Annotated in this window: 54 protein-coding genes, 1 tRNA gene and 4 pseudogenes (2 of these 59 only partly in view); 47 read left to right on the plus strand and 12 right to left on the minus strand. The window is 41.9% G+C overall.

Features of this window, described 5'->3' with window-relative positions; translation table 11 throughout:
• The 20 genes and pseudogenes from RUMTOR_RS03420 to RUMTOR_RS03515 all read left to right on the plus strand — a co-directional run.
• A protein-coding gene (locus RUMTOR_RS03420; RefSeq protein WP_004845696.1) for an amidophosphoribosyltransferase crosses the window boundary here: on the plus strand, nucleotides 1-621 show its end. The gene continues 792 nt to the left of window position 1, outside the view; the window shows 621 of its 1,413 coding nt (coding positions 793-1,413); the start codon falls outside the window, past its left edge; it ends in the stop codon at nucleotides 619-621.
• 129 nt (nucleotides 622-750) lie between these two features.
• A pseudogene (locus RUMTOR_RS03425) lies at nucleotides 751-1,986 on the plus strand (MATE family efflux transporter); the annotation flags it as partial.
• Between the two features lie 146 nt (nucleotides 1,987-2,132).
• Entirely contained in the window at nucleotides 2,133-2,963 is an 831-nt protein-coding gene (locus RUMTOR_RS03430) for an Mrp/NBP35 family ATP-binding protein (RefSeq protein WP_004845699.1), read from the plus strand.
• A 71-nt stretch (nucleotides 2,964-3,034) separates the two neighbouring features.
• Nucleotides 3,035-3,985, plus strand: coding sequence for an alpha/beta hydrolase (locus tag RUMTOR_RS03435; protein ID WP_004845700.1), 951 nt, complete (start codon nucleotides 3,035-3,037; stop codon nucleotides 3,983-3,985).
• Nucleotides 3,939-4,712: a histidine phosphatase family protein gene (locus RUMTOR_RS03440; protein WP_009242253.1), complete on the plus strand. Its 774-nt coding sequence runs from the start codon at nucleotides 3,939-3,941 to the stop codon at nucleotides 4,710-4,712. Before RUMTOR_RS03435 ends, RUMTOR_RS03440 begins: the two co-directional genes overlap by 47 nt.
• A 174-nt stretch (nucleotides 4,713-4,886) precedes the next feature.
• Nucleotides 4,887-6,521, plus strand: coding sequence for an ABC-F family ATP-binding cassette domain-containing protein (locus tag RUMTOR_RS03445; protein ID WP_004845702.1), 1,635 nt, complete (start codon nucleotides 4,887-4,889; stop codon nucleotides 6,519-6,521).
• Nucleotides 6,522-6,614: 93 nt separating this feature from the next.
• Nucleotides 6,615-6,700, plus strand: a tRNA-Ser gene (locus RUMTOR_RS03450).
• 189 nt (nucleotides 6,701-6,889) lie between these two features.
• Nucleotides 6,890-7,195 carry an ArsR/SmtB family transcription factor gene (locus tag RUMTOR_RS03455; protein WP_009242252.1) on the plus strand — a complete coding sequence of 102 codons (306 nt, stop codon included), beginning with the start codon at nucleotides 6,890-6,892 and terminating at the stop codon, nucleotides 7,193-7,195.
• A 53-nt stretch (nucleotides 7,196-7,248) separates the two neighbouring features.
• On the plus strand, nucleotides 7,249-8,286 hold the full coding sequence (locus RUMTOR_RS03460; RefSeq protein ID WP_004845705.1) for a permease: 1,038 nt from the start codon (nucleotides 7,249-7,251) through the stop codon (nucleotides 8,284-8,286).
• A 16-nt stretch (nucleotides 8,287-8,302) separates the two neighbouring features.
• Nucleotides 8,303-8,638 (plus strand): thioredoxin family protein, encoded by a 336-nt coding sequence (locus RUMTOR_RS03465; protein ID WP_009242250.1) that lies wholly within the window; start codon nucleotides 8,303-8,305, stop codon nucleotides 8,636-8,638.
• 223 nt (nucleotides 8,639-8,861) lie between these two features.
• Nucleotides 8,862-9,725, plus strand: a complete 864-nt coding sequence (locus RUMTOR_RS03470) for a patatin-like phospholipase family protein (RefSeq protein ID WP_004845708.1) — start codon at nucleotides 8,862-8,864, stop codon at nucleotides 9,723-9,725.
• An 81-nt stretch (nucleotides 9,726-9,806) separates the two neighbouring features.
• Nucleotides 9,807-11,945: a polyphosphate kinase 1 gene (gene ppk1 / locus RUMTOR_RS03475; protein ID WP_009242249.1), complete on the plus strand. Its 2,139-nt coding sequence runs from the start codon at nucleotides 9,807-9,809 to the stop codon at nucleotides 11,943-11,945.
• 50 nt (nucleotides 11,946-11,995) lie between these two features.
• A complete protein-coding gene (locus RUMTOR_RS03480; protein WP_004845710.1) occupies nucleotides 11,996-14,038 on the plus strand; it encodes a DNA topoisomerase in 2,043 nt (680 codons plus the stop codon).
• A gap of 23 nt (nucleotides 14,039-14,061) precedes the next feature.
• A complete protein-coding gene (locus tag RUMTOR_RS03485) occupies nucleotides 14,062-14,727 on the plus strand; it encodes an LbetaH domain-containing protein (protein WP_004845711.1) in 666 nt (221 codons plus the stop codon).
• 84 nt (nucleotides 14,728-14,811) lie between these two features.
• The gene (locus tag RUMTOR_RS03490) at nucleotides 14,812-15,672 is read left to right on the plus strand and encodes an NAD(P)-dependent oxidoreductase (protein WP_004845712.1); all 861 of its coding nucleotides are present in this window, start codon (nucleotides 14,812-14,814) and stop codon (nucleotides 15,670-15,672) included.
• A gap of 43 nt (nucleotides 15,673-15,715) precedes the next feature.
• Nucleotides 15,716-16,414 (plus strand): ABC transporter ATP-binding protein, encoded by a 699-nt coding sequence (locus tag RUMTOR_RS03495; protein ID WP_004845713.1) that lies wholly within the window; start codon nucleotides 15,716-15,718, stop codon nucleotides 16,412-16,414.
• Complete coding sequence (locus RUMTOR_RS03500; RefSeq protein ID WP_004845714.1) at nucleotides 16,411-17,988, plus strand: putative ABC exporter domain-containing protein; 1,578 nt, start codon at nucleotides 16,411-16,413, stop codon at nucleotides 17,986-17,988. Before RUMTOR_RS03495 ends, RUMTOR_RS03500 begins: the two co-directional genes overlap by 4 nt.
• A 60-nt stretch (nucleotides 17,989-18,048) precedes the next feature.
• On the plus strand, nucleotides 18,049-18,525 hold the full coding sequence (locus RUMTOR_RS03505; RefSeq protein ID WP_004845715.1) for a methylglyoxal synthase: 477 nt from the start codon (nucleotides 18,049-18,051) through the stop codon (nucleotides 18,523-18,525).
• 172 nt (nucleotides 18,526-18,697) lie between these two features.
• Entirely contained in the window at nucleotides 18,698-20,227 is a 1,530-nt protein-coding gene (locus RUMTOR_RS03510; RefSeq protein ID WP_004845716.1) for a sodium:solute symporter family protein, read from the plus strand.
• Between the two features lie 238 nt (nucleotides 20,228-20,465).
• A complete protein-coding gene (locus RUMTOR_RS03515) occupies nucleotides 20,466-21,416 on the plus strand; it encodes an L-lactate dehydrogenase (protein ID WP_004845717.1) in 951 nt (316 codons plus the stop codon).
• Nucleotides 21,417-21,445: 29 nt separating this feature from the next.
• Here RUMTOR_RS03515 and RUMTOR_RS03520 read toward each other — a convergent pair whose 3' ends face one another.
• Nucleotides 21,446-21,808, minus strand: a complete 363-nt coding sequence (locus RUMTOR_RS03520; RefSeq protein ID WP_004845718.1) for a metal-dependent transcriptional regulator — start codon at nucleotides 21,806-21,808, stop codon at nucleotides 21,446-21,448.
• Between the two features lie 261 nt (nucleotides 21,809-22,069).
• Between RUMTOR_RS03520 and RUMTOR_RS03525 the strand changes: the two genes are divergently transcribed.
• From RUMTOR_RS03525 to RUMTOR_RS03545, 5 genes are all read left to right on the plus strand, one after another.
• Nucleotides 22,070-22,279, plus strand: a complete 210-nt coding sequence (locus RUMTOR_RS03525) for a FeoA family protein (RefSeq protein ID WP_004845719.1) — start codon at nucleotides 22,070-22,072, stop codon at nucleotides 22,277-22,279.
• A 53-nt stretch (nucleotides 22,280-22,332) separates the two neighbouring features.
• Nucleotides 22,333-22,563 carry a FeoA family protein gene (locus tag RUMTOR_RS03530; RefSeq protein WP_004845720.1) on the plus strand — a complete coding sequence of 77 codons (231 nt, stop codon included), beginning with the start codon at nucleotides 22,333-22,335 and terminating at the stop codon, nucleotides 22,561-22,563.
• A 16-nt stretch (nucleotides 22,564-22,579) separates the two neighbouring features.
• Entirely contained in the window at nucleotides 22,580-24,763 is a 2,184-nt protein-coding gene (gene feoB, locus RUMTOR_RS03535; RefSeq protein WP_004845721.1) for a ferrous iron transport protein B, read from the plus strand.
• 29 nt (nucleotides 24,764-24,792) lie between these two features.
• Nucleotides 24,793-24,972, plus strand: a complete 180-nt coding sequence (locus RUMTOR_RS03540; protein ID WP_004845722.1) for a FeoB-associated Cys-rich membrane protein — start codon at nucleotides 24,793-24,795, stop codon at nucleotides 24,970-24,972.
• Between the two features lie 180 nt (nucleotides 24,973-25,152).
• Nucleotides 25,153-26,463: an L-cysteine desulfidase family protein gene (locus RUMTOR_RS03545; RefSeq protein WP_004845723.1), complete on the plus strand. Its 1,311-nt coding sequence runs from the start codon at nucleotides 25,153-25,155 to the stop codon at nucleotides 26,461-26,463.
• Nucleotides 26,464-26,487: 24 nt separating this feature from the next.
• On the opposite strand, the gene RUMTOR_RS03550 is transcribed toward RUMTOR_RS03545, so the two are convergent.
• The 6 genes from RUMTOR_RS03550 to RUMTOR_RS03575 form a co-directional block, all read right to left on the minus strand.
• Nucleotides 26,488-27,153: an ABC-2 transporter permease gene (locus RUMTOR_RS03550; protein ID WP_004845724.1), complete on the minus strand. Its 666-nt coding sequence runs from the start codon at nucleotides 27,151-27,153 to the stop codon at nucleotides 26,488-26,490.
• Nucleotides 27,150-28,013, minus strand: a complete 864-nt coding sequence (locus tag RUMTOR_RS03555; protein WP_004845725.1) for an ABC transporter ATP-binding protein — start codon at nucleotides 28,011-28,013, stop codon at nucleotides 27,150-27,152. The genes RUMTOR_RS03550 and RUMTOR_RS03555 overlap by 4 nt, the downstream gene beginning before the upstream one ends.
• A gap of 5 nt (nucleotides 28,014-28,018) precedes the next feature.
• Nucleotides 28,019-28,393: a GntR family transcriptional regulator gene (locus RUMTOR_RS03560; RefSeq protein WP_004845726.1), complete on the minus strand. Its 375-nt coding sequence runs from the start codon at nucleotides 28,391-28,393 to the stop codon at nucleotides 28,019-28,021.
• A gap of 86 nt (nucleotides 28,394-28,479) precedes the next feature.
• Nucleotides 28,480-29,214, minus strand: a complete 735-nt coding sequence (locus tag RUMTOR_RS03565; RefSeq protein ID WP_004845727.1) for an ABC transporter permease — start codon at nucleotides 29,212-29,214, stop codon at nucleotides 28,480-28,482.
• A complete protein-coding gene (locus tag RUMTOR_RS03570) occupies nucleotides 29,211-30,062 on the minus strand; it encodes an ABC transporter ATP-binding protein (protein ID WP_009242243.1) in 852 nt (283 codons plus the stop codon). Before RUMTOR_RS03570 ends, RUMTOR_RS03565 begins: the two co-directional genes overlap by 4 nt.
• A gap of 251 nt (nucleotides 30,063-30,313) precedes the next feature.
• Nucleotides 30,314-30,841 (minus strand): DUF4854 domain-containing protein, encoded by a 528-nt coding sequence (locus RUMTOR_RS03575; RefSeq protein ID WP_004845729.1) that lies wholly within the window; start codon nucleotides 30,839-30,841, stop codon nucleotides 30,314-30,316.
• 276 nt (nucleotides 30,842-31,117) lie between these two features.
• Between RUMTOR_RS03575 and RUMTOR_RS03580 the strand changes: the two are divergent.
• Together RUMTOR_RS03580 and RUMTOR_RS03585 are read left to right on the plus strand one after the other, a co-directional pair.
• Nucleotides 31,118-32,490, plus strand: a pseudogene (locus tag RUMTOR_RS03580) (MATE family efflux transporter).
• 198 nt (nucleotides 32,491-32,688) lie between these two features.
• Entirely contained in the window at nucleotides 32,689-32,976 is a 288-nt protein-coding gene (locus tag RUMTOR_RS03585; protein ID WP_004845731.1) for a DUF2325 domain-containing protein, read from the plus strand.
• A 147-nt stretch (nucleotides 32,977-33,123) separates the two neighbouring features.
• On the opposite strand, the gene RUMTOR_RS03590 is transcribed toward RUMTOR_RS03585, so the two are convergent.
• The gene (locus tag RUMTOR_RS03590; RefSeq protein ID WP_004845734.1) at nucleotides 33,124-33,843 is read right to left on the minus strand and encodes a S1 RNA-binding domain-containing protein; all 720 of its coding nucleotides are present in this window, start codon (nucleotides 33,841-33,843) and stop codon (nucleotides 33,124-33,126) included.
• Nucleotides 33,844-34,099: 256 nt separating this feature from the next.
• On the opposite strand from RUMTOR_RS03590, the gene RUMTOR_RS03595 reads away from it, so the two are divergent.
• The 4 genes from RUMTOR_RS03595 (at nucleotide 34,100) to galE (ending at nucleotide 38,565) form a co-directional block, all read left to right on the plus strand.
• Complete coding sequence (locus tag RUMTOR_RS03595) at nucleotides 34,100-35,746, plus strand: putative manganese-dependent inorganic diphosphatase (protein ID WP_004845735.1); 1,647 nt, start codon at nucleotides 34,100-34,102, stop codon at nucleotides 35,744-35,746.
• Nucleotides 35,747-35,774: 28 nt separating this feature from the next.
• Complete coding sequence (locus RUMTOR_RS03600) at nucleotides 35,775-36,374, plus strand: flavin reductase family protein (protein WP_004845736.1); 600 nt, start codon at nucleotides 35,775-35,777, stop codon at nucleotides 36,372-36,374.
• Nucleotides 36,375-36,465: 91 nt separating this feature from the next.
• Nucleotides 36,466-37,386: a nucleotidyltransferase family protein gene (locus RUMTOR_RS03605; RefSeq protein ID WP_004845737.1), complete on the plus strand. Its 921-nt coding sequence runs from the start codon at nucleotides 36,466-36,468 to the stop codon at nucleotides 37,384-37,386.
• Between the two features lie 162 nt (nucleotides 37,387-37,548).
• Entirely contained in the window at nucleotides 37,549-38,565 is a 1,017-nt protein-coding gene (gene galE / locus RUMTOR_RS03610; protein ID WP_004845738.1) for a UDP-glucose 4-epimerase GalE, read from the plus strand.
• A gap of 150 nt (nucleotides 38,566-38,715) precedes the next feature.
• Here the strand turns inward: galE and RUMTOR_RS03615 are convergent, their stop codons facing one another.
• Complete coding sequence (locus RUMTOR_RS03615; RefSeq protein ID WP_242647679.1) at nucleotides 38,716-39,165, minus strand: VanZ family protein; 450 nt, start codon at nucleotides 39,163-39,165, stop codon at nucleotides 38,716-38,718.
• Nucleotides 39,166-39,758: 593 nt separating this feature from the next.
• On the opposite strand from RUMTOR_RS03615, the gene brnQ reads away from it, so the two are divergent.
• The 12 genes and pseudogenes from brnQ (at nucleotide 39,759) to RUMTOR_RS03675 (ending at nucleotide 50,775) form a co-directional block, all read left to right on the plus strand.
• Entirely contained in the window at nucleotides 39,759-41,012 is a 1,254-nt protein-coding gene (gene brnQ / locus RUMTOR_RS03620) for a branched-chain amino acid transport system II carrier protein (RefSeq protein ID WP_004845742.1), read from the plus strand.
• 182 nt (nucleotides 41,013-41,194) lie between these two features.
• Nucleotides 41,195-42,202, plus strand: a complete 1,008-nt coding sequence (locus RUMTOR_RS03625; RefSeq protein WP_009242239.1) for a LacI family DNA-binding transcriptional regulator — start codon at nucleotides 41,195-41,197, stop codon at nucleotides 42,200-42,202.
• Between the two features lie 146 nt (nucleotides 42,203-42,348).
• Nucleotides 42,349-42,807 (plus strand): PTS sugar transporter subunit IIB, encoded by a 459-nt coding sequence (locus tag RUMTOR_RS03630; RefSeq protein WP_004845745.1) that lies wholly within the window; start codon nucleotides 42,349-42,351, stop codon nucleotides 42,805-42,807.
• An 88-nt stretch (nucleotides 42,808-42,895) separates the two neighbouring features.
• Nucleotides 42,896-43,687 carry a PTS mannose/fructose/sorbose/N-acetylgalactosamine transporter subunit IIC gene (locus RUMTOR_RS03635; protein WP_004845746.1) on the plus strand — a complete coding sequence of 264 codons (792 nt, stop codon included), beginning with the start codon at nucleotides 42,896-42,898 and terminating at the stop codon, nucleotides 43,685-43,687.
• Nucleotides 43,680-44,534, plus strand: coding sequence for a PTS system mannose/fructose/sorbose family transporter subunit IID (locus RUMTOR_RS03640; protein WP_009242233.1), 855 nt, complete (start codon nucleotides 43,680-43,682; stop codon nucleotides 44,532-44,534). Before RUMTOR_RS03635 ends, RUMTOR_RS03640 begins: the two co-directional genes overlap by 8 nt.
• Before the next feature lie 33 nt (nucleotides 44,535-44,567).
• The gene (locus tag RUMTOR_RS03645) at nucleotides 44,568-44,984 is read left to right on the plus strand and encodes a PTS sugar transporter subunit IIA (RefSeq protein ID WP_004845748.1); all 417 of its coding nucleotides are present in this window, start codon (nucleotides 44,568-44,570) and stop codon (nucleotides 44,982-44,984) included.
• Nucleotides 44,977-46,665, plus strand: a complete 1,689-nt coding sequence (locus tag RUMTOR_RS03650) for a glycoside hydrolase family 13 protein (protein ID WP_044997935.1) — start codon at nucleotides 44,977-44,979, stop codon at nucleotides 46,663-46,665. The genes RUMTOR_RS03645 and RUMTOR_RS03650 overlap by 8 nt, the downstream gene beginning before the upstream one ends.
• A gap of 116 nt (nucleotides 46,666-46,781) precedes the next feature.
• A pseudogene (locus RUMTOR_RS03655) lies at nucleotides 46,782-48,072 on the plus strand (O-acetylhomoserine aminocarboxypropyltransferase/cysteine synthase family protein).
• A gap of 37 nt (nucleotides 48,073-48,109) precedes the next feature.
• Nucleotides 48,110-49,042 carry a cysteine synthase A gene (gene cysK, locus RUMTOR_RS03660; protein WP_004845753.1) on the plus strand — a complete coding sequence of 311 codons (933 nt, stop codon included), beginning with the start codon at nucleotides 48,110-48,112 and terminating at the stop codon, nucleotides 49,040-49,042.
• A 33-nt stretch (nucleotides 49,043-49,075) separates the two neighbouring features.
• Nucleotides 49,076-49,507 (plus strand): RrF2 family transcriptional regulator, encoded by a 432-nt coding sequence (locus RUMTOR_RS03665; RefSeq protein WP_004845754.1) that lies wholly within the window; start codon nucleotides 49,076-49,078, stop codon nucleotides 49,505-49,507.
• Nucleotides 49,507-50,191: pseudogene (locus tag RUMTOR_RS03670) on the plus strand (YkgJ family cysteine cluster protein). Before RUMTOR_RS03665 ends, RUMTOR_RS03670 begins: the two are co-directional and overlap by 1 nt.
• Nucleotides 50,192-50,325: 134 nt before the next feature.
• Entirely contained in the window at nucleotides 50,326-50,775 is a 450-nt protein-coding gene (locus RUMTOR_RS03675) for a DUF5684 domain-containing protein (RefSeq protein WP_004845757.1), read from the plus strand.
• Between the two features lie 170 nt (nucleotides 50,776-50,945).
• On the opposite strand, the gene galT is transcribed toward RUMTOR_RS03675, so the two are convergent.
• Nucleotides 50,946-52,436, minus strand: a complete 1,491-nt coding sequence (galT, locus tag RUMTOR_RS03680; RefSeq protein ID WP_004845758.1) for a UDP-glucose--hexose-1-phosphate uridylyltransferase — start codon at nucleotides 52,434-52,436, stop codon at nucleotides 50,946-50,948.
• A gap of 220 nt (nucleotides 52,437-52,656) precedes the next feature.
• On the opposite strand from galT, the gene RUMTOR_RS03685 reads away from it, so the two are divergent.
• The 4 genes from RUMTOR_RS03685 (at nucleotide 52,657) to RUMTOR_RS03700 (ending at nucleotide 56,398) form a co-directional block, all read left to right on the plus strand.
• Nucleotides 52,657-53,499 (plus strand): AraC family transcriptional regulator, encoded by an 843-nt coding sequence (locus tag RUMTOR_RS03685; RefSeq protein WP_009242228.1) that lies wholly within the window; start codon nucleotides 52,657-52,659, stop codon nucleotides 53,497-53,499.
• A 62-nt stretch (nucleotides 53,500-53,561) separates the two neighbouring features.
• A complete protein-coding gene (locus tag RUMTOR_RS03690; protein WP_009321086.1) occupies nucleotides 53,562-54,284 on the plus strand; it encodes a polysaccharide deacetylase family protein in 723 nt (240 codons plus the stop codon).
• 29 nt (nucleotides 54,285-54,313) lie between these two features.
• A complete protein-coding gene (locus RUMTOR_RS03695) occupies nucleotides 54,314-55,039 on the plus strand; it encodes a tRNA threonylcarbamoyladenosine dehydratase (RefSeq protein ID WP_004845761.1) in 726 nt (241 codons plus the stop codon).
• Nucleotides 55,040-55,081: 42 nt separating this feature from the next.
• Nucleotides 55,082-56,398 (plus strand): replication-associated recombination protein A, encoded by a 1,317-nt coding sequence (locus tag RUMTOR_RS03700; RefSeq protein WP_004845762.1) that lies wholly within the window; start codon nucleotides 55,082-55,084, stop codon nucleotides 56,396-56,398.
• On the opposite strand, the gene RUMTOR_RS03705 is transcribed toward RUMTOR_RS03700, so the two are convergent.
• On the minus strand, nucleotides 56,375-56,887 hold the full coding sequence (locus RUMTOR_RS03705; protein WP_004845763.1) for a DUF4364 family protein: 513 nt from the start codon (nucleotides 56,885-56,887) through the stop codon (nucleotides 56,375-56,377). The two genes, RUMTOR_RS03700 and RUMTOR_RS03705, sit on opposite strands and share 24 nt — an antisense overlap.
• On the minus strand, nucleotides 56,880-57,671 hold the 3' portion of the coding sequence (mnmL, locus tag RUMTOR_RS03710) for a tRNA modification radical SAM protein MnmL/YtqA (RefSeq protein WP_004845764.1). 153 nt of this gene lie beyond the right edge of the window; the window shows 792 of its 945 coding nt (coding positions 154-945); its start codon lies off the right edge, out of view; the stop codon is at nucleotides 56,880-56,882. Before mnmL ends, RUMTOR_RS03705 begins: the two co-directional genes overlap by 8 nt.

Genomic DNA, 57,671 nt, shown 5'->3' on the forward strand with positions numbered 1-57,671 from the left:
AAGCGCGATGGAGATTCTGTGCATCCTGATATTGTAGCCGGAGTTCCTGATTCTGGGATCGCACATGCGATCGGATATTCTAATGAATCGGGAATACCGTATGCGAGACCGTTTATTAAATATACGCCGACGTGGCCGAGGTCATTTATGCCTACAAGCCAGAGTCAGAGAAATCTGATCGCAAAGATGAAGCTGATTCCGGTGCAGTCTCTGATCGAAGATAAGAAACTGCTTTTGATCGACGATTCTATCGTGCGCGGAACGCAGCTTCGGGAGACGACGGAATTTCTCTATAAGAGCGGAGCGAAAGAAGTGCACGTACGTCCGGCGTGTCCGCCGCTTGTGTACGGTTGTAAGTTTTTGAATTTTTCAAGATCCAAATCAGATCTTGATCTGATCACACGCAGGATCATTCAAGAGGCAGAAGGAGAAAACTGTCCGGCAGAAGTGCTTGCGGAATATGCCGATCCGGACAGCTGCCGTTATGCGAAGATGGTAGAAGAGATTCGGAAGATCCAGAATTTTACGACTCTTCGTTTCCACCGTCTGGATGATCTGATTGCATCGATCGGAATCGATCCGTGTAAAGTGTGTACGTATTGCTTTAACGGAAAAGAATGATCGAAAAACAGCTGCAGAATCATTACAGGGCAGCAAAAGAATAAGTAAAAGGTAGTTTACGGAAAATATCATGCTAAAGAGAGAAAATCATATAGAAATTGACCGGAGAAAGTTTTACAAAACGGTGCTGGCGCTGTTGGAGAAAAAGCTTTATCCGGCGCATCTTTGGCAGGACAGATTCAGTATATTATGACATTGTTCCTGTTCGGTCTGACCTCCGGAGCGACGGTGCTCACGGCTCAGTATTGGGGAAAAGGCGACCGGGATGCGATTGAAAAGATATTAGGAATGGCAGTAAAAGCAGCGGTCTGTGTGACGGCGCTTTTTACTGTGTCGGCTCTTGCGGTACCGGAACTGTTAATGCAGGTATTTACAAACGATCCGGTTGTTGTTTCGGAAGGAGTTAAATACCTGAGAATTGTGGCGTTTACCTATATAATGATGGGAGTTACGCAGGCATATTTGTATATTATGCGGAGTGTGGAACGGGTTGTTGTGGCAACAGTTGTCTATCTTCTGTCTCTTATATGCAATATCATAATGAATGCGATTTTCATTTTTGGTCTGCTCGGACTTCCGAAGATGGGTGTGGCAGGAGCGGCGCTTGGAACTCTTTGCGCCCGTATTCTGGAAGTTGTGCTTGTTGCGATATATGCCCGTTTATTTAACAGGGAGATCAGGCTGAGGTTCAAATATGTGCTTCATACGGATAAAATTCTATTTTCTGATTTTATGCGTTATGCCCTTCCGGTTGTAGTCAATGAAGTTTTATGGGGACTTGGAACGGCGGCGAACACAGCGATACTCGGTCATATGGGAAGCGCGGCTGTGGCGGCAAATTCAGTGGCGCAGGTGGCAAGACAGCTTGCGACAGTTGTATCGTTTGGGTTGTCCAGCGCGGCGGCGATCTATCTTGGAAAGACGATCGGAGAGAAAAAGACAGAGTATGCGAAAGCATATGCAAAACGGTTTCTTATATTGAGCATTATCATGGGAATATTGGGAGGAACTGTGATTCTTGCGGTTTCGCCTTTGGCATCGGCGGCACTGACTTTGAGCGGTACGGCAAAAGAATATTTGAGGATCATGTTTTTTGTTATGTCTTATTTTGTTGTCGGCCAGGCGATTAATACAACGCTTGTCGTGGGGGTGTTCCGTTCGGGCGGCGATACGAGATTCGGATTGATTCTCGATATGACGACGATGTGGTGCTGCTCGATATTGTTCGGTTTTCTTGCGGCATTTGTATTTAAGCTAAGTGTGCCGGTTGTTTATGTGATACTTATGAGTCATGAGATTATTAAAATACCGATCACATATAAACGGTATCGAAGTTATAAATGGCTCAACGATGTGACAAGATAACAGTGGAACGGTTGTAAACAGACGTTAAATGAATATGAATAAATGATTAATAAATGAGAAATGATATTCGGGCAAAATCAGTACAAGATTTTGCCCGAATGTGTTATACTTAGAAAAGAGTAAATTATAGAAAGAGGTAGCAGATCATGCCAGAACAGCAAAATACAAACGGATGTACAGAAGAATCTTGCGCAGGATGCGCACATGCAGATTCATGCAGCAGCAAAAAAGAGGATTTCCGTGAACCGGAAAACAAATATTCATCTATTAAAAAAGTAATCGGTGTAGTCAGCGGAAAGGGCGGTGTCGGTAAATCGCTTGTGACGGCGTCGCTCGCAAGAATGATGAGAGAAAAAGGATATACAGTCGGAATTTTAGATGCGGATATTACAGGTCCGTCTATTCCGAAAATGTACGGAATACATGAGAAAGCAAGAGGAACGGAAGAAGGGATTCTTCCATGTATTGCAAAAGATGAGACAAGAATTATGTCGGTCAATCTTCTCCTGGAAGACGAATCCGCGCCCGTTATTTGGAGAGGTCCGATTATTGCGGGAGTTGTGAAGCAGTTTTGGACAGATGTTATGTGGGGCGATATTGATTATCTGTTTGTAGATATGCCGCCGGGAACAGGAGACGTTCCTTTGACAGTATTTCAGTCGCTTCCGGTAGACGGTGTGGTGATCGTGACATCTCCACAGGATCTTGTACAGATGATCGTGAAAAAAGCGGCGAATATGGCGGAACAGATGAATATTCCGGTACTTGGGATCATAGAAAACTACAGTTATGTAAAATGCCCTGACTGTGGAAAAGAGATTAAAGTGTTCGGAGAAAGTCATGTAGAGGAAGCAGCTCGGGAGATGAACGTTCCGGTGCTTGGCCGTATGCCGATTGATATGAAGCTGGCAGAGGCAGTTGAAAATGAGAAGTTTTACGAAGCGGAGAATCCGTATTTGGCAGATGTCAAGTTATAAGAATCATCCTTGCGCCGGCAAGGTATATTGTTGAAAATGTTTTTGCCGATCGGTATAAAAGAGGTGGAAAAATGATAGGTAAGAGAACGGCAATTTGGAAAAGAGAGGAATATTCGTATGAAAGTGAAGAAAGAGATATTCCTTATGTGATAAGTTATATGCATGAAGACGGGCAGATCCGTCCGGCAATGATCGTTGTGCCGGGCGGAGCCTATCGTCAGGTGTCATCATCGGAAGGCGATATCGTCGCACGAACATTTTATAGGGCCGGATACAATGCGCTTGTACTTACATACAGTGTGAATCCGACATCGGAAGGCAAGCCTTTGCACCTTCAGCCGCTTAGAGATCTGGCCAGAACGGTGCGGCTCGTACGTTATTATGCGAAACAGTGCCGGATCGATCCGGAGAAAGTGGCTGTATGCGGATTTTCGGCAGGCGGGCACTTATGCGGAAGTCTCGGAGTTCATTTTCAGGATATAAAAGAAGAAAATTCTCTTCTTAAAGAAGTTTCATGCAGACCGGATGCGATGATACTCGGTTATCCGGTAATCACTTCGGGAAAGTATAGAAACGAAGATTCGTTTTTAGCTTTGCTCGGAGAAGATTCTGATGAAGAAGAGCGGGAATATCTGTCGGTCGAAAAACATGTGACAGAAGAGATGCCGCCGTGTTTTTTGTGGCATACTCTTGAAGATAAGACCGTTTCGGCGGAAAACGGGTATTTGTTTGCCGAAGCATGCAGGAAGGCGGGCGTACCTTATGCGCATCATGTATTTACGGAAGGGGTACATGGGATGTCTGTCGCCACAGAAGAATGGTTTGAACAAAAACTAAAAGAACGTCCTGATAAATGGACAGAGGAAGAGCAGGCGCATATATATGGCGCATTAGACGAAGTGGGGATGTGGACCGGACTTGCAAAACGATGGTTAAAACGGACGCTTTGCATAAAAGAAAGGCAGGAGATAGACAGTGAGGATTTTATTTATCAGACATGGAGATCCGGATTACATAAATGATACGCTGACGAAAAAAGGACATCGTGAGGCAAAACTGCTTGCCGAACGGGCGGCTGACTTGAATCTCGGAAGCTGTTATGTTTCTCCCCTTGGAAGAGCGAAAGACACGGCGCAGTACTGTCTGGATAAAGTGGGAAAGACCGCACAGACTGTAGAATGGCTGAGAGAATTTCCGGCAAGGATCGATCTGAATCAGGCGGTACATCTTCAAAAGGCTTATCCTACCGCGGAGAAAGAAAATGGTCGGTATGTGCCGAGAATCGTGTGGGATATCGTTCCGTCGTATTGGATGGAACATGGAGAATGTATGGACAGGGATGCGTGGAGAAAATCCGATCTATGCCAAAATTCAGATGCGGTGGAAGTATATGACAGGGTAACTCTTGAGTTTGACAGATTTCTTGCAGAGCATGGATATGTTCGTGAAGGCAGCAGTTATAGAGTGGAGAGAGAATGCACGGAGACCGTGACGTTTTTTTGCCATTTTGGGATTACGTGCGCGTTGTTGTCGCATCTGTGGAATATGTCGCCTTTTTCGGCATGGCAGTATTTTGCGTTTGCTCCGACGTCGGTGACGGAAATAGTGACAGAAGAACGAGAGAAGGGAATCGCTTGTTTTCGGGGGTTGAAGCTGGGAGATGCTTCTCATCTTTATGCGGGAAACGAACCGGTTTCCGTTGCCGCCAGGTTTTGTGAAGTATACAGCGATATGAACAGCAGGCATTGAGAGAACAGCTTAAAATTATAGGAGCTTTCGGAAACAGAAGGCAGGGATTGGGGAAACGTACATGTTTCCTATAAGTCCTTGCCTTTTTCATGGATTATATGTTAATATAGGCGTTGGTGCGTATTAAGCATCACATATCCCGTAAAACGAAGTTTCAAAAAAGGAGATATTGTAATGATCAGTGCAAATAATGTAACTCTGCGCGTGGGAAAAAAAGCGCTTTTTGAAGAAGTAAATATCAAGTTCACAGAGGGAAACTGTTATGGTCTGATCGGCGCTAACGGAGCCGGAAAATCTACGTTTTTGAAGATTTTATCAGGTCAGCTTGAGCCGACGAACGGTGAAGTGGCGATCACTCCGGGAGAGCGTCTTTCTTTCTTACAGCAGGATCATTTTAAATATGATGAATATCCGGTTCTTGATACGGTGATCATGGGGAATGCCCGACTGTATGAGATTATGAAAGAAAAAGAAGCGATTTATGCAAAAGAAGATTTCACGGATGAAGACGGAATAAAGGCAAGTGAACTTGAAGGTGAATTTGCTACGATGAACGGATGGGAAGCTGAATCAGACGCGGCGTCTCTTTTGAATGGTCTTGGAATCGAGACAGATCTTCATTATAAAATGATGAAAGATATGACAGGTCCGCAGAAGGTGAAAGTGCTTCTCGCACAGGCGCTGTTCGGTAATCCGGATATTTTGCTTCTTGACGAGCCGACAAACCACCTTGATCTGGATGCGATTGCGTGGCTTGAGGAGTTTTTGATTAATTTTGAAAATACGGTGATCGTTGTGTCTCATGACCGTTATTTCTTAAATAAAGTATGTACGCAGATCGCAGATATTGATTATGGAAAAATACAGCTTTATGCGGGAAATTATGATTTCTGGTATGAATCAAGTCAGCTTCTTATCCGTCAGATGAAAGAAGCAAATAAGAAAAAAGAAGAGAAGATCAAAGAACTTCAGGACTTTATTTCCCGATTCAGCGCAAATGCTTCAAAATCAAAGCAGGCGACATCGAGAAAGCGCGCCCTTGAGAAAATCCAGCTTGACGAGATCAAACCGTCCAGCAGAAAATACCCGTATATTGATTTTCGTCCGAATCGTGAGATCGGAAACGAAGTGCTTACGGTAGAAGGTCTTTCTAAAACGATCGACGGCGTGAAAGTGCTTGACAATATCAGCTTTACTCTCGGTCACGATGATAAAGTCGCTTTTGTCGGAAGTAATGAAGTCGCAAAGACAGTTCTTTTTAAGATCCTGATCGGAGAGATGGAACCGGACGAAGGAACTTATAAATGGGGAGTGACAACTTCTCAGGCATATTTCCCGAAAGATTTCGGCGGAGAATTTGACAGTGATTATAATATCACAGAATGGCTGACACAGTATTCCGAAGAAAAGGATGTCACATATGTTCGCGGATTCCTCGGAAGAATGCTCTTCTCAGGCGAGGACGGTGTGAAGAAGCTGAAAGTTCTTTCAGGAGGAGAAAAAGTACGCTGCCTTCTTTCTAAGATGATGATTTCAGGAGCAAACGTTCTTCTTCTTGATGAGCCGACAAACCATCTTGACATGGAATCGATCACAGCTCTTAATAATGGACTGATCAAATTCCCGGGAGTTTTACTTTTTACGTCTCGGGATCATCAGATCGTACAGACGACTGCAAACCGTATTATGGAAATCGTTCCGGGTGGGCAACTGATCGACAAGATTACGACATATGACGAGTATCTTGAAAGTGACGAGATGGCAAGAAAGAGACAGACATATACTGTTTCGACTGAGGAAGATGATTAAAGGTTGATTAAATTTGAAATATCCTCTTTCTTTTTGGAAATAATTCTGTTATAATGTAAAAGCTGTGTATGGAAATCATGCACAGCTCTTCATGGAGACGTATCGAAGTGGTCATAACGGGGCGCACTCGAAATGCGTTTGCCCTCCGGGGCACGAGGGTTCGAATCCCTCCGTCTCCGTTTGAAAAATGAAGCCGAGAGTCAGAATGCAGTTGACTCTCGGTTTATTTTATCTTTTTCTTTTTTTGTCTTTGGCAGACAAGAGGAAGAAAAAACACATCAAAATATTTTGATGTGACATGTTGACAAACCACTTTACAAGACTTATGATGTATATATCAAAAATAATTGATGTGAGGAATGACGGCGATGACTGATTTTTCAAAAGACGCAAAAATCTTTAAGGCTCTTTGTGATACAAAAAGGCTTACTATTTTAGATTACTTGAAGAGTGGCGAAAAATGTGCGTGTGTTCTGATTGAAAACATGAACATCGGACAGTCAGCTTTATCTTATCACATGAAAATACTTTGCGATTCCGGCATTGTTCATGCAAGACAAGAGGGAAAATGGACACATTACAGCCTAAGTAAAAGCGGAAGTGAATACGCGTCAAAACGATTGCTAGAATTAACAACGCCAAATACTGAAAATCAATCAAATTGCTGCAAATAAAAGTCATCGAAAGGTGGCTTTTATAAAACTTTATCACATCAAAAATATTTGATATGTTGTATGAAGGAGGGACTTTTTTGGAAGTAGTCAATTCAATATGGTCGTTTTTCCAAGACCAAATATTAGGTATGAAGTGGTTAAATGGTTTAATCGGTAAGGGTCTATCACAACTAGGGCTAGACATTGACAGTCGATTAGGCGGAAGTATTCAATTCTTTTTGTATGACGTAATTAAAATCACAATTTTGTTATGTTTACTGATTTTCTTTATTTCGTATATTCAAAGTTACTTTCCGCCAGAACGAAGTAAGAAAATTTTGGGGCGCTTTCATGGCATAGGAGCAAATATTATATCCGCATTGTTAGGAACAGTTACACCATTTTGTTCCTGTTCGTCTATTCCGCTATTTATAGGTTTTACAAGTGCGGGATTGCCACTGGGCGTAACATTTTCCTTTTTGATTTCTTCCCCTATGGTTGATTTGGGAAGTCTTGTATTGTTAATGAGTATTTTCGGTGCTAAAGTTGCCTTTGCTTATGTGATTGTAGGTTTGATCATTGCTGTCATCGGCGGCACCTTCATTGAAAACTTACATATGGAAAAATATGTAGAAGATTTCGTCAAAAATGCAAGTAGGGTTGATATTAGTTCCCCTGCCTTAACCAAAAAGGACAGAGTTCAATATGCGAAAGAACAAGTGATGGGAACATTCAAAAAAGTATTTCCATACATTTTGATCGGTGTGGGGATTGGAGCAATTATTCATAATTGGATACCTGAAACATGGATTGAAAGTATTTTAGGAAGTAATAACCCGTTCGGTGTTGTTTTAGCTACGCTTGTCGGTATCCCTATGTACGCTGATATTTTCGGAACAATTCCGGTTGCAGAGGCATTACTTGCAAAGGGAGCACAATTAGGTACGATCTTATCATTTATGATGGCAGTAACGACATTAAGCCTGCCGTCTTTAATCATGTTGAAAAAGGCAGTAAAGCCTAAATTATTGACTTTATTTATTGCCATTTGTACGTCGGGTATTATCATTGTAGGTTATCTCTTTAATATTTTTAGTGCGATATTTATTTAAAAGGAGCGAATAAGAAATGAAATTATTTGGAAAGAAAAAAGAAACAAAATCATGCTGTTGTGGTGAAAATTGCACGTCAGAAACAATGCAAAATACAGAAAATAAGAAACAAGAGCAAGGGATCAAAATATTGGGTTCGGGCTGCGTAAAATGTATGGAATTAGAAAAAGCAACCAGAGCGGCAGTATCTGAACTTCGATTAGATTATGAGATTGAACATGTTACAGATTTTGCGGAAATCGCCGGTTACGGAGTAATGACGACACCTGCATTAGTGTTTAACGGCGAAGTTATATCCTATGGGAAAGTATTGACTGTAGAGGAAGTGAAAGCGCTGTTGAGTAAAAAATAAAGCAAAGGAAGGCCGGTAATTTATTTATGAAAAAACCTGAATTATTGTCGGATAAGGCAGGAGAAGCTTCTGGATATGACCTACAACAAAAAGTAAAGATTTTGAAAAGAATTTGAAAAGATTTGTTTAAAAATCAACTTCTGGTTTCACAATAAGGAAAAAAGTTATATAATGTAGAAGTTAAAAGAGGGAAGTAGATTGTAGCAGAAAAGAGGTTATCCATATGACAATAAAGAAGGCAACACTTGTTCTTGAAGGCGGAGCGACAAGAGGAATATTTACTTCGGGAGCGCTTGATTATCTGATGGAGAGAGATCTGTATTTTTCGGATGTGATCGGCGTTTCGGCGGGCTCGTGCAATGCGGTGGACTATGTTTCGCGGCAGCCGGGAAGAACGAGAGACTGTATGATACCGACTGACAAAGAAGGAAAATATTACTATGGGATCAGAGACTTCGTCAAAGAGAAAAGTCTGATGAATATGGATCTGATCTTTGATAAATATCCGAAAGAACTGCTTCCGTTTGATTTCGAGACATATTTTAACTCGGAGATCAACTGTCAGATTGTTACGACAAACTGTCTGACGGGAAAAGCGGAGTATATGACAGAGGATAGTGATAACGACCGTCTGATGAAACTTTGCAGAGCGTCGTCAAGTATGCCTTTGCTTACTCCGATCGTTAATATCGACAATGTTCCGTACCTTGACGGAGGACTGGCGGACTCTGTTCCGATCAGACGGGCACAGCAGATGGAAAATGAAAAGATCGTCGTGATTCTTACGAAAAATCAAGGTTACAGGAAGTCGGTTCTTTCTCCGACGATGCAGAGAGTATATAAAAGAGCGTATAAATCATATCCGAATTTGATCAGGACGATCTTCAGAAGAAGTTTTGAGTATAATAAAACGATGAATTATTTAGATCAGCTTGAAAAACGAGGTGAGATATTTATTCTCAGACCGCAGGTAAAGCCTGTTTCAAGACTTGAGAGAAATAAAGAAACGCTGCATGCATTTTATGAACACGGATATAAGTACACAGAACGAAAGTTTGATGATCTTATGGAATATTTGGAAAAATAAAAGCAGAAATCTTTTTCACGATAAATGAAACGATAGTTTACAAGATGAGAAATGTCGGAAAATCAAAAAGGAGAGGGTATGATGGGAAAAACAGAGACTTTAGAGTATACGCAAAATCGAGAATTATCATGGCTTCGTTTTAATCAGCGTGTGTTGGAAGAGGCGCAGGACGAAAGTGTTCCTCTTATGGAGAGGATGAAGTTTGTCGCAATTTTTACAAGTAATCTTGATGAATTCTTTATGATTCGTGTCGGCAGCCTTTACGATATGGCAGTAGCTGACAGTAAAAAACAGGATATCCGTTCGGGAATGACTCCGAAGCAGCAGTTGGAGGAGATTTATAAAGCGGTAGCTCCTCTTTATAAGGAGAGAGATAAGACATATGCGGAAATAAAAAAGCAGCTTCAGCCGTATGGCGTATGTGGGTTAGATTTTAAAGAATTGGAGCAGCAGGAAAAGAAGTATGTGAAAAAATATTTCAAAGAACAGGTGCTTCCGGTTTTATCGCCTCAGATCGTAGATGCGAACCATCCGTTCCCTCATCTGCTTAATAAAGATATTTACGTCGTGGCGACGCTGAAAATGGAAAATAATGTCATGCTCGGCATTGTGCCTGTGCCACAGTACATTTCGGACGTTCTCTATCTTCCGGGGCATGATGTGCGCTACATCCGAATGGAAAAAGTGATCATGGAATATCTGGAACTTGTTTTTGAACAGTATCAGGTATCTGACAAAAACTATATTTGCGTAACGCGGAATGCGGATATCGCACCGGATGATGAAGCGTTGGCAGATAATGAAGATTTCCGTTATATTATGAAAGAAACACTTCATAAAAGACGTAAAATGGCAGTTGTAAGACTTGAGACAGCCGCTCCGCTCGGAAAAGAGATGGAAAAATATTTCTGCGACCGGTTTAAGATTACGCCGGAATGTATTTTCAGGACGAAAATGCCGATGAAGCTTGGGTTTATTTTCGCAATCGCAGATAAGATTCCCGAATCTATGAGAAAAGCGCTGATCGACGAGCCGTTTACACCTCAGCCTGCCGCTGCGCTTGCCGAAGGGATCAGCGTGATGGAGCAGGTGAAACGCAAAGATGTTTTGTTGTCTTATCCATATGAGAGTATGGATCCGTTTTTGCAGCTTATTAAAGAAGCTGCGTTTCATCCCGATGTTATGACGATCAAGATCACGATCTACCGTCTGGCGAAAAAGGCCCGCCTTGTAGAATACCTTTGTGCGGCAGCCGAGAACGGAAAAGAAGTAACTGTATTGATCGAACTTAGGGCGCGTTTTGACGAGCAGAACAATATTGACTGGTCAGAGCGTCTGGAGGAAGCGGGATGTCGTGTGCTGTATGGATTCGACGGTTACAAGGTTCATTCAAAACTGTGTCTTATCACATACAGGAATCGAAATGAGATCCGTTATATTACCCAGGTAGGAACGGGAAACTATAATGAAAAGACGGCAAAAATGTATACAGATTATTCGCTTATGACATCACATCAGGGAATCGGCGAGGATGCGGCCGTATTCTTTAAAAATATGTCAATCGGCAATCTGGACGGAGAGTATCATCATCTGATCGTTTCACCGTTTAGTCTGAAACGGAAAGTTTTAAGACATATGGATGAGGAAATTCAAAAAGGCGCGGATGGACGTATTATTATGAAAATGAATTCTGTAACGGATATGGATTTTATCCGAAAAGTACAGGAAGCGTCTGCAGCAGGGGTAAAAGTGGATCTGATCGTACGCGGAATCTGCTGTATATTGCCGGGAGTGAAAGAAAATACGGAAAATCTGCGGGTTACGAGCATTGTAGGAAGGTATCTGGAACATCCGAGAGTGTTTGTGTTCGGAACAGGAGAAACGGCGAAAGTTTATATCGGATCGGCAGATATGATGACGAGAAATACAGAGAAACGTGTGGAGGTTGCATGTCCGATTTATGACGATGCAATTAAGAGACGCCTGATCCATGATCTGAAAGTGATGCTTGCAGACAATGTAAAAGCGCGTATTATGACAAGTGACGGTACATATAAGAAAAAAGAAAGAAAAGGAGAAGCGGTCAACGCGCAGGCTGCATTTATGAAGGCTGCGTTGAATGCACGCCCTCCGAAGACGCTTCCGAAAGCAAAAAAGGAAAAAAAATCAATCTTTCAGAAAGTATTCAGCGCATTTGGAAAAAGGAATAGATCGTGTTGAAAAAAGGTGAGAAATACTTTCGGAGCAGGAAAGGAAACTAAATACATTATATGAAAAAACAACTCTATATCGCCGAGAAACCCAGCGTAGCGCAGGAGTTCGCAAAGGCATTAAAATTAAAGACAAGAAGAGCGGACGGATATTTAGAATCCGACGAAGCAGTGATCACATGGTGCGTCGGACATCTGGTTACGATGAGCTATCCGGAAGAGTATGACCCGGCATTGAAAAAATGGAGTCTTCAGACACTTCCGTTTATTCCTTCGGAGTTTAAATATGAAGTGATCCCGTCAGTGGCGAAGCAGTTTCAGATTGTCAGTTCTCTTTTAAACAGAGAAGACGTTGACACAATTTATGTGTGCACCGACTCCGGACGGGAGGGAGAGTACATTTACCGGCTTGTAGAACAAAAGGCGCAGGTGTCGGGGAAAAAAAGACTTCGCGTGTGGATCGACTCACAGACAGAAGAGGAAATCTTAAGAGGCATACGGGAAGCAAAAGATCTGTCAGAGTATGACAATCTAAGCGCTTCCGCCTATCTTCGCGCGAAAGAAGACTATCTGATGGGAATCAACTTTTCACGTTTGCTTACGCTGAAATACGGAAACAGTATTTCTAATTATCTGAATACGAAATACTCGGTGATTTCGGTAGGACGTGTAATGACATGCGTTCTCGGAATGGTTGTCAGGCGTGAAAGGGAGATACGGGAGTTTGTAAAAACTCCTTTTTACCGTGTGATCAGCACGATCGATGCGTCAGGTCACAGTTTTGAAGGAGAATGGCGGGCAGTGAAAGGCTCGCGGTATTTTGAATCGTTTGATCTGTATAAAGAAAATGGATTTAAGACAGAAGAAAAAGCAAAAGAGCTGATCGCCTATTTGTCGGAAGAAAAGCCGATACAGTGTATCGTTGAGTCTGTGGAGAAGAAAAAGGAGAAGAAAAATCCTCCCCTTCTTTATAATCTGGCCGAACTTCAAAACGACTGTTCGAAGCGGTTTAAGATCAGTCCGGATGAAGCGCTTCGGGTCGTGCAGGAATTATATGAAAAAAAACTTGTTACATACCCGAGGACAGACGCCAGGGTTTTGTCGACGGCAGTTGCAAAAGAGATCAGCAGAAACTTGAACGGGCTGTCAAAATATCCTCCGGCACAGCCGTATTTGCAGGATATCCTTTCTTTTGGAAGTCATAAAAATCTGGCGAAGACAAGATATGTAAACGATAAGCAGATTACAGATCATTACGCTATCATTCCGACAGGACAAGGTTTAGGAGCGCTGAATTCGCTTTCGGCAACGTCTCATAAAGTATATGATCTGATTGTGAGAAGGTTTTTAAGTATTTTTTATCCGCCGGCAGTGTATCAAAAAGTGGCGATCATATCGAAGATAAAGGAAGAGAGTTTCTTTTCCAATTTTAAAGTGCTAGCTGAGGAAGGATATTTGAAAGTGGCAGGCGTTCCGCAGGGAAAACGAAGTGTAAACAAAGGCAAAAGCAGAACCGATGCAAATGAAAAAGAGGAAGATGCAGAACAGACGGCAGATCAGGACCTTGATACGGCGCTGTTTGAAGTGATTAAAACGCTGAAAAAAGGAAGCGTTCTTCCGGTTGGAGCATTAGATATAAAAGAAGGGGAGACGTCGCCTCCGAAACGGTATAATTCAGGATCGATCATCCTTGCTATGGAAAATGCGGGGCAGTTGATCGAGGATGAAGATCTTCGCGCTCAGATAAAAGGAAGCGGTATCGGAACGAGCGCGACCAGGGCGGAAATATTAAAGAAACTGATTCATATTAAATACCTTGCCCTGAATAAAAAAACACAGATCATAACACCGACTTTGCAAGGAGAGATGGTATTTGACGTAGTGGATCATTCGATCAAATCACTTTTAAATCCGGAACTTACGGCAAGCTGGGAAAAAGGTCTTACGTATGTGGCGGAGGGAAGCATTACTCCCGATGAATATATGATGAAGCTGGATCGTTTTATAACGAACAGGACGGTGGGAGTAAAAGGACTCAATAATCAGTATCAGTTAAGAGCCTGTTATGATAAAGCGGCAGGTTATTATAAAAAGAGCCGGTAAACGGCGGAAAAGGAGATAAATATATGAATGCATTGACAGTAAAGGAACTTTATACATTAGAGGAGACAATCGCAAAAGATCTTTTTGACAAAGTGACATATCCGTGGGAAGTCCTTCCGAATATCGGTTCATTTATCAAAGAACTCGGGAATACGTTAAGCAGTGATGAATATGAAAAAAGAGGAGAAGATGTCTGGATCGCAAAGTCAGCTAAAGTTGCGCCTACCGCATGTATTAATGGTCCGGCGATCATCGGGAAAGAAGCGGAAGTGCGTCATTGTGCGTTTATAAGAGGAAACGCGATCGTGGGAGAAGGAGCAGTCGTAGGAAATTCGACAGAGCTTAAAAATGTCGTGCTTTTCAATAAAGTACAGGTACCGCATTATAATTATGTCGGCGATTCTGTTCTCGGATATAAATCTCATATGGGAGCAGGTTCTATCACATCGAATGTGAAGTCGGATAAAAAGCTTGTTGTTGTAAAAACATCGGAAGGAAATATAGAAACCGGCATGAAGAAGTTCGGAGCAATGCTCGGAGATGAAGTAGAAGTAGGATGCGGAAGCGTCCTGAACCCCGGAACGGTTGTAGGAAGTCACAGCAATATTTACCCACTGTCTTCTGTAAGAGGATTTGTTCCGGCAAACAGTATTTATAAAAACAAAAGCGAAGTCGTAGAAAAATATTAATACAGGCAAGACAGACAAACCGATGTGGATAAAAACAGAAGTGTCGTAAAAATAGCGGCATATAAGGGGGAAAGGAAAAAAGAGATGAAGAAGATCGGATTTATCGGTGTGGGGATCATGGGAAAATCCATGGTGCGTAATCTTATGAAAGCAGGGTATGAACTTCATATTTATGCCCGGACAAAAGCAAAAGTCGAGGACGTGATCGGGGAAGGAGCGATCTTTCATGAAACGATTTCCGAGTGCGTAAAAGACTGCGAGGCAGTGATTACGATCGTAGGATTTCCGCAGGATGTAGAAGAAGTATATTTCGACAGCGGAAATATTTTGGACAGTGCGAAAAAAGGTGCATATTTGATCGATATGACGACCACGAGTCCGCAGATTGCCGAAAAGCTGTATGAAGAAGGAACAAAACGGGGATTTCATGTGCTTGATGCGCCGGTCACAGGCGGAGATACGGGGGCAAGAGAAGGAACTCTTTCTATTCTTGTCGGAGGCGATAAGAGCGATTATACGAACTGTCATGAACTGTTTGAAGCAATGGGAACGAATATTAATTACGAAGGTTCGGCAGGATGCGGACAGCATTGCAAACTTGCAAACCAGATCATGATCGCGGGAGCTCTTTCCGGTGTATGCGAAGCGCTGACATATGCAAAAGAAAAGGGACTTGACCTGAATGTGTTCTCGAAATCCGTAGCGACAGGGGCAGCCGGAAGCAGACAGTTTGATCTGTTCGGACCAAAGATCATAGAAAAAGATTATGCGCCGGGATTTTTTATGAAGCATTTTATTAAAGATATGAAGCTGGCGCTCATCGAAGCAAACAGAAGCGGTTTAAATCTCGAAGTTTTAAGCCAGGTTCTTGCCATTTATGAAGAGCTTGAAGCAGACGGCAACGGAGATCTCGGAACACAGGCACTTATCAAGTATTACGAGTAAAAGCAAACTATACAGGACGCGGACAGAAAGGGTAGAGAGGACTATGCTGGAGATCAAAGAATTGACAAAATATTATGGAAAGAATCTGGCGGTAGATCAAGTGACGTTTACCGTCCCTAACGGTCAGGTAGGGGTTCTTTTAGGGCCGAACGGATCGGGAAAATCAACGATCATCAAAAGCATTGCCGGTTTATTGCGGTATCAGGGTGAAATTCGTATTAAAGGGATTCCTGCCCGGCAGATTCCTGCGAAAAGGAAGTTTGCTTATGTTCCGGAGATTCCGAATATGTTCGATGCGCTGACGGTAAGGGAGCATATCGAATATGTGAGAATGGCATATGACAGTGAAATTACAGACGAGGAGATCGAAAAGATACTTAAAGCGTTTGAGATGGATGACAAGCAGGATAAGCTTGGCAATGAATTATCAAAAGGAATGATGCAGAAAGTGAGCATATGCTGTGCCCTTGCGGTAAAGCCGGAAGTCATCCTTCTTGACGAACCGATGGTCGGACTTGATCCGGCGGCGATCAAGATGCTGAAAGATGTCGTGTTAAAACTGCGTGATAACGGAGCGACAGTTCTTATCAGTACGCATATGCTTGAGATGGTAGAGAACTTGTGGGATGTGATGATCGTCATGGAACAAGGGCATATTGCCGGTTCTTACACAAAAGCAGACGCGCAGGGAAAAGAGCTGGATGAACTGTTCTTTGAGATGACAGGCGGTGAGAAAGCATGAAAGCGTTAATATATTTGATAAAGAGAACAGCGGCAAATAACCTGAAAAAGGCAGTCAGAAAACCGACGACGCTTCTTGCGTTGATCTTTGGGGCCGCCTATGGAATCTTTCTTATCGTGATGCTTGGAACACTTGCGGTTACAGTTCGGATCGATTCTGTTCAAGGACTTGTCATTCTTGTGACGGTGTGGACGATCTACATTACAGTAGGAAACTTTATGTCCTATGCTTCTCGAAAAGGAATCTTGTTTCGGCCGGCTCATTCTCAGTTCGTATTTCCCGCTCCGATCAGCCCCAAACTTGTTTTGATACAGGGAGCGTGGATGAATTATCTGATGTCATTTTTCATATGGATCGTGTTGGCGATCGGAGGCTTGACGGTTTTTCATGTGGAATGGTGGAAGATGCTTTTCTTCTTTCTGATAGGATGCGGCGTAGAGTGTGCGGTAGAACAATCTGTTATGATCATTTTATATACGAATGATAAGCTTCCGCAAAAATTGATAAAAGGGATCTGCTTCGGAATGAAAGTGTTTTTGATTGCATTTACGTTGATGATCGTACTTTATTTTAAAGAAAAAGGTCTGTCAGTAGAAAGCGCTCTTTCGTTTATCAACTGGCCGGTCCTTCAGATGATTCCGGTAGTCGGATGGCAGATTGCGGTATACAGGTTGGTTTTACTCGGTCCGACAACTCTGAATGTAATTTGTACTGTGATCTATTCGGTGTTTACGGTGTTCATTGTTGCGGCGGCGTTCAGAATGAAATGTGACGGCGGATATTATGAAGAGGCGGCGAAATTCGCAGACGATTATGCAGAACTGAAAAAGAGGCAGAAAAGCGGAGAATTTGTGACAAATACCGGGACGAAAAAGCGAAGGTTTCGCCGTGTAGAGAGTAAGATTACAGCAAAAGGAGCAAGAGCGATTTTTTACAGGCAATTTCTGGAATATAAGAAAGAAAAATATTTTATTTTCACGAAAATGACAGTTCTTTCGGCAGTCGTTGCGTTTATTTTCGCGTATTCTCTCCAAAAATCGGTGTCAGACAGCAGTATGGCGGGCTTTATTTTGTTGGGAGTTGTCGCGTATGTGGCGCTTATTATGAGCGGTTACACAGGAAAATGGGAAAGCGAGTTGAAAAATCCGTATATTTTTCTTATTCCTGACAGTCCGCTGAAAAAAATGTGGTATGCGACTCTTATGGAACATGTAAAGGCATTTGCGGACGGATGTATCATCTGCATTCCTATTGGGATTTTTTGGCATGTTCCGGTAATAGAGATCATTTACTGTATTTTGATCTACACCGTTTTGCAGGCAGACCGCCTGTATACAATGGTGATCGTTCAGAGCCTTCTCGGGGAAGTATTCGGAAAAACAGGGCAAAGTCTGCTTAGAATGTTTATCCAGATGGCGCTTTTAGGAGTCGGAGCCGGTGTCGGAGTGTTGGCGGCAGTGTTGATCAGTCAAACGTTGATCTTTCCGATCGTATTGATCTATGGATTGATGATCACGGTTGCGATGGGCGCGATCGCATTACTTAGATTTGATACGATGGAACAGTTTGTATAAAAACAGACGGTAAGAAAAATTTTATGAAAAACTATTTTTAAGATAAAAGGAGGAGATCGGATGTTAGATGATAAATATGTAACGATGGAAATTGAAAAAGTAAAACATATCGCCCTTGTGGCGCATGACGGTAAGAAAAGAGAACTTGTAGACTGGTGTGAAAAAAACAAAGAGATACTGAAAGGGCATTTTTTATGCGGAACAGGAACAACGGCGCGTCTTATCGCTGAGCGAACAGGGCTTCCGGTAAAAGGATACTGTAGCGGTCCGCTTGGCGGAGATCAGCAGATTGGAGCGAAGATCGTAGAAGGGCAGATTGATTTTATGATCTTTTTGTGGGATCCATTGGAAGCACAACCCCACGATCCGGATGTAAAAGCGCTGCTGCGTATTGCTGTCGTATACGATATTCCGATTGCAAATAATCTTGCGACTGCGGACTTTATGCTTCATTCAAAATATATGAACGAGTCATACAGCAGACAAATAGAAAACTTTGATAAGAAGGTGCAAAACCGGGTCGAGGAGATGAAGTGACAGGAGATGTACTGACAAGATAAAACGGGAAGATAAACGGGCATAATAGAAAAAAGTAACAGTTGACACGGGTCTTAGACCCGTGTTATTCTATAAAAAGATACTTTAATGCTTTAAAGTGTTACGCTTTAAAGTGGTCTAAAGGATAAAACGGCAGAGAGAGGGAAAAAAGATGGGAATTAAAATTATACTGCTTATTATTTTTTTCGCAGTGATGGCGGCAGTGGGAATTTATTCGAGAAGACATGTTACAAGTGTAGACGGTTTTGTTCTGGGAGGAAGATCGGTAGGACCGTGGCTGACGGCATTTGCATATGGAACATCGTATTTTTCGGCAGTTGTATTTGTCGGATATGCCGGACAGTTTGGATGGAAATACGGAATTGCCAGTACATGGATCGGCATCGGAAATGCATTAATCGGAAGCCTTCTGGCATGGGTAGTTCTCGGAAGGCGTACAAAAGTGATGACACAGCATCTTGGATCAAGGACGATGCCGGATTTTTTCGGAGAACGGTACAAGAGCAAATCACTTAAGATTACGGCATCTGTGATCGTGTTCGTTTTTCTGATCCCGTACACGGCTTCGGTGTATAACGGTTTGTCACGTTTGTTTGCGATGGCTTTTAATATTCCGTATACGTGGTGTGTCGTGACAATGGCAGCGTTTACGGCGCTCTATGTTATCCTGGGCGGATATATGGCTACGGCAATCAATGATTTCATACAAGGAATCATTATGCTGATCGGAATTGTGGCTGTGATCGCGGCGGTTCTGAATGGACAGGGCGGATTCATGAATGCAATAGCAGAAATGGCGAAGATACCAAGTGATGTTCCCCTGACACAAGGACAGCCGGGAGCGTTTACATCTTTTTTTGGTCCGGATCCTGTCAATCTTCTGGGCGTTGTTCTTCTTACTTCGCTTGGAACATGGGGACTTCCGCAGATGATCGGGAAATTTTATGCGATCAAAGATGAAAAATCGATCAGTACGGGAACTATTATTTCAACTATATTTGCAATTATTATCTCAGGTGGATGTTATTTTCTCGGAGGATTCGGAAGACTGTTCGACAGTCCCGAGATTTACGATAAAGCGGGCGGAGCGGTCGTTTATGACAGTATTATACCGCATATGCTTTCCATGCTTCCGGATCTGCTTATAGGGGTTGTTGTTGTGCTTGTGCTTTCTGCGTCAATGTCAACTCTTTCCTCCCTTGTGCTGACATCCAGTTCTACACTGACGCTCGATCTTTTGAAAGATAATATTATGAAAAAAATGAGCGAGAAAAAGCAGATTGTGACAATGCAGGTTTTAATCGTGTTTTTTATTGTTGTCTCAGTTGTGATCGCGCTTGATCCGCCGACCTTTATCGCACAGCTTATGGGCATTTCATGGGGCGCGTTAGCCGGGGCGTTTTTAGCTCCGTTTTTGTATGGTTTGTATTGGAAAGGCGTTACCCGTGCGGGTGTATGGGCAGGGTTTATAACAGGAGTCGGACTGACTGTTGCGAATATGTTTTTTGGATTTATAAAATCTCCGATCAATGCAGGCGCAATGGCAATGATCGCAGGACTTTTGATTGTGCCTTTTATCAGTTTGATCACACCGAAGCTGAAAAAAAGCGAGATAGAAGACGTTTTTATCTGTTATGATGAAAAAGTAACGATTACAAAAAAGCATTCTTTAGAAGACTGATAAAAAAGAATTACTGAAAAATATTTGATTGTATGGAAAAAAATACCTGATAAGGGATTGATTTTTCAGGGAACTACTATATAATGAAGATAAAGTTAAACCCCACTAAAATACTAGGAATTAAAAAAGGATGAAATATGATCAAGTAATATTAGAAAAAACGCTTATTATGAGATCCTGAATATAAAGTGGCGGTATGAGTTCATTAAAGTTCATGGAAAACAGGAGGTATTGAGATATGGTAAATATACAAAAAGCAGCAGTAATCGGATGTGGGTTTGTCGGCTCTACGATTGCCTATACATTGATGCAGAAAGGATTATTTTCGGAAATGGTACTCCTTGATGCAAACAAGGCGAAGGCAGAAGGAGAGGCGATGGATATCAGCCACGGACTGCCGTTTACACATGCAATGGATATTTATGCGGGTGAATATGAGGATATTGCAGATGCGTCGGTCGTTATTATTACGGCAGGGGCAAACCAGAAACCGGGAGAGACGAGACTGGATCTTGTGCAGAAAAATGCAGCAATTATGCGGTCAATCATAAAAGAGATCAAACGCGTAAACTGTGAAGGAATTTTGCTCATCGTGTCGAATCCGGTAGATATCTTAACGGAAGTAGCGCTTAGAGAATCCGGTTTTCCAAAGGAAAGAGTGATCGGTTCCGGTACAGTGCTTGATACGGCAAGATTGAAATATATAATCAGTGAAAAGTTGGATGTAGATAGCAGAAATGTACATGCGTTTATCGTAGGTGAACACGGTGACAGCGAACTGGCAGCATGGAGCTGTGCAAATATTTACGGAATTAAATTACAGGATTTTGCAAAGATGCGGGGATATGAACACTTCGCACAGGATATGGAAGAGGTTTACAAAGGAGTCCGTGACAGCGCCTATGAGATTATCGAGCGAAAGGGAGCGACTTATTACGGAATCGGAATGGCAGCGGAAAAAATCGTAGAAGCAATCGTAAGAAACAGTCATACGGTCGCTCCGATTTCGGTATCGCTTGATGGAAAATACGGATTAGAAGGACTGTGCTTAAGCATTCCGACGATTGTCGGAAGAGGCGGGGCGGAACAGGTGCTGGAGATTGATTTCAGCGAGGAAGAAATGAAAAAACTGCGTAAATCCGCAGAGGAATTAGGCGCAGTTCTTGATCAGGTCAATATTGAGAAATAAAAGTATATTACCGAAATTAAAAATAAAAGCTATCGCTTAATATGTTTTTTTATTGCGTCAAAGCTTTCCGCGCTGATGACATGTTCAATACGGCAGGCGTCATCAGCGGCGGTTTTTGAATCGACGCCGAGATATTCCAGCCAGGAAGTAAGGAGGGTATGTCGTTCGTATATACGCTCCGCTATTTCTTTTCCCGAGGGGGTGAGTGTAATATAGCCTTCCGGTGAAACTGTAATATGTCCGCTTTCACGCAGCTTCTTCATTGCGACGCTGACACTTGGCTTTTTAAAGTCAAGTTCTGCGGCAATGTCTACAGAACGGACAACAGGAAGTTGTCCGCTTAATACAAGAATTGTTTCTAAATAGTTCTCAGCAGATTCATTTATAATCATAATGTTACCTCAAATAAATTTTATTTATGAATGAAAGATCAATATTCATTAAAATTAAGTATAACATATGTGTGCGAAAGCTCGCAAGAGAAAGAATATCCGCTATAGAAAAGGCACAGAGCGTCACTGTAGAAAAAACGCTTTGTGCTTTATTTTGTGAAAATACTTGACAATTTACAAAGGTTAGGTTAAACTAACTAAAGATAAATGAAAAAGATTATCAATTTCAAAAAAGTTTTAAAATAGAAGGAAGGTGTTTTTATGCCGCTTACGATGGCTGAAATAGGCAAGGTAAGTGTGATAAACCGCGTAAATGGAAACGAGGAGACAAGGCGTTTTCTCGGAAATCTTGGTTTTGTGGCAGGAACGGAAGTTACTGTATTATCCGAGATGGGCGGAAACGTGATCGTGAGTATTAAAAATTCCAGGATCGCGGTAAATGCCGAAATGGCGAGGCATATTATGATCTAGAGCTGAAAAGGCTATAAAAATTTTGAGTGAAATAGGAAGCGGAGGAGAATGGCATGGAGAGGACATTAGGCAGCGCAAAAGTGGGAAGTACAGTAACTGTGATTAAAATTGAAGGGGACGGGGCTTATAAGCGTCGGATCATGGACATGGGAATCACGAAGGGAAGCAGGATTTATATAAGGAAGGTTGCGCCGCTTGGCGATCCTGTAGAAGTTACGGTTCGAGGATATGAGTTGTCAGTAAGAAAAGAGGATGCAAAATGTGTCCTTGTAGAAACTGTATAGTAGGAGGTAGAACAAAATGGAGATCAGGGCTGCACTTGCCGGAAATCCGAACTGTGGAAAGACGACAATGTTTAATGCGCTTACGGGAGCAAATCAATATGTCGGAAACTGGCCGGGAGTTACGGTAGAGAAAAAAGAAGGGAAAGTAAGAACAAAAGAATCAAAAGAGGAGAAGATCAAAGTGACGGATCTTCCGGGAGTCTATTCTCTTTCCCCGTATACGCTTGAAGAAGTTGTGAGCAGGGATTATATTTTGAACGAGGATCCGGACGTGATCATCAATCTTGTAGACGCGACCAATATTGAGCGAAATCTGTATTTGACGACCCAGTTGACCGAGACGGGAGTTCCGGTTGTGATTGCGCTAAATATGGCTGATTTGATCCGGAAGCGAGGAATGAAAATCGACAAGAAGCGATTGTCTGAACTTCTCAACTGTCCGGTGATCGAAACGTCGGCTTTGAAAAAGACAGGACTAAAAGAATTGATCGAAGAAACGGTCTGCACTGTCAAAAGCGGAGAAAAAAGCATACCGAAAGCGATATTCTCAAAAGAGTTAGAAGCGGCGATACGAGCGGTAGAAGAGCTGCTTCCAACATGGATTGACGAGCGTAAGAAGCGTTGGTATGCAGTAAAACTTCTTGAAAATGACAGGAAAGTATTAGAAAATTTAAAAATGTCAGGCGAGTCTTTGAAAGCGATCAAGAAGATGCGTAAAGCGATGGAAGAAAAGCATGATGACGATATGGAAAGTATTGTTACAGACGAGAGGTATCAGTACATACAAAAAGTTGTTTCCGATACCGTTCAAAAAGGGAGAGAAAAACTGACTGTCTCAGATAAGATAGACCGTATCGTAACAAATCGTTTTTTAGGCCTTCCGATTTTTGTTTTCGTTATGTGGGTTGTGTATTATGTGTCCGTCACAACGGTCGGAACAGGGATGACAGACTGGACAAACGATGTGTTTGTAGTCAGTATACAGGATGCAGTCAGCGGTTTCTTGGGAAATATAGGGGCAGGCAGTCTTATCACAGGGCTTGTAGTTGACGGAATCATAGGCGGATTGGGAGCTGTGCTTGGCTTTGTTCCACAGATGGCGGTATTGTTTCTCCTTTTATCATTCCTTGAAGACTGCGGATATATGGTTCGCATCGCCTTTGTAATGGACCGCGTGTTCCGACATTTCGGATTGTCGGGGAAAAGCTTCATCCCTCTTCTTATTTCCTCAGGGTGTGGAATTCCGGGGATTATGGCTTCAAGGACGATCGAGCAGGATAATGACAGAAGGCTTACGATCATGACAGCTACGTTTATTCCATGTGGGGCAAAGCTTCCGGTTATCGCGCTTATGGGCGGAGTGATCGCAGGAGAGGCGGCAGGATATGCAGAAAGTTCCTTCATCGCACCGCTTATGTATTTTATAGGGATTGCGGCAGTGCTTATTTCTGCTATAATATTGAAAAAGACGAAGATGTTTTCAGGAAAACCGGCTCCGTTTGTAATGGAACTTCCGCAGTATCATATGCCGCAGGCAAAGACAGTTCTTCTTCATGTATGGGAGAGACTGAAAGGATTCATGATCAAGGCGGGAACGATTTTGTTCCTTGCATGTATTGTTATGTGGTTCCTTGGAGGATTTGGATTTTCAGACGGAAAATTCGGGATTGTTCAAGACAGTGCCAATAGTTTGTTGGCGATGATCGGCGGAGCGCTTGCAGTGCTGTTTAAACCGCTCGGTTTCGGAGAATGGCAGCCTGTTGCGGCAGCGCTTTCGGGATTTACGGCAAAAGAAGCCATTGTAACTACAATGGGAGTTCTTGCAAATGTGTCGGGAGATGTAGAAGATACCGTAAATGTAGCGGGCAAAGTAGCAGCGTGGTTTCCGTCGGCTATGGCAGCATTTTCGTTTTTGCTGTTTAATCTTTTGGACTCCCCGTGTCTGGCGGCAATCGCAACAATGGCGCAGCAGATGCAGTCCAGAAAGTGGTTTTGGTTTGCGGTTGTGTTCCAGAATGTATTTGCGTATGTCGTATCTTTGAGCGTATATCAGATCGGTACGTTTGTGCTTGGAGGAGCGTTCACCGTAGGAACGGCTGTAGGTATAGCGATTGCGGTGATCCTGTTGATCTTACTGTTTAGGCCGGATCCGTATAAAAATAAAAAAATATATTCCAAACGGTCGGTACAGGCGGCGTAGAGAAAATTAGTTTAGAAAGAAGGCGTGTTATGGCAGCAGATATTTTGATCATATCATTGATCGCGAGTTATTGTATTTTTCTTATTTATAAAGCAAGAAAAAACGCAAAAGAGGGAAAAGCGCCCGGGTGTGCCGGATGCGGCGGAAACTGTGGTTCGTGTTCAGGCTGCGCGACGAGTGCGGGAAAGACAGAAAATAAAAAGATGTAGGACGGAATAAACGGTGTACATCCGTGCCGGAAAGACACGTAAAAGAAAGAGATTGATATAAAAACCTCCTGATAGTATAATCGATAAAGATGGTGTAAAGCTGTAAAGAAAGCGGCAGGATCAGACAGACTGCTGTTATAAGATACATCAGAAAATCGAGAAATCAGGAGGTTTTTTGCAATGAACCGTAAAATATATAATGAATATGTAACAATTTTGGAAAGCGAACTTGTTCCGGCGCTTGGATGCACAGAACCGATCGCGCTTGCTTATGCTGCGGCAAAAGCAAAAGAAGTATTAGGAAAGATGCCGGATCATATTACGATGCGGTGCAGCGGTAATATTATCAAAAATGTAAAAGGAGTAAAAGTACCGAATTCCGGAGGAATGAAAGGCGTAGAAGCAGCGGCGGTACTCGGAATTACAGGCGGAGATCCTTCACAGGCGCTTGAAGTGCTGGAGCATGTTACAGATCGGGAAATCGACGAGGCGGAGAAACTTTTAAAGGCAGGATTTTGTGATTGTGTTTTAAAAGACGATGTAGCTAATTTATATATTGAAGCATATGCAGTATGCAAAAAGACAGAGAAGAGTGAAGCTCTTGTTGTGATAGAAGACGAGCATACGAATATCACCCATATTGAAAAAGACGGACAGGTGCTTTTTCACAAAGAGAAAAAAGAATATTGTCAGGAGAGAGAAAAAACACCGGATAAGAGTCTTTTGAATTTGGAAGATATTATTACATTTGCAAATGAGGTACAGATTACTGATGTGGAAAAAGTTCTTGGACGTCAGATAAAATACAATACGAGAATCGCAGAAGAAGGTTTGAGAAATCCTTGGGGAGCACAGGTCGGACGAGTTGTGCTAGAAGAGTTCGGAGAAGATGTAAAGTGGCGCGCTGTGGCGAAAGCATCTGCCGGTTCGGATGCAAGAATGAGCGGCTGTGCCCTTCCGGTGATCATTAATTCCGGTTCGGGGAATCAGGGTATGACTTGTTCTCTTCCTGTGATCGAGTTCGGAAAAGAACTAAAGAAAAGCAAAGAAGAGATTTACAGGGCGTTATGCGTATCTAACCTTGTGGCTCTGAATCAGAAAAAATATATCGGTTCTCTCTCAGCGTACTGCGGAGCAGTATGTGCTGCGGCAGGAGCAGGGGCAGGGATTACATATTTATGCGGCGGAACATTGGAACAGATTGAAAACACAGTTGTCAATACGATAGCGGATGCGGGAGGTATTGTCTGTGATGGTGCAAAACCAAGCTGTGCGGCAAAAATATCCACGGCGCTTCAGGCCGCGATACTAAGTCATAAGATGGCGATGCGGGGACTTACGTTTGCAAGAGGAGAAGGTCTTGTAATGGACTGCCCTGAAGATACAATCAAGGCAGTCGGATATGTAGGCCGCGCAGGTATGAAACAGACCGATGTGGAGATTTTAAATCTCATGATCGGAAAGACAAAACTGGAAGATATTGACAAGTGACGTATGCCGGGAAAGAAGCCTCCTTTATGAATAACGTTTTTTATAACATGCAAGCGACAGGAAGAAGCTGATTACAACGAATAAAATCCCAATCGGAATACCGATTATAAAGATCATCGTTTTGTCACCTGCCATAAGAAATTCCATTCCCTTTAAAGAGGAAACGGCTCCGTATATTCCTCCGAAAAGCATGGCGATAAAGATATAAACGATAAGACCAAGTTTCCTTCCGAGCAGAAAGAATGCAAAATTAACGACTGCAAAAAAGACAAGGGAGAAAAGAACTCCGAACCCCCATGCAGACAGCCCTTCCTGCAAAGTGATTTTGTTGTGGCTGCTGGTGAACGAGAAAACAAAAATCAGGGAGAATACGTTGCATATTGTAAGAAAGCAGATTCCAAGTATATATTTTGACAGTACGATCTCCGTTTTTGTAATGGGGAACGTAAGCTGGATTTTGTCAAAATTCACTTTTTCATCTTGCTCAAGAGAGGATTCAATAGAGGAGCAGCCTAAAAGCGGAAACACAAAAGCAGTAATCAGCATAAAGAAATATTTTAAGGAAAATAAGTCTCCCGTTTGCATAGCCTCGATAAGCAGGAAGAGGAAAAGAACTGCTGCGAGGTAAGAAACCCCGTTTTTAAAAATGCGGAAATTTTCATAAAGATCTTTTAATATAATTCCTTTCATATGATTTTTTCTCCTTTGCTGTAAAATAACATCATATCTTCAATGGAAGCATTCTCGATAGAAATGTCGCAGAATGCTTTTCGCAGCGACTGTCTGTTTTTTATGAATACACAATAACTGTAAGGCTCTTCTCTGTATGCGATAATGTCCTCCGGAGAAAGGGCGTCGAAAAACTCTCGTCCGCAGCGGATGATTCCACAGTCATTATTCAGTTCGTCAATAGATTTAAGGAAGAGCAGTCTTCCTTCATGTATGTATGCGATATAGTCGGCAATTTTATCCAGATCGCTTGTGATATGGGAAGAAATAAGGACGGAATGGTCTTCCTGCTCTGTAAATTCTCGTAATATTTCGAGGATTTCCTCCCTGAAAACCGGATCGAGTCCGTTTGTAGCTTCATCAAGGATCAAAAGTTTCGGGTTATGGCTCAACGCCGCGGCAAATTCCAGTTTCACTTTCATCCCCGTGGAAAATGTTTTCAACCGCTTCTTTTCAGGAAGATGAAATTGTTTCAGGTAATCGGTAAATTTTTTCTGATCCCAGTCAGTATAGATGCCGGAAAGCATTTTTCCTATAAAAAGAGGAGTTAAATTCTCACCGTAATGAGAGTCGTTAAAGATGACGGCAATCTCTTTTTTGATTTCTTTCTCCTGTGATTTTAAATCCTGACCGAGAATATGGACCTCGTCATAGTCAGCTTTTACAATGTTTAGGATAGAATTGATCAAAGTTGATTTCCCGGATCCGTTTTCTCCGATCAATCCGAGTATCATACCGTAAGGAAGATCAAGAGAAATATGATCTAAAGTGAAATCTTTATATTTTTTTGTGAGATTTTTTATGTGTAATGCCTGTTTCATGCTTGCTATACCTCCGTATAAACGATTTCTAAAGTTTGTTTTATTTCGTTTATTGAAAGCCCGTTTTCTTTTGCAAGAAAAGCTGCGTCAGTCAGTAATTGTTCAATACGCCTTAGGTTTTCCTCTCTGATAAAATCCTGATTCTCAGTTGAAACAAAAGTTCCTTTTGCAGGAACAGTAACGATAAATCCTTCTTTTTGCAGATCGTCATATGCACGCTGCGTTGTGATAACGCTGACATGCAGATCTTTTGCAAGTTTCCGCATAGAAGGAAGAGCCTGCCCGGGGGCAAGATCCCCTTTCATGATCATTTCTTTGATCTGCAGCGTAATCTGCTCGTAGATAGGACGTCCGCTTGTGCTGCTTAAAATAATTTCCATATCTGTTGATCTCCCTGTCGTATTCGGCTTTTTTGCTGTTTTAATTTTGGTTTTGCACTTGAATTTCTATGCTCTGTATTTTGCATCTACTTTTCAAATCCGTTTTTTCGATATAAGATCAGAAAAAGCGCTGCTGACAAAAAGGCTTCGACAGACAGGACGATGATGCCGGACAAATGGATCGGAGCTTTCCCGGCGCTGATTGCAGATATAGCATTAAGGGCAATTCCGGTGAAGAGAAGATTTGAGATCTTTTCTAAAATGCTGCTGAATCCGGACAACATCGGAACCATCATAAATATAATGAGCGCAGGCGTAGTGATCGTACTTGCGGATACTTGGGTTTTGGCATAAATACCGAAGATCATGCCGACGACAGATGCAATGAAAGTGCAGACTGTCGTAATGATAAGATATGCGCCCCATTGGGATCCGGAAAGTGTAAGCTGTACGATGAAAACACATAAAACATTTACGGCTGTGGATAAAATTATAACCGGTATAATGCTTCCGAGAAAAAATTCAAGTCCGTTTACTGAAGAAGTCATCAGTGTCCGAAGCGTATTTTTTTCTTTTTCTTCCGCAAGAGCGGCTGCAGTACAGTATACGCTCATGGAAATATTCATCAGAACGCCGAGCGAAAGCGCGTAGCCGTCCATGTTGATCTTTCCGTCAGCGATGGATCGGTACAGTATTTTCATAAGAAAAGTAAATCCGAGGGAAAAGATCGGCATGATGATAAAGTTTTTGCTCATGAGAGTTCTCATTTTCATTTCTGTGACGGCAGATAGTTTTCTGAAATGGATTGCTGTTATTTTCATTGAAGATTCCTCCCTGTTGTGTCTAAAAATACAGTTTCAAGAGTAGGTTCACATGAATGGATCGTTTCAAGCTGTCCGCTGTTCATCCATTGTGCGATTTGCCCGGTTGTTTTCTCGTTTTGTAAGAGAAGGTGAGTTGTGCCGTCAGTAAGGCGGACGCGGTATTTTTTGATCTGATTATGTTTTAAGCAGATTGCCTGCGGTGAGCCATATTCGACAATAACGCCGTCATTTAAAAGAGCAACATTGTCACAAAGTTTCGCCGCTTCTTCCATATTGTGGGTTGTGAGAAAAATAGCCATTCCCTCATTTTTTAATTCCATCAGAAGTTTATGTATTTCATTAGAGGCAGATGGATCAAGTCCGTTTGTAGGTTCATCCAGAAAGAGTACTTTCGGACGGTGAAGGATCGCTCTTGCCAAAATGAGACGCTGTCTTTGTCCTTTGGAAAGTTTTCCCGCCATTTTTTTTCGGTGTTCGTACAATCCGATCCGTTTTAATAAGAGATCGATATTTTCGGAAGGAACATTTAAAATTCGTGCAAAATATTTTAGATTGTCATAAAGGTTCATTCGCTCGTAAACGCCGCTGGAATCGGTGACAATACCAATCTGCTCATAAATCCGTTCGTTGATTTTATCGCATTCAATGCCGAGGATCTCTGCGTTTCCGGATGTAGGTTTAAGCTGTCCGGTGAGGATTTTGATCGTTGTTGTCTTTCCGGCGCCGCTAGGTCCGAGAAAACCGAGGATTTCGTTGCTGTTTAAAACAGCGTTTATGTCTTTTAAGACGAAGTCTTTATTGAATTTTTTTGAAAGATGTCGGATCGAGATATATTGTTGTTTCAATTAATTCACTCCTTTGCATATACTGTACTTATCTGACAGGTACAGTATACATATAAATGTGCTTTCTGTCAATATCTGATATATACAGATTTTTAAAATAGCGTTTTAGACAAAAGAATTGTTTTCAGAGCGGAACATGCCGGCACGAAAAAAGAACCTTTGAAAAATGATGTTTCAAAGGTTCTTTATCAGGCTGTCGTTCTGCAGCTTTTGTATTTAATTAGTATATAATGTTGGTTTTTGGTTAAAGATTAACCGGCAAATTCCTGAGCTACGATCTCAGCTCCCGTATTGTCAAGGTAACGAACAACAACAACCGGATTTTCTACTTCTACTGCGGCTTTCAGAGAAGAAGCAACTGATTCAAATGTAGAAGCCTGAGATTGAAGAGAGGACTCCAAAGTGGACGGATCCGCTGCGAGAGCCGCTGAAAGATCAGCGTCTTCAATCGTGAAGTTGTAGATCAGTTTGTTATCTTCTGCTGTAAGGTTAAGTGCGATTCCGCTTCCTTCAAGAGATGCAAGCTGTGTTTCGAGCTGCTGCTGCATAATGTCGGAATTTACGAAATCTTCCAGTGTTTTAAACTTTCCTGTAACAGCAGCATCGTCATTATCTTCTGCATCGTCTTTTGCGTCGTCTTTTGCATCATCTTTTGCTGTGTCCTCAGTTTTCGGCTCATTCTTTTTTGAATCATTGTCAGATTTGCCACATGCACTTACTGCAAATGTGAGCATGATCACGCACATAATAAGCGAGATCTTACGGATTAAATTTTTCATAGTTTTTCCCTCCTAAGGTGTATTCGGTAAAATTACCATGAGCGTATTATATCATATGGAGACATAAGAAGATATCCGGCATATGTACCAATTTTTAAGATGTATTTTGTACATGAATATTATCAAGTTAATGCTTTACAATGACAAAATTAAGTGTATAATAAAAGGTCGGATAAATTTTATCGGCAGAATGAATTAGGGATGCATTTTATGCAATATCAGGCGCGATCGTTTGATAAGTACATGCAAACAGAAGAGAGAAGGGGGAAAAGAAAAATGGTGAAAACAAAAGATGCAGTCAATGATATGACAGTGGGAACCCCGGCAAAATTGATTATCCAGTTTATGATTCCTGTTTTTCTGGGGAATATATTTCAACAGTTTTACAATATTGCAGATTCGATTGTAGCAGGACAATTTATCGGAGTGAAAGCTCTGGCGGCTATCGGAAGTACCGGATCGCTGATGTTTTTTGTGACGGGCTGGCTTAACGGACTAAGCAGCGGATTTGCAATTCTTGTTTCACAGTGGTTCGGTGCAAAACAATATGATAAAATGCGGCATTACGTGGCGATGTCGGTTTATCTGGCAGGCGGATGTGCCGTTCTTATGACGGCGGGACTTTTGATCGCGAATGAGCCTATTTTACGGATGATGAATTATTCTGCGGAAATCATGCCTGAAGTAAAGCAGTATATGGGGATTATTTATGCAGGTTTGATCGTGACTGCCGCATATAATTCACTGGCGGCTTTTTTGCGTGCGATAGGCGATTCAAAATCTCCGCTGTATTTTCTTATTATATCTGCGGTAATTAATGTAGCTCTTGATGTAGTGTTTATCGTCGTATTCGGAATGGGTGTGGAAGGATGTGCCTATGCGACGGTCATTGCACAGGCAATTTCTGCGTTGTTATGTTTTATTTATATTGTGAAAAAGTTTCCTATTTTGCATTTGACAAAATCAGATCGAAAGATTTCTTTTCAAAGTTTCGGGCGTCTTCTTTCACTTGGCATTCCGATGGGGCTTCAGTTTTCAATTACGGCGATCGGAACGATTATCGTTCAGGGAGCGGTTAATGTATATGGTGAAACGTACATGGCAGGTTTTTCGGCTGCAGGGAAACTGCAAAATATGATTATGACGGTGTTCGTTGCATTTGGAGCTACAGTCGCTACTTATGTAGGACAGAACCGCGGAGCAGGGAGAATGGACCGGGTAAAGTCGGGGGTGAGATGCACACAGGTCATGATATTAGTCTGGAGTGTGATCGCAATGGCAGCCGTTTGTTTTGGCGGAAAATATATGACATGGCTGTTTATCGATCCGTCTGAGACAGAAGTTGTCAATGTGTCTGTATTATATTTTCGTACGGTGTTTTGGTGTTATCCGTTTTTGGGAAGTATTTTTTATACCGGAATACGCTTCAGGGAATGGGATATGGACTTGTTCCCATGCTGGGAGGTGTTTTTGAACTTGCAGCAAGAAGTGCGATTGTTATGGCGGCTGCCGGAAGGACAACTTTTCAGGGAGTGTGTCTCGCCGATCCGGCGGCATGGATCGCTGCGCTGATTCCACTTGTGCCATATTATTTTTATACGATGCGGAAATGGAAGACTACAGAGACAAAAATACAAAAGCAGATATAAAGTAGGATTTTGAAATTGATAAAAGAAAAATGAGAAATATTATCAAAAACACTTGAAATACAGAGAAAAATCATGTATGATATATGAAAGTAGTTAGCCGCAACTAACCAAAAAACAGAAGCAATGTTGTGTCATAGTATTTTCTGTGAATGGAGATCATACGTGAAGGATTCAGAAAAATATTTCAGGAGGTTGGCGATGAGTGTTGTGATCATAGGCGGACATGACCGAATGGTATGTCAGTACAAACAGATATGTAAACAGTTTAAGTGTAAGGCGAAAGTGTTTACTCAGATGTCGGCGGCGATGAGTAAGCAGATAGGAAGCCCGGATCTGATCGTTCTTTTTACGAACACGGTATCACACAAAATGGTACGCTGTGCGGTAGAAGAAGCCGGACGATGCAATGCGGAGGTTGTCAGATGCCATACAAGCAGTAAAAACGCATTGGAAGAGATACTGGGGAATATATGTGTGCAGGGGTGAGCTTTTTAGATGTCCGTGGAGATATTTCAGAAAGAAAGGCGGAAGCTGTAAAGAAAACAAGGTTATGGCAATACAACGGTACAGGCGGCAAAGAATTTTTCAAACAAATTCTTTGCCGCCTGTACCGTTGTAAATAAGAGATATGATTTATAATTGAATATTTTTGAAAAGATCACCGAGATTTGTTCCGATATTTTCACTTTTCGGGATAACAACTTTTTCTGTCGGTTCTTCTTTTACTTCTTCAAGCGCTTTCATACTAAGGCTTATTTTTCCGTCTTTGATTCCGATTACTTTTACAGTGACTTTGTCTCCGGCATTTAAAACATCGGAAGGCAATTTTACACGCTTTTGTGAAATCTGTGAAACGTGTACAAGACCGGACAGACCGTTGTCAAGTTTGATGAACGCGCCGTAATTTTGTAAAGTCTCGACTGTTCCTTCTAAAACTTCTCCGATTTTCAGGTTGGCAATCTGATCTTCCCGCGCTTTCTTTTCTTTTTCTTTTAAAAGTTCTCTTGCGGAAAGGACGAGACGGTTATTTGCCTGGTCAGCGTCAATTACCTGTACTTCTATTTCTTTCAGAAGATAAGTTTCCAGATCTTCGATATAGGAAAGGGAAAGTTTAGAAGCAGGAACAAATCCACGCAGTCCTTCGATCATCACGATTACTCCGCCATTTACAACGCCTTCTACTTTTACAGGAAGAACTGTTTTTTCTTCCATATATTTTGTGACGAGATTCCACGGATTGGCATCGTCGAAATGATCTTCGTAGTCAGCCATCGTTTCTGTTGTGGAAGCAGCAGCTTCCTCTGTTTTGCAGTCATTATCTGTCTGCATTGGTTCTTTCATTTCTTCGCTCATTGTGCAGCACCTCTGTTTCTTTTTTATATAGAAAGAGTATACCACAGATGGAGGAGAAAAAACAATATTTTGAAAGTAGAGAAGAATGGTATTTTTATTCTTAATTTTTCTTGACTATATTGTTTATTGTGCTCTTGCAGAAGAATGAGATTTATGTATATAATAATGCAGTTATGGATGAAAAATGTTTTTATCGATAAGCATAGAATCTTTTCAGATTATTGATGTTGGATGAAGAAAGCGAGAGTAAAAATATATGAGTAGACAGAAAGATAAAATATATGTTGTCGGCCATAAAAATCCGGATACAGATTCCATATGTTCCGCGATTGCATACGCCGCATTAAAAACAAAATTGACAGGTCACGCTTATGAGCCGCGCAGAGCCGGACAATTAAATGAAGAAACACAGTATGTTCTTGAAAAATTCGCAGTGAAACCTCCGAAGCTTTTGTCTGATTTAAGAGAACAGATCAAAGATGTTGAGTTGAAAGAAGTAGAAGGATTGACAAGTAACTCTTCAATCCGCACAGCGTGGGAAACGATGCGGGAGCTGAACATTCATACACTTCCGGTTGTAAGAGACGGCAGTTTGGAAGGGGTTATTACGATCGGTGATATTGCCAAGACATATATGGATGTTTATGATAGTATGATTTTATCAAAGGCAAGGACTCAGTATAGAAATATTGCCCGTGCAGTAGATGGGGAAGTGATCACCGGAAATGAGCATAGCTATCTGTTAAACGGAAAAGTAGTGATCGCAGCTTCAAGCAGGATTCTCATGTCGGATTTTATAAGCAGAGATGACCTTGTGATCATGGGAGACAGAAAGGATGCACAGCAGTGTGCGGTAGATATGGAAGCAAGCTGTATGGTCGTCTGTCAAAACGCTTCGATTTCAGAAGAGATTATTAAACAGGCGGAAAAAAAGCAGATTGTGATCATAAGGACGCCTCATGATACTTTTACTGCGGCGCAGCATATCAATCAGAGCATTCCGGTCAAATATTTTATGACAAAAACGAATCTGGTTACATTCAAAATGAAGGATTATGTTGATGACGTAAAAGAAGTGATGGCGCGAAAACGGTTCAGAGATTTCCCGATTGTTGACGGAAACGGGAAATTATTAGGACTGATCTCAAGACGACGGTTATTGAACGTAAGAAAAAAACAAGTGATTCTTGTCGATCATAATGAGAAAAGCCAGGCTGTGGACGGAGTGGAAGAGGCAGAAGTAATGGAGATCATCGATCACCACAGACTGGGCAGTATTCAGACAATGGGACCTGTATTTTTCCGTAATCAGCCGGTGGGATGCACTGCGACGATCGTCAGTCAGATGTATGAAGAAAACGGAGTTGAAATAGATCCGACAAACGCCGCGCTCCTTTGTTCCGCTATTATTTCCGATACGTTGATGTTCCGCTCTCCGACCTGTACGCCTTTGGATGAAAACACAGCGAGGAAACTGGCTCAGACTGCGGGCGTCGAGATTGAAATTCTGGCGCAGGAAATGTTTCGTGCAGGAAGTAATTTGAAAGGGAAAAGCGCTCAGGATATATGCTTTCTTGATTTTAAAAAATTTACGGTCAACGAGACTGTGTTCGGAGTAGGACAGGTGAATTCAATGAGTTCCGACGAACTGGAAGGAATCAAAAAGAAAGTAAAGCCGTATTTGGAGAAAGCGTGCGCAGACAGCGGGGTAAATATGATCTTTTTTATGTTGACAAATATTTTGACAGAATCATCGGAACTTCTTTGCGGCGGTCCGGAGGCAAAGGAAAAAATATTAAATGCATATGATTTGCCGGAAGACACGGATACGATCATGCTAAAAGGAGTAGTATCAAGGAAAAAGCAGCTTGTTCCGACGCTTGTCAGCGTCCTGCAGCAATAATAAAACGGAAAAAGAGAGGAAGGATAAAATGTCCAGACAAATATGGAAACCGGGAAACATGCTTTATCCGCTTCCGGCGGTGATGGTCAGTACCGCAGATAAAGAAGGAAACAGTAACATAATTACGATTGCATGGACGGGAACCGTATGTACGAATCCGGCGATGGTATATATTTCTGTTCGTCCGGAGCGCTATTCTTATCATATGATAAAAGAAAGCGGGGAGTTTGTGATCAATCTGACGACAGAAAAATTGACAAAAGCGACAGATTACTGTGGAGTTCGTTCGGGAGAGAATGTAGATAAGTGGAAAGAATGTCGTCTTACGCAAGGAAAAGCATCATCTCTTGAATTTGCTCCTATTATAGAAGAAAGCCCGGTAAATATTGAATGTAAAGTAAAAAAAATGGAGGAGCTTGGAAGTCATCATATGTTCCTTGCAGAAGTGACTGCAGTTCAGGTGGATGATTCATATATGGATGATAACGGAAAATTTATGCTGAATAATACGGGATTGATTGCCTATTCTCACGGGGAATATTTATCTCTGGGAGAGAAGCTTGGTCAATTCGGATATAGTGTGAGAAAAAAGAAAAAGCAGACAAAGAAAAAATCCGGAATGAAATAACGTCAGGTGGACGTTCTTTGATGAATGTGGTATCCTTATTTCAGATGACAGAAAATGATAAGATTAAGATTTAAGTATGAGGTGATTTAAGATGAAGAAACCGGTATTGGTGATTATGGCAGCGGGAATGGGAAGCAGATACGGCGGATTGAAACAGATCGATCCGATCGATAAAGAAGGTCATATTATTATGGATTTTTCTATTTATGATGCAAAGCGCGCCGGATTCGAGAAAGTCGTTTTTATTATTAAAAAGGAAAACGAGACGGACTTTAAAGAAGCAGTCGGAAAACGGATTGAGAAAGTAATGGATGTAGCTTATGTGTACCAGGAACTGACAAACATTCCGGACGGATTTGAGATTCCGAAAGACCGTGTAAAACCGTGGGGAACAGCTCATGCGGTGTTAAGTGCGATCGATGAGATCGACGGACCGTTTGCTGTGATCAATGCAGATGATTATTACGGACGGCATGCGTTTCAGACAATTTACGATTATTTGACGACCCATGAAGACGACGACAAGTATCGGTATACGATGGTTGCATACCGTTTGAAAAATACTGTGACAGATAACGGACATGTGGCAAGAGGTATCTGCGGGTTAAACGCATCGAATGAACTTGTAAGCGTTACGGAAAGAACCCGTATTGAAAAGAGAAATAACGGCATTGAATATTCGGAAGATGACGGACAGACATGGAACGAAATCGATCCGGATACACTTGTATCAATGAATATGTGGGGATTTACGAGAAGTATTCTAGAAGAGATCAAAACGGGATTTCCGGCATTTTTAGAGAAAGGATTGAAAGAAAATCCTTTAAAATGTGAATATTTTCTCCCGGCGGTTGTAAGTGATCTTTTAGCAGAAGACCGCGCTGCAGTGAAAGTACTTGAGTCCGAAGATAAGTGGCACGGAGTTACTTATAAAGAAGATAAGCCGGTCGTCGTAGAAGCGATACAGTCTCTGAAAGATTCGGGCTTATATCCGCAGCATTTGTGGGATTAGTCTTAATGCAACATTTTTACTATAAGATGATATAAAAATATAAAGCTATTTTGTAGGATGAGTGGTAAGATGTGCATGTAAAATAAAACGGCAGTAAAAAGGAAAACTGCAATAGACAGAACCTTGAACGGTATCTGAAATATTTACGAGGAGGAAACAGATATGTCAATCTTAGTAACAGGCGGCGCCGGATTTATCGGCAGCCATACATGTGTGGAATTGTTAAATGCAGGGTATGATGTGGTCATCGTAGATAATTTATATAACGCATCGGAAAAAGCGGTAGATCGCGTGAAAGAGATCACAGGAAAAGATCTGAAATTTTATCAAGTAGATATCCGCGACAGAGAAGGGCTTAATGAAGTGTTCGACAAAGAAGATGTAGAGTCGGTAATTCATTTTGCCGGACTTAAAGCGGTAGGGGAGTCTGTGCAGAAGCCTCTCGAATATTATGAAAACAATATCGGAGGAACGATCACTCTTTGTGATGTGATGAGAAGTCATGGAGTAAAAAACATTATTTTCAGTTCTTCGGCAACAGTATACGGGGATCCGGCATTTATTCCGATCACGGAAGAGTGTCCAAAGGGTGTGTGTACAAATCCATATGGATGGACAAAATGGATGTTAGAGCAGATTTTGACAGATCTTCATACGGCAGATCCGGAGTGGAACGTAGTGCTTCTTCGCTATTTCAATCCGATCGGAGCGCATAAAAGCGGTATGATCGGAGAAGATCCGAAAGGAATTCCGAATAACCTGATGCCATATATTACACAGGTGGCGATCGGAAAACTGGAGTGTCTTAGCGTATTTGGAGACGATTATGACACACATGACGGAACAGGGGTGCGCGATTATATCCATGTAGTCGATCTTGCGATAGGTCATGTGCGCGCAGTAGAGAAGCTGAAGGAAAAAGACGGTGTTTCGGTATATAATCTCGGTACAGGAAACGGACAATCCGTATTAGATATGGTAAAAGCATTCGGAAAAGCGTGCGGAAAAGAGATTCCATATGTAATTAAACCGCGCCGTGCAGGCGATATTGCAACATGCTACTGCGATGCGTCCAAAGCAAAAAAGGAACTTCACTGGGAAGCAGAGCGTGGATTAGAAGAAATGTGTGAAGATTCGTGGAGATGGCAGAGCCAGAATCCGAATGGATATGCAGAGTGAAAATAAGCATGATAATCAACAGAAAATAGAAATAACAAGTTAGAAATAACAAGTATGTCCGCGGGAAATTTTTCTTTTCTGCGGACATACTTGCATGTAGGCAAAGAAAAGCATTAAAAATACGTTTTCTTCTGATCTGATAAAATGCATTTAAAATCCGTACAACAATTTTGCAAATCCCATTTCATGGAAGAAAAAGAAACGTCCGGCAAAGAGGATGAAAATGTAGAGCGGAAGTTCCAAGACAGGATAAGAAAAATCATTTAACTTATTATGAAGTCTGGTTGGCATCAGTTTCTTGAATGATTTATATATTAAGAATCCGATAATCGCTCCTAAAGTATTCATAATAAGGTCGTCGATATCGGTTCGTCGGTTATTTAATAACTGGCTTATTTCGATCAGTATGGAAAAAGAAAATCCTGCAAGGGCGGTTAGGTGCAGCGATCTCATTTTTTTCCAGATTAAAGGGATCAAAAACCCAAACGGAATGAACAGGATGATATTCAAAATATATCCGACCATATCGATTCCCGCAGAAAAGGGGATAGGATTAATGTGGGAATTTCTGTTTGGAAGCGATACAAAAATGCATCCCATAAAGTGCCGGTTCCTGTGACGTGATATACACATACGATGTAGACGGCAAAAAGAAATAAAAGCAGGCCGGGCAGAAGATGTGTTTTTTCTCCGCCCTTTTTCTGTTTGTGCGAAAGAAAAATAAAGGCAGCCGAAAAAGGAAGGATCGAAGCCGCAAATTCATAGGTATAAAAAATTAAAGTTTCCATAGAGTTTCTCCTTTATATATGTTTTAAAAGGCTGTTGGGAGTTGTGAAAAAGCAAGTTCGCCTAAGTGTTTGTGTTTCGTTAAAAGTATAAAATAAGTATATCATCGAAAATAAGAAGATTGTGGGAATTGCGGGAATATTAAGGAATATTAAGGAAAGCTTAAATAAAACTGGCGAATCGGAAGTGTATATGATACACTGGATGTATTCTTGATAAAAAATGTACAGTAAAGGCGTTTGCCGCATCGGAACGAAATAGATGTAATGGGAGAAATATTTATAGTATTCAGACGTATAAGGCAGGTGGAACATGAAAAAGAATCTTACATTTAAAGAGTTGATATTTGTTGCAAGTATGTTGTTTGGGATGTTTTTGGCGCGGGAAATTTGATCTTTCCGATATTTATGGGACAGCTTGCAGGCCATCATGTGTGGGCGGCATCGGCAGGTTTTCTGATCACAGGTGTCGGGCTTCCGCTTCTTGGTGTGGCGGCGCTTGGCGTCAGCCAGAAAGACGGACTTTTGGAATTAAGCAGTCAGATCGGCAGAAAATACGGAGTTTTCTTTACGTGTCTTTTGTATTTGACGATCGGGCCTTTTTTTGCAATCCCAAGATGCGCTACGGTTTCGTTTACAGTTGGAATAGAGCCGTTTATTTCAGACGGCGGGAAGATGGCAGGATTGGGAATATTCTCTTTTGTATTTTTTGCCGTTGTATTGTTTTTTTCATTGAAGCCGGGACAGATCTTAACGTGGATCGGGAAAATACTGAATCCTCTGTTTTTAATTTTGTTGAGTATTTTTGTTATTCGGGCGCTTTTTTCACCGGCCGGAAATATGAGTAAGATCGAGGCATCCGGCGCATATGTGTCCGGCGCCTTTTCAACCGGTCTGCTGGAAGGGTATAATACGATGGATGCTCTGGCCGGGCTTGCTTTCGGAATTATTGTTGTTAATGTAATCAGAAGCCTTGATATAAAGGAGTCGGGAGCAGTGGCAAAAAATACGATAAAAGCAGGCGTTTTCAGCTCATTATTAATGGCGCTTATCTATGTTTTGGTTGCGGTTGTCGGTGCGCAGAGCCGCGGGGTGTTTCCTGTGGCGGCAAATGGAGGAGAGACATTTGCGATCGTTTCCGAATACTATTTCGGAAAGCCGGGTCAGATTATATTAGCGCTGATTTTTGCGGTGGCATGTTTGAAAACAGCGATCGGCCTTGTTACAAGCTGTGGGGAGACGTTTGAAAAGATATTTCCGAACGGACCTTCTTATCGTGTGTGGGCAGTGATTTTTTCTCTTCTTTCTTTCTTGATCGCAAATGTAGGACTTGATGCGATCATTGCATATTCTCTTCCTGTTTTGATGTTCTTGTATCCGCTGGCAGTGACACTTATTTTGCTTACTTTATGCGGAAAGCTGTTTGGGAATGACAGAAGAATATACAGTTGGGTGACAGCGTTTACGGCTGCAGCGGCGATTTTAGATTTTGTGAAAGCTTTGCCAAAAAATTCGGATGTAATCGTGAAACTTCAGGAGATGCTCGGTGCGGTATCAAAGATGCTTCCGATGTCGAAGTATGGTTTTGGATGGGTGTGTCCGGCTTTGGTTGGATTGATGATCGGTCTGGTCCTTCAAAAGATACGAAAGAATAAAAGATAAGTTTTATGAAAGATAAAAAATCAAAAACCTATTCGTTAAAACTACCAAATTTCATTTGTGGATTTTGGATGTTTTGACAAATATGAAAACGATACCAAAAATGCGATTGACAAATGACGAAAGTGAGTATATTGTAAAGACATAAACAAGAAAACAAAGAGAAAAGTGAGGTGGAAAAAGTTTTGGCAACGATATCAGATGTTGCTCGGCTGTCAGGAATGTCAGTTTCAACTGTCTCAAGAGTTATCAATAACAAACCTCATGTTTCGGAGGAAAAGAGACAGAAGATACTGGAGGCTATGGACGCTCTTGGGTATAGTCCGCTTCAGGCGGCAAGACAGTTAAGAGGTTCGGGCTCCGGGAATATAGCGGTAGTTGTTCCTACTATCACAAATAACTTTTTCGCACAACTGGTCGATTCAATTGAGAAAACTTGCAGACAGTATCATTACCGAACATTGATCGTGCAGACTTACGGAGAAAAAGAAAGTGAAGAAAGCGCAATGAATCTTCTGAAGATGCAGCATGCTGACGGAGTGATTTTATGTGCGATAGAGAATGACTGGGATAAGTTGAAATCATATGGCGAATATGGAAAACTTGTCGTCTGCAATGAATATAATCAGGACAAGGAAATTTCGATGGTATGCGGCAGACAGTATGAAGGGTTTTATAAAGCTTCGAAATATCTTTTGGAAAAAGGATATCGAAAGATTGCATATTGTACAGGAACAAGAGCAGTGACCCTTCAGGATAAAGGAATTAATATCGACAGCGATCGCTATAGAGGATATATGGACGCGCTTGCTCAAAGCGGAATTGCGGCAAATACGGCATGGCTGTTTTCGGGAGTGAGGGAAATGGAAGACGGGCGAAAGATTATGCGGAAGATTTTGGAACTTTCCGAAAAACCGGATGCGGTAATTGCCGGAAGTGATGAGGTTGCGGCAGGCATGGTGATGGAAGCGCTGAAGAATGGTGTAAAAATACCACAGGATATTGCGATTATGGGAGTAGATGATCAGCCATTGGCATCCTATCTCCAGATTCCGTTAACAACGATATGGCAGCCTGTACAGGATGAAGGCCGATGTGCGGCAAAAGAAATGGTTCGTCAATTAAAAGGCGAATCAGAAGGAATAAGAAGAAAAGAGTTGGATTTGAAGCTGATAGTCAGACAGTCGGCATAAATCGGACAGAAACCGGTATGAAAATAGAACCGGTTTTTAAAAACAAAAAAATTGGTAACGATACCAAACGAAAAACAGAGACGTATTTGTAAACGAAAAACACAAATAAAGAAACTAAAAATGATTAAAAAAGAGGAGGAATAAAAATGGTAGTATTAGCAAGAATTGATCAGCGTTTGATTCATGGGATTATCGTAAATCAATGGGCGCCGGCGCTTCAGGTGAAGAGATTTATGGTTGTAGACGACATTCTTTGCAGCAATGAAGAGGTAAAAGCGAGTATGAGAATGGCGAAGCCGGCAGGAACGGGAGTATCGGTGATTTCGGCAGAGACGGCGATTGCTAATTTTAAAGCAGGGAAATATGACGGTCAAAGAGTTTTTGTCCTTGTAAAAGAACCGGAAACTTTAATCCGTCTGATTGAAGGCGGCGTAGAGATACCGAAAGTTGATCTTGGGATTATGTTTAATGAAGACGGAAGAACTCCTATTTCTAAATTTATTGCATTAAATGAAAAAGAAAAAGAGGATCTTGAAACGATCAAGGGAAAAGGAATACCGGTTGTGATTCAATATGTTCCGACAGATGCAGAAGAGGCATATTAAGAAACAAGAGATTCGGATAAAAGAGATATGTTTAATGTGATGAGATTTTTCGGAATCGGATTGTTAAAGAGAGATTGAGGTGAAAGATATGGAAGTAATACAAAATATTTTGATCGTGATTTTGGCAGGATATATGACGGTTGACCAGAACGGACCGGTTGTTTTGTCATGGTTTTCGGTAATTGTAGGAATGATATCAGGTTTGATCATGGGCGATATGAATACAGGTCTTATGATCGGAGGAACATTCCAGTTGATGTCGCTTGGCGTTGCAGCTTTGGGAGGAGCATCTGCTCCGAATTATGGTTTGGCGACGATTATAGGAACGTTTATTGCCGTGAGAACCGGAACAGGAGTCGATGCAGCGATTGCAGTCGGACTTCCGGTAGGGCTTCTGGCAATCCAGTTGGAAGTAGTTGTAAGAATTATTTTAAACTTTGTCGCTCATAAGATGCAGACAGATAATAATGAAGGAAAATGGAAAACAATGAACATGGAAGCGTGGATTGGACCGATTCTTTGTTCTTTGCAGACAATAATCCCGACAGTGATCGTAGTATGCTTCGGAGCTAATGTCGTGGAACTGATCTTGGAAGTTATTCCGGAGTGGGTGACAAACGGTCTTTCGATTGCGGCAGGTATGCTTCCTGTAGTCGGTATCGGAATGTTGATGAGATATATGCCGGTTAAGAAATTCCTTCCGTTTATTTTGGTCGGATTTGTTCTGTCCGCATATTTGGGAGTACCGGTTCTTGGAATTGCGATTATAGGATTTGCGGCAGCATTTTGGTATTTTACAACAGAGATTAATAAAGCGGATGCAGTGACGATGGCAGCAGCAGAACATGCCGATGAGATGGGAGATGATTTTGATGAGTAATGAAATGAACAAAGAAATGAGTCAGGGAACGGATGTACAGACAGAAGAACGTTATCAGGTGACAAAGCGTGATCTGAGAAAAACAGCTGCAAGATATAACTTTATGGCATGCAATATTTTTAATTATGAATCACAGATGGGTCCGGCAATCGCGTGGGCAATGGCGCCTGTGCTTAGAAAGATTTATAAAAAAGACGACGAATATAAAATGGCATTAAATAATCATTTTAATTACTTCAACTCTACGACAGTTATGTCCAGTATGATTCTCGGGGCAACGCTTGCGGTGGAAGAAAAAGATGGAATTGCGGCAAAAGATACGGTTCAATCTTTGAAAACGAGTTTGATGGGACCGTTTGCAGGAGTGGGCGATACTCTTGTATGGGTGTTGTGGCCGACGATCATCGGATCGATATCAGGATATATGGCACAGCAGGGGAATCCTCTTGGCGCGATTATTTGGCTTTTGTGCAATATCGCATTTTGGTTTGTAAAATCAAAGATGTTCCAGATCGGATATACGTCAGGAACAAAGTTGATCACAAATTTAGGAAAACGTCTGACAGTATTTACAGAGGCGGCATCTATCATGGGCTTAAGCGTAGTCGGAGCGCTGATTGCTACTTCTGTAAAAATAACGACAGCTTTGAATTTTAAAGTAGGCGAAGTGGCATTGAACTTACAGACGGATATTTTGGACAAGATCATGCCGTCTCTTCTTCCGGTCCTGTTGACTCTCCTTGTATATAAATTACTTGGGAATAAAAAATGGACAGCTACAAAATTGATCCTTCTTATTATTGTAATTTCACTTGTATGTGCGTTTTTTGGGATTTTAACTGTATAAAAAGTATGATGACTGGAAAGGAAGGAGAATCATATGAAACGAATTTTGATAATAGCATCTCATGAGAAGATGGCGGATGGGATGAAAGATACATTGAATTTTATTTCCGGAGGGATACAGGAAACGATCGCATTGTCAGCTTATGTGGACAATCGTCCGGTAGAAGAAGCGGTTGACGAAGTGATGGACGGATTCGAGGGGGAAGATGAAGTTGTTGTATTGACGGATTTAATGGTCGGAAGTGTAAATCAAAAGTTTTTTAAATACCGTACGAGACCGCATACACATATCGTAAGCGGTATGAATCTGCCTCTTGCATTTCAAATTGCTATGGAACCGCAAGGGAAGTATATTACGGAAGAGAGAATGAAAGAAATAATTGAGACGGCAAAAGAAGAACTGAAATACGTAAATGAGGTTTCAAATGACGAGGATGAGGAAGATGAATAATCAGACAGCATGGTGGAAAAAAAGCGTGGTATATCAAATATATCCGAAAAGCTTCTATGATTCGGACGGTGATGGATTTGGGGACTTGAACGGAATCAGAGAAAAACTGTCGTATCTTGAAAAGCTGGGAGTAGATGTGATCTGGCTGAATCCGATTTATGAATCACCGCAAGTTGATAATGGGTATGATATATCGAACTATAAAAAAATAGAGCCGCAGCTTGGGACGATGGAAGATTTTGACATGCTGCTAAAAGAGGCTCATGAAAAGGGAATCCGCATCATTTTGGATCTTGTTGTCAATCATACATCGGACAAACATCCGTGGTTTACAGAAGCAAAAAAAGGGAAAGAAAATCCATATCATGATTATTACATATGGAAAGATACGATCCCGAATAACTGGGGATCAAGCTTTGGCGGACCTGCATGGGAGTATGTAGAAGAGACAGCGCAGTATTATCTTCATCTGTTTGCAAAAGAGCAGCCTGATCTAAACTGGGAGAACCCTAAAGTCCGGAAAGAAGTACAGGAGATTCTTCGCTTTTGGCTGGAAAAAGGGATTGACGGATTTCGGATGGATGTAATCACTTTGATTTCAAAAGATCCGGCTTATCCCGATGGTCCGGTGATTCAAAACAAAGCATACGGAAGTTATTATGCAGGCTGTGCAAGCGGTCCGCGCGTCCATGAATATCTACAGGAAATGAATCGGGAAGTGTTGAGCAAATACGATATTATGACTGTAGGAGAAGCTCCTCATACAAGTGCAGACGAGGCGGCGCCTTATACAGCTTCGGATCGGCATGAACTGAATATGGTCTTTCATTTTGATCATATGCATCTTGATTATGATGAAAATGGAAAATATGCTAAAAACCGCGTGAAATTGACAGATTTAAAAGAAGTGATGACGAAATGGCAGGATACAATGCATGAATGTGACGGTTGGAACAGTCTTTACTGGAGCAACCATGATCAGGCAAGGGCGGTATCTCGTTTCGGAAATGAATCAGAACCGTATCGTGTTAAATCGGCGAAAATGCTGGGAACGATCCTTCATATGATGCAGGGAACTCCGTATATTTATGAGGGAGAAGAACTGGGGATGACAAATGCTCATTTTGAGTCTATAGATGAGTACAAAGATGTGGAAGCGCTTGATATTTTTCGGGATTTTACGGAAAGAAAAGGTTTTTCCGAGAAAGATACATTGGAACTTCTCGGCTTGAAATCAAGGGACAATGCGAGAACTCCGATGCAGTGGGATAATACGGTCAATGCCGGGTTTACAGAAGGAACTCCGTGGATCGGAGTGAATAAAAACTGTAAGGAGATCAATGTGGAACAGTGTCTTGCAGATCAGGATTCGATTTTTTACTATTATCAAAAACTGATTCAGCTTCGCCATGAAATGCCGATTATTACAGATGGGGTATATGAGCTTTTGGATAAGGAAAATGAAAGCGTATATGCATATCTTAGAAAGGGAGAAAAGGAGACGCTTCTCGTAGTCGGAAACTTTACGGATAAGACGATCAATTATCATATAGAAGAAAAGGTGCAGGCTAAGAAAAGCAGACTTTTGATTTCAAATTATAACGCGGCGGAGACGTTTGAAAGAGATTTGTCGTTAGAGCCATATGGGGCATGCGTATATTTGCTGGAAGCAGAGAAATAAGGAAATAATTTTTCCTTATAATGAAAAAAATGAAAAAACTCTTGACGAGGTTGGTGTTAAGTGATATCTTAATACCAACCTTTTTAGTAGGTAAAAAACAGAAAGGAAGATAAGATATGGCAGATTATAAATTCGACACAATTCAGTTACATGCAGGACAGGAACGTCCGGACCCGGCGACAGATGCGAGAGCAGTTCCGATCTATGCAACGACATCATATGTTTTTCACGACTGTGCCGATGCCGCGGCAAGGTTTGGTCTTCAGGCAGAAGGAAATATTTACGGCAGGCTGACAAACTCGACGCAGGAGGTATTTGAAAAAAGGATCGCGGCGCTGGAAGGCGGTTCAGCGGCTCTGGCGGTTGCTTCGGGAGCTGCAGCGATCACATATACGCTTCAGGCATTGGCGCAGAACGGCGGTCACATCGTTTCGCAGAAAACAATTTATGGCGGAAGTTATAATCTGCTGGCGCATACGTTGCCGAATCTCGGAATTACGGCAAGTTTTGTAGATATCCATGATCTGGAAGCGGTAGAACGTGCAATTACAGAGCAGACAAAAGCGCTCTATATCGAGACGCTCGGCAATCCCAACTGTGATATTCCGGATATGGATGCACTGGCAGAATTAGCTCACAAATATCAGATCCCTCTTGTGGTGGATAATACGTTTGGAACGCCGTATTGGATTCGGCCGATCGAACATGGAGCGGATATTGTCGTACATTCTGCCACAAAGTTTATCGGCGGGCACGGAACAACACTTGGAGGCGTTATCGTTGATTCGGGAAGATTTGACTGGAAAGCTTCGGGAAAGTATCCGGCTATTACAGACCCAAATGACAGCTATCATGGAGTTGTGTTTTCGCAGGCGGCTCCGGGCGCGGCGTTTGTGACATATATCCGGGCGGTGATCCTGCGTGATATGGGCGCGGCAATCTCTCCTTTTGCTGCATTTCTTTTGCTTCAGGGAACAGAAACGCTCTCCCTTCGTTTGGAACGTCATGCCGAAAATACGAAAAAAGTGATCGAATACTTGAATCACCATCCCCTTGTTGAAAAAGTGAATCATCCGCTTCTGGCGGATCATCCGGATCATGATTTATACAAGAAGTTTTTCAAAAATGGCGGAGGTTCTATTTTTACATTTGAGATTAAGGGAGGAATAAAAGAAGACGCACGAGTTTATCGATCATTTGGAAATATTTTCTCTTTTGGCAAATGTTGCGGATGTCAAAAGTCTTGTGATCCATCCGGCAACAACAACCCATTCTCAGCTTAACGCACAGGAACTGCAGGAGCAGGGAATCCGGCAGAATACGATCCGTCTTTCAATCGGAACGGAACATATCGACGATATTATCGCAGATTTGGAAAAGGGATTTGCATCTGTTGAAAAACTGTGAGAAAATAAAATTGAAACATGAAAAAGGAGATAATAATATGTCTAAGATTTATACATCAGCCGATCAGTTGATCGGAAAAACACCACTTATGGAACTGACCCATATTGAAAAAGAACATGGGCTGAAAGCAAAAATCCTGGCAAAATTGGAATATTTTAATCCGGCAGGCTCTGTAAAGGATCGAGTAGCGAAAGCGATGATAGATGAGGCTGAAAAAAGCGGAAAATTAAAGAAAGATTCTGTTATTATCGAACCGACGAGCGGGAATACAGGAATCGGTCTTGCGGCTGTTGCAGCGGCAAGAGGATACCGCATTATTATAGTGATGCCGGAAACGATGTCGGTAGAACGCAGGCAGATCATGAAAGCATATGGCGCGGAACTCGTGTTAAGTGACGGAGCGAGAGGAATGAAAGGTGCGATTGAGAAGGCGGAAGAATTGGCAAAAGAACTTCCGAACAGCTTTATCCCGGGTCAGTTTGTAAACCCGGCGAATCCACAGGCTCATCGGGACACGACGGGCCCGGAGATCTACGAAGATACAGATGCGAAGGTCGATATCTTTGTGGCGGGAGTAGGAACAGGAGGTACCCTGACCGGAGTCGGAGAATATCTGAAATCGAAAAAGAAAGACGTGGAGATCGTGGCTGTTGAGCCGAAGTCGTCGGCAGTTCTTTCAGAAGGAATTCCGGGAGCGCATAAAATTCAGGGAATCGGGGCAGGATTTGTTCCGGAAATTTTAAATACAAATGTTTATGACGAGATTATCGCAGTTTCGGACGAAGATGCATTTGCCACAGGAAAAATGATCGGACAAAGAGAAGGTATTCTTGTCGGCATTTCATCCGGAGCAGCGGTTTGGGCGGCAATAGAGCTTGCAAAACGCAGCGAGAATGAAGGAAAGACGATCGTAGTGCTTCTGCCTGATACGGGGGATCGCTATTTGTCGACACCGATGTTCGCGGATTGACTTTCAAAAAGCATGAGAAAGGAGAAGTGCTGAATGTTGATCTCCACAAAAGGAAGATATGCTTTAAGAGTGATGATCGATCTTGCACAGAATAAAGAGTCCGGGCATGTCGCGATGAAAATCGTGGCTGCCCGGCAAGGTATTTCTTTGAAGTATTTAGAAAGGATCTTGCCGGTGCTGACAAAAAACGGATTAATAGAAGGCGTTCACGGAAAAGGCGGCGGGTATCGTCTCTGCCGTGAACCAAAAGAATATAAGGTCGGAGAAATCCTTCGTCTTACGGAGGGAAACCTTGCTCCGGTCTCATGCCTGGAATGCAATGCACCTGTCTGTGAAAGAAAAGATCAGTGTCACACAATTGGAATGTGGACTGATTTTCACAAAATGATCAATGATTATTTTGATGGTATCACACTGGAAGATTTGATGCATAGAAATACAGAGTTATCAGAGGATGAGAAGTAATGAAACGAAATATTGATTTGAATGAAATATCAGACGGGCGTCTCTATTCGTCCGGAGATATGGTAAAAGCGGATTGTCATGACTGTGCGGGGTGTTCCGCATGCTGCAGAGGAATGGGTGACTCGATCAAATTAGATCCTATGGATATATGGCGGCTTAAAAAAGGGGTCGGAAAAGAATTTACGGCTTTGATGGAACAGGAAATTGAGCTGGGGATTGTAGACGGTATGATATTGCCGAACGTGCGGATGACGCCGGAAGGAGATGTCTGTCCGTTTTTAGATGTGTATGGCAGATGCAGCATACATGCATATAGACCGGGTATCTGCCGTCTGTTTCCTCTTGGCAGATATTATGAAGAAAACGGAATAAAATATTTTATCCAGATCCATGAATGTGCGAGAAAGGAACGTGGTAAGATAAAAAATAAAAAAATGGCTCGGAATTGCAAACTTGAAAGCGTATGAGGACTATATATGGAAGTGGCATGGATTTCTGAAAGATTGTGAAAATGCGATCTTCGGGCTGGATGATAAAAACAGAAATATATTGACTCTATATGTGCTGAGGAGCTTTTTTGAGGCGCCATATCGGGCTGATGATGAAAACGGATTTTATGAAGAGTTTTCTGTAAAAATGGAAGAAGTGAGAAAAAAACTGGATGGCTTGAAAGATTTTTCGTAAAGCGCTTTAAAATAGAAAAAATGTTCTCTTGTAGTTTTGATTGTAAAGAAGTATAATGGGAATAAATTTATGGATAACGCTTCCTGAAAGTATCTCATGGAAGCGATCCGGACAGGAAAACAGGAGGTTTCGATATGGCTTGGGCAATATTTTCTATGCTATTTCTCGCGATCGGAGGAGTGGTCTATGGCGCTGCGGCATTAATCTGGTTTGCGTTGACGATTCTCGCAAACTGGCTGATGTTTATGAAAGCGGGAGAGGCCGGTTGGAAGTCTATAATTCCGGTATATAATACATATACGGCTTATAAGATCGCGTGGACTCCGAATATGTTTTGGATTTATTTCATATTTACAGTGTTGGAAAGTATATTTTCCAGTATTTCAGGCGGAGATTTCTGGTCGTTTTCGGGATTTCTGGGAGGTCTGTGCGGACTGGTAACGATCGTTTTGTCTGTGTTTTATTGTGTGAATCTGGCGAAAAGCTTCGGAAAAGGACTTGGGTTTACGATCGGACTGATTTTCCTTGAGCCGATTTTTGTTATGATGATCGCTTTCGGATCAGCCCGATATCAGAAATATTAAAATGTCTTGTTTTTTATAAGTGAAAGGCGTGTTATGAAAAGAGGCTGTGAAATAACAGTCTCTATGGAAAAAGAGGACCTTTCGTTCAAAATGAACGAAAGGTCCTCTTTTTTACTCCCTTTCCGAAGGGGATATATTGCCAAAGGAGAAGTTTATCAGAGGTATATCCATCAGAGTGTGGAAATGAAACGTTTAAAGGCTTTAATTCCTTCATCTGTGCATTTATATACACCTGCGTCTTCGAGTACTTTGCAAAATACTTTTCCGACTTCCTGTTCCAAAATCTGTTCGATATTTTCTTCTGTAACATTGTCGTACTCTGATAGAAAGGCATCTGTCCAGTCTGCGTGTTTTGCAATTTGATCATTGCTTCGGATGTCTTTTTTCTCTATGATATATTCTTTTAGAAGTTCCATCTCTCCTTTGAGTCTTGCAGGAAGAACGGCGAGACCCATTACTTCTATCAGACCGATGTTTTCTTTTTTGATATGGTGAAGTTCTTCGTGCGGATGATATACTCCGAGAGGATGTTCTTCTGTTGTAATGTTGTTGCGAAGCGTCAGATCAAGTTCATACATACCGTCTTTTTTTCTGGCGATCGGGGTGATCGTGTTGTGTAAAACCCCGTCTGTTTCTGCAAATATAAATGCTTCCTCGTCTGTATAAGTACGCCATTTTGAAAGAATATGATCTGCAAGGTCGATAATCTGTTCCGTATTTTCTCCTCTCAGACGGATAACAGAAAGGGGCCATTTGACGATTCCCGCTTCCACGTCTTCATATCCCGGCACAGTAAAGTTTTCGATGATCGGAGCTTTGGCCATGGCGAAAGTATAATTTCCGCCCTGGAAATGATCATGGCTTAAGATAGAGCCGCCGACGATCGGAAGGTCTGCGTTCGATCCAAGGAAGTAGTGTGGAAATAGTTTAATAAAATCAAACAGTTTGGCAAATGTATTTCTGTCTATCTTCATCGGAACATGTTCGCCGTTAAATACGATGCAGTGTTCGTTGTAATAAACGTAAGGAGAATACTGGAATCCCCAGCTGCGTCCCTGGATCGTGATCGGGATGATGCGGTGGTTCTCTCTTGCAGGATGGTTGGAACGTCCGGCATAGCCTTCGTTTTCCATGCAGAGCTGACATTTTGGATAGGAAGCGGATTTCGCTTTTCCTGCAGCGGCAATCGCTTTCGGATCTTTTTCCGGTTTGGAAAGATTGATCGTAATGTCAAGTGTGCCGTATTTGGTTTCGACTGTCCATTTTCGATCTTTTTTGATGCGGTAGCGGCGGATATAGTCACTGTCCTGACTTAATTTATAATAGTAAGAGGTGGCTTCCTCAGGAGAAATGTTATATTTTTCCTGAAATTCTTTTTGGATCTGTGAAGGACGCGGCATCAGACAGTTCATGATTTTTGTGTCAAAAAGATCACGGTATGTAATGCTGTCTTCTATAATTCCCCGTTTTACGGCCTCGTCAAGAAGATCTTTGAGAATTTCCTCAAGATCACGGTTGTCGGAAGTACATTCGATGTCTTCGTAGTTGTCTTCATGAAAGAGTTCAAGAAGAAGATTTGTTGTGTAAACACGTTCGCATTCGGGAGTAAGACCGGTATCTATCCCATATTGCACTAATTTTTTGATTGATTCATAAAGCATGATCGGACTCCTTTTTTCTGTTTTTTGTTAATTAATTTGTGGAAAGTTTTTTATTTTCTCGAAATTTTCTGTCTATAGTATAGGATGAAAGCAGTGAAAAGGTCTATAAAAAATCCGTGCGAATCCATGTAAAAATGTTGCATTTATAATAAGGGAAAGTTTATAATGGATATAGTTTGATGATCGGGATATGAAACGAAGGATCAAGAAAGGGGATTCTATGGAAGCATCATATAAACATTCGTATAAAACAGGGGAAAATCTGCTGAATTCTTTGTCCGTATATAATGTCGGATATCAGAAATGTGATCCCGAATATCAGTGGGGGCCCGGAGTGAGAGATCACTATTGTATTCATCACATTTTGTCGGGGAGCGGATGTTATTGTACGGGAACTGTGTCAAAGCATTTGGAAGAAGGAGATACGTTTATTCTCTATCCGGGAGTAGAGCTTAGGTATCAGGCAGATGCGGATAAGCCGTGGGAATATGCATGGGCAGGGTTTATGGGCGCGGATGCGGCGTCTCTTATCAGAAATACAGAATTTAGCAGGGAGACTCCGTATATTTTAAAAGGGAGGATTCCGACAGAAAAGATACGTGACGGACTGGAACGGATTTATAATGCGAAAGGAAATACATATGAGGCCGCTGTCGCTATGACAGGGGAGATGTACAGTCTGCTGGCAGTGTTTATGCATTACGCAGAGCATGAAGAGAAAGAAAAGGCGATACAGCTGACTTACGCAGAGAAGGCGGAGAGTTATATAGAAACAAATTATTCATATCCTATTACGGTAGAAGAGATTGCTTCCTATGTCGGGATAAGCAGAAGCCATTTGTTTCGTTCTTTTCAAAATTATATGAACAGATCGCCGAAAGAATATTTGACGGAATACAGGATCAAGCAGGCGTGTCGACTTCTGCGAGAGACAGATCTTTCGGTCTCGGCGATTGCTTATTCGGTCGGTTTTGAAAATAATCTTTATTTTTCAAAAGCTTTTCGTAAGCAGAAAGGGGAAAGTCCGTCAGAGTACAGAAAGAGCCGTGTAAGAAAAATATGACGGTATATCTTGCAAAACGGAACGCTTTGCATCTATAAGAGAAGAAGAACATATACTGGAAAGTGAAAGAAATCAAAGGCAGAGATGCAATGGAGCGAAACAGAAAAATATGGATGCAGATCTTGGTGTTGGCAGCAGTGCTGCGCTTTTTTCCATTTGATTTTCAAACGGCTGTTTCAACGGCGTCAGAAGATGTTGCGGCGGAATGTGCAGGGGGAGAAGAGCAGAAACCGAAGATTGCGCTTACGTTTGATGACGGGCCGAATATAAAGTATACTCCGATGCTTTTGGACGGTTTAAAAGAACGGGGGATCAAAGCAACATTTTTTCTGATCGGAGCAAACACAGAACAAGAAGAAAGCAAAAAAATCGTAAAAAGAATGTATGAAGAAGGTCATTTGATCGGAAATCATACATATCGTCATGTCGATCTGTCGAAAATCAGCGGCAGAGAGGCTGAAAAAGAGATTAAAACTACAGATGAGGCGATTAAAAAGATCACAGGACATGAGACGGAATTTATCCGTCCGCCGTTTGGGGCAATGCCGGAAGGAGAAGAAGATCCCGATAAAATATATGTGAAATGGACGGTTGACTCTCTTGATTGGGTTACAAAAGACACGGAAAAAATTGTCGAGAAAGTAACGGCGGATACAAAAGAAGGAGATGTAATCCTTATGCATGACTGTTACGGAGAGTCGGTGGAGGCCGCATTACAGATTGTTGATATTATGGAGAAACAAGGATATGAGTTTGTGACAGCAGACGAATTGATTATTAATTGATAGTTTGAAAGAACAGGATAGGAGAACGGATGATAAACGAATATTCAAGAACAGAACTTTTAATTGGCAGTGAAAATATGGAAAAATTAAAAAAAGCATCTGTTGCCGTGTTTGGTGTAGGAGGCGTCGGATCTCACTGTATCGAAGCATTGGCAAGGTGCGGTATCGGGAGATTGATATTGATCGACAATGACGATGTATCGCTTACAAATATTAACCGGCAGTCGATTGCTTATCATAGTACGATCGGAAGAATGAAAACGGATGTGATGAGAGAGAGAATCAAAGACATCGATCCGAATATCAAAGTGGAAACATACGAGACTTTTGTTCTGCCGGACAATGCAAAAGAACTTCTGGAACAGATCGGAACTATTCATTATATAATAGATGCGATCGATACGGTCAGTGCGAAAATTGTCCTTGCGGAACTTGCCGGGGAACGGAATATTCCGATTATAAGCAGCATGGGTACAGGAAATAAGCTTCATGCAGAAATGTTTGAGATTACAGATCTGTCAAAAACAAGTGTATGTCCTCTTTGTAAAGTGATGAGAAAGGAACTTAGAAACCGAGGCATCACACATTTGAAAGTGTTGTATTCAAAGGAAAAGCCGATCAGCGCAGAGGGGCGTACGACAGAAGAAGAGAAGGGAATGCGAAGAACCATTCCGGGAAGTGTTTCGTTTGTTCCGCCTGTTGCGGGCTTGCTGATCGCAGGAGAAGTAATCCGCAGTTTGATACAGGCAGAGTAGATTTACAGAGAAAACAAGAAGAGTGACGAAAGGAAGAACCAGATGGATTTATTTGATTATATGAGGGAGACAAAGAAGGAAAAAGAATCGCCGCTGGCATCCAGAATGCGCCCTAAGACTTTGGATGAAGTGGTCGGCCAACAGCATATTATAGGAAAGGATAAATTGTTATATCGGGCGATCAAGGCGGATAAGCTTAGTTCCGTTATTTTTTACGGTCCTCCGGGAACAGGTAAAACAACTCTTGCAAAAGTGATCGCAAATACGACAAGTGCAGAATTTAAGCAGATCAATGCGACTGTTGCGGGGAAAAAGGATATGGAGGAAGTCGTAAAAGAAGCGAAAGATATGCAGGGAATGTACGGGAAACGGACGATTCTTTTTATCGATGAGATTCATAGGTTTAATAAAGGCCAGCAAGATTATCTCCTTCCGTTTGTGGAGGACGGAACAGTGATATTGATCGGGGCTACAACAGAAAATCCATATTTTGAGGTAAACGGAGCTTTGCTTTCCCGTTCTGCCGTGTTTGAATTGAAACCGCTTGAGAAAGAAGATATTAAAATATTGCTTAGACGTGCGGTGGAAGATGAAGAAAAAGGTCTCGGAAGTTTTGGCGCCAAGATAGAAGAAGAAGCGCTTGAATTTTTAGCGGATATGTCGGGAGGAGATGCCAGAAGCGCGTTGAATGCGATTGAACTGGGCGTTTTAACGACAGAACGGTCAGAAGACGGGATTATTCATATTACTCTTGAAACAGCTTCGGAATGTATACAGAAAAGAGTGGTAAACTATGATAAAAAAGGGGATAATCATTACGATATTATTTCGGCGTTTATCAAAAGTATGCGTGGATCAGATCCGGATGCGGCAGTGTTTTATTTGGCAAAAATGCTGTATGCGGGAGAAGATGTCAAGTTTATTGCCCGCCGCATTATGATATGCGCAGCGGAAGATGTGGGAAATGCAGATCCGATGGCTCTGACGGTTGCCGTTTCGGCGGCACAGGCGGTAGAGCGGATCGGCATGCCGGAGTCTCAGATTATTTTATCTCAGGCAGTGACGTATGTAGCATGTGCGCCTAAAAGTAACTCTGCGGTCAATGCGATTTTTGCGGCAAATGAAGCGGTGAGGAACTATCAGACAAGCGTGCCGGCACATCTTAGAGACGCGCATTATAAAGGGGCAAAAAAACTCGGTCATGGCACAGATTATAAGTACGCTCATGATTATCCGGATCATTATGTGAAACAGCAGTACCTTCCTGATGAAATAAAAAATGCCCGATTCTATGAACCGGGCATACTCGGATACGAAAAAACGATAACGGAATACTTACAGAAGATTCGTAAGGAGTAATGTGTAGATTTCCTGACTTTTTAAATTCCAGTGATTTGTGATGGCTTTAGCCTCTTTTTCAGTCGGAACAGTTAATTTTAAGTCGATCAGGCTGAAACCGTTTTCTACAATCTGACATCTTGTTTCGTATTCCTGATTTGTGTTTAGATAGTAGTCGGCTTTTACAGATACTTCTTCTTTTAAGTCATATTGTTTTTCGGTCAGAAAATCGTCGATATCCTTGCGTATGGCGGATGAAATTTTATTGCTGAAATAATGGATCGTTTCCGCACCGCTCTCTGTGAGATGATAGAGAGTCCGATTGTGGGTTGTCTCGGTGCGGATCAGCTCGGACTGCGTCAGTTCGGAGATTGCCTCCTGCAATTTAAAATAAGTTGTGTACCCTTTATCCAGTACGAATTCCGATATCTGGGAAGTGGTGAGCGGAAAATCAACTTTGTTCAGCATATAGAGTATGATTAGTTTATACAGTGTAAATGTTTCAGACATGATAATCCTTTCCCTGCCAAATGTCTTGTTGCTTTAAATATTGATGAAACCGATTTAAGACGGTTCGTTTTGCGCTTGTCCATAACGGCGCGATAAGAAGTTCTTTAGGTCCGTCTCCTGTCAGTCTGTGAACAATGATATCAGGGCGCAGTTTTGCGATACATGACCCGAGCAGTTCGATATATTCTTCCATATCAGGTACGTGAAAATGTGTTTTTTCGTAAACGGCTGCGAGATCTGTTCCTTTCAATATATGAAGAAGCTGCAGTTTAATCCCCTGAATATCAAGTTTGTTCAAATGATCGATCGTATGGAACATCATTTCTTTCGTTTCGTACGGAAGAAAGAGGATGACGTGAACGATGACAGTGATTCCAAGCATACGAAGCCGGTGCACCGCATGATCAAATACATCCGTCGGATATCCGCGCCGGATGAAACGTGCCGTTTCGGAATTGACCGTCTGAAGTCCCAACTCTACCCAGACAGGTTTGATCCGGTTTAATCTGCCAAGCAGCTCAAGTACGGCAGGAGGCAGACAATCGGGTCTGGTGGCGATTGAGAGAGCGCAGACATCGGGATCGTTTATTGCTTCGGTAAATATTTTTTCAAGATGATCTACAGGAGCGTAAGTGTTTGTAAACGCTTGAAAATAAGCGATAAATTTGCGTACGGGGCGCTTTTTTCTGATTGCGTCTTTGCCTTCCCTTAGTTGTTCGGTAATAGAAAGCGAAGCGTTTCCCGCAAAGTCACCGGATCCCATCGCACTGCAGAAAATACATCC

Source organism: [Ruminococcus] torques ATCC 27756 (genome assembly GCF_000153925.1).
In the GTDB taxonomy this organism is placed as follows: Bacteria; Bacillota; Clostridia; order Lachnospirales; family Lachnospiraceae; genus Mediterraneibacter; species Mediterraneibacter torques.

What these genes read in the sequence shown, in the direction of transcription:
- RUMTOR_RS03430 (WP_004845699.1), top strand. Translation starts at nt 2,133, where the DNA reads ATGCCAGAACAGCAAAATACAAACGGATGTACAGAAGAATCTTGCGCA.
- RUMTOR_RS03435 (WP_004845700.1), top strand. Translation starts at nt 3,035, where the DNA reads ATGATAGGTAAGAGAACGGCAATTTGGAAAAGAGAGGAATATTCGTAT.
- RUMTOR_RS03445 (WP_004845702.1), top strand. Translation starts at nt 4,887, where the DNA reads ATGATCAGTGCAAATAATGTAACTCTGCGCGTGGGAAAAAAAGCGCTT.
- RUMTOR_RS03455 (WP_009242252.1), top strand. Translation starts at nt 6,890, where the DNA reads ATGACTGATTTTTCAAAAGACGCAAAAATCTTTAAGGCTCTTTGTGAT.
- RUMTOR_RS03460 (WP_004845705.1), top strand. Translation starts at nt 7,249, where the DNA reads ATGTTGTATGAAGGAGGGACTTTTTTGGAAGTAGTCAATTCAATATGG.
- RUMTOR_RS03465 (WP_009242250.1), top strand. Translation starts at nt 8,303, where the DNA reads ATGAAATTATTTGGAAAGAAAAAAGAAACAAAATCATGCTGTTGTGGT.
- RUMTOR_RS03470 (WP_004845708.1), top strand. Translation starts at nt 8,862, where the DNA reads ATGACAATAAAGAAGGCAACACTTGTTCTTGAAGGCGGAGCGACAAGA.
- ppk1 (WP_009242249.1), top strand. Translation starts at nt 9,807, where the DNA reads ATGGGAAAAACAGAGACTTTAGAGTATACGCAAAATCGAGAATTATCA.
- RUMTOR_RS03480 (WP_004845710.1), top strand. Translation starts at nt 11,996, where the DNA reads ATGAAAAAACAACTCTATATCGCCGAGAAACCCAGCGTAGCGCAGGAG.
- RUMTOR_RS03485 (WP_004845711.1), top strand. Translation starts at nt 14,062, where the DNA reads ATGAATGCATTGACAGTAAAGGAACTTTATACATTAGAGGAGACAATC.
- RUMTOR_RS03490 (WP_004845712.1), top strand. Translation starts at nt 14,812, where the DNA reads ATGAAGAAGATCGGATTTATCGGTGTGGGGATCATGGGAAAATCCATG.
- RUMTOR_RS03495 (WP_004845713.1), top strand. Translation starts at nt 15,716, where the DNA reads ATGCTGGAGATCAAAGAATTGACAAAATATTATGGAAAGAATCTGGCG.
- RUMTOR_RS03500 (WP_004845714.1), top strand. Translation starts at nt 16,411, where the DNA reads ATGAAAGCGTTAATATATTTGATAAAGAGAACAGCGGCAAATAACCTG.
- RUMTOR_RS03505 (WP_004845715.1), top strand. Translation starts at nt 18,049, where the DNA reads ATGTTAGATGATAAATATGTAACGATGGAAATTGAAAAAGTAAAACAT.
- RUMTOR_RS03510 (WP_004845716.1), top strand. Translation starts at nt 18,698, where the DNA reads ATGGGAATTAAAATTATACTGCTTATTATTTTTTTCGCAGTGATGGCG.
- RUMTOR_RS03515 (WP_004845717.1), top strand. Translation starts at nt 20,466, where the DNA reads ATGGTAAATATACAAAAAGCAGCAGTAATCGGATGTGGGTTTGTCGGC.
- RUMTOR_RS03520 (WP_004845718.1), bottom strand. Translation starts at nt 21,808, where the DNA reads ATGATTATAAATGAATCTGCTGAGAACTATTTAGAAACAATTCTTGTA.
- RUMTOR_RS03525 (WP_004845719.1), top strand. Translation starts at nt 22,070, where the DNA reads ATGCCGCTTACGATGGCTGAAATAGGCAAGGTAAGTGTGATAAACCGC.
- RUMTOR_RS03530 (WP_004845720.1), top strand. Translation starts at nt 22,333, where the DNA reads ATGGAGAGGACATTAGGCAGCGCAAAAGTGGGAAGTACAGTAACTGTG.
- feoB (WP_004845721.1), top strand. Translation starts at nt 22,580, where the DNA reads ATGGAGATCAGGGCTGCACTTGCCGGAAATCCGAACTGTGGAAAGACG.
- RUMTOR_RS03540 (WP_004845722.1), top strand. Translation starts at nt 24,793, where the DNA reads ATGGCAGCAGATATTTTGATCATATCATTGATCGCGAGTTATTGTATT.
- RUMTOR_RS03545 (WP_004845723.1), top strand. Translation starts at nt 25,153, where the DNA reads ATGAACCGTAAAATATATAATGAATATGTAACAATTTTGGAAAGCGAA.
- RUMTOR_RS03550 (WP_004845724.1), bottom strand. Translation starts at nt 27,153, where the DNA reads ATGAAAGGAATTATATTAAAAGATCTTTATGAAAATTTCCGCATTTTT.
- RUMTOR_RS03555 (WP_004845725.1), bottom strand. Translation starts at nt 28,013, where the DNA reads ATGAAACAGGCATTACACATAAAAAATCTCACAAAAAAATATAAAGAT.
- RUMTOR_RS03560 (WP_004845726.1), bottom strand. Translation starts at nt 28,393, where the DNA reads ATGGAAATTATTTTAAGCAGCACAAGCGGACGTCCTATCTACGAGCAG.
- RUMTOR_RS03565 (WP_004845727.1), bottom strand. Translation starts at nt 29,214, where the DNA reads ATGAAAATAACAGCAATCCATTTCAGAAAACTATCTGCCGTCACAGAA.
- RUMTOR_RS03575 (WP_004845729.1), bottom strand. Translation starts at nt 30,841, where the DNA reads ATGAAAAATTTAATCCGTAAGATCTCGCTTATTATGTGCGTGATCATG.
- RUMTOR_RS03585 (WP_004845731.1), top strand. Translation starts at nt 32,689, where the DNA reads ATGAGTGTTGTGATCATAGGCGGACATGACCGAATGGTATGTCAGTAC.
- RUMTOR_RS03590 (WP_004845734.1), bottom strand. Translation starts at nt 33,843, where the DNA reads ATGAGCGAAGAAATGAAAGAACCAATGCAGACAGATAATGACTGCAAA.
- RUMTOR_RS03595 (WP_004845735.1), top strand. Translation starts at nt 34,100, where the DNA reads ATGAGTAGACAGAAAGATAAAATATATGTTGTCGGCCATAAAAATCCG.
- RUMTOR_RS03600 (WP_004845736.1), top strand. Translation starts at nt 35,775, where the DNA reads ATGTCCAGACAAATATGGAAACCGGGAAACATGCTTTATCCGCTTCCG.
- RUMTOR_RS03605 (WP_004845737.1), top strand. Translation starts at nt 36,466, where the DNA reads ATGAAGAAACCGGTATTGGTGATTATGGCAGCGGGAATGGGAAGCAGA.
- galE (WP_004845738.1), top strand. Translation starts at nt 37,549, where the DNA reads ATGTCAATCTTAGTAACAGGCGGCGCCGGATTTATCGGCAGCCATACA.
- RUMTOR_RS03615 (WP_242647679.1), bottom strand. Translation starts at nt 39,165, where the DNA reads ATGGGATGCATTTTTGTATCGCTTCCAAACAGAAATTCCCACATTAAT.
- brnQ (WP_004845742.1), top strand. Translation starts at nt 39,759, where the DNA reads ATGGGACAGCTTGCAGGCCATCATGTGTGGGCGGCATCGGCAGGTTTT.
- RUMTOR_RS03630 (WP_004845745.1), top strand. Translation starts at nt 42,349, where the DNA reads ATGGTAGTATTAGCAAGAATTGATCAGCGTTTGATTCATGGGATTATC.
- RUMTOR_RS03635 (WP_004845746.1), top strand. Translation starts at nt 42,896, where the DNA reads ATGGAAGTAATACAAAATATTTTGATCGTGATTTTGGCAGGATATATG.
- RUMTOR_RS03640 (WP_009242233.1), top strand. Translation starts at nt 43,680, where the DNA reads ATGAGTAATGAAATGAACAAAGAAATGAGTCAGGGAACGGATGTACAG.
- RUMTOR_RS03645 (WP_004845748.1), top strand. Translation starts at nt 44,568, where the DNA reads ATGAAACGAATTTTGATAATAGCATCTCATGAGAAGATGGCGGATGGG.
- RUMTOR_RS03650 (WP_044997935.1), top strand. Translation starts at nt 44,977, where the DNA reads ATGAATAATCAGACAGCATGGTGGAAAAAAAGCGTGGTATATCAAATA.
- cysK (WP_004845753.1), top strand. Translation starts at nt 48,110, where the DNA reads ATGTCTAAGATTTATACATCAGCCGATCAGTTGATCGGAAAAACACCA.
- RUMTOR_RS03665 (WP_004845754.1), top strand. Translation starts at nt 49,076, where the DNA reads ATGTTGATCTCCACAAAAGGAAGATATGCTTTAAGAGTGATGATCGAT.
- RUMTOR_RS03675 (WP_004845757.1), top strand. Translation starts at nt 50,326, where the DNA reads ATGGCTTGGGCAATATTTTCTATGCTATTTCTCGCGATCGGAGGAGTG.
- galT (WP_004845758.1), bottom strand. Translation starts at nt 52,436, where the DNA reads ATGCTTTATGAATCAATCAAAAAATTAGTGCAATATGGGATAGATACC.
- RUMTOR_RS03685 (WP_009242228.1), top strand. Translation starts at nt 52,657, where the DNA reads ATGGAAGCATCATATAAACATTCGTATAAAACAGGGGAAAATCTGCTG.
- RUMTOR_RS03695 (WP_004845761.1), top strand. Translation starts at nt 54,314, where the DNA reads ATGATAAACGAATATTCAAGAACAGAACTTTTAATTGGCAGTGAAAAT.
- RUMTOR_RS03700 (WP_004845762.1), top strand. Translation starts at nt 55,082, where the DNA reads ATGGATTTATTTGATTATATGAGGGAGACAAAGAAGGAAAAAGAATCG.
- RUMTOR_RS03705 (WP_004845763.1), bottom strand. Translation starts at nt 56,887, where the DNA reads ATGTCTGAAACATTTACACTGTATAAACTAATCATACTCTATATGCTG.